At 39.6% G+C, this 57671-nt stretch carries 64 protein-coding genes and 1 tRNA gene (2 of these 65 cut by a window edge); 30 read left to right on the plus strand and 35 right to left on the minus strand.

Annotated features, from left to right (window positions below; all coding sequences use genetic code 11):
• The 4 genes from O2942_05775 to rpmE form a co-directional block, all read left to right on the plus strand.
• On the plus strand, positions 1–263 hold the 3' portion of the coding sequence (locus O2942_05775) for an ABZJ_00895 family protein (protein MDA0781756.1). It extends 202 nt beyond the left edge of the window; the window shows 263 of its 465 coding nt (coding positions 203–465); its start codon lies beyond the left edge, outside the window; the stop codon is at positions 261–263.
• Between the two features lie 124 nt (positions 264–387).
• Positions 388–2622, plus strand: a complete 2235-nt coding sequence (locus O2942_05780) for a primosomal protein N' (protein ID MDA0781757.1) — start codon at positions 388–390, stop codon at positions 2620–2622.
• 104 nt (positions 2623–2726) lie between these two features.
• On the plus strand, positions 2727–3398 hold the full coding sequence (locus O2942_05785; protein MDA0781758.1) for a hypothetical protein: 672 nt from the start codon (positions 2727–2729) through the stop codon (positions 3396–3398).
• 84 nt (positions 3399–3482) lie between these two features.
• On the plus strand, positions 3483–3767 hold the full coding sequence (gene rpmE / locus O2942_05790; protein MDA0781759.1) for a 50S ribosomal protein L31: 285 nt from the start codon (positions 3483–3485) through the stop codon (positions 3765–3767).
• A gap of 108 nt (positions 3768–3875) precedes the next feature.
• Here rpmE and O2942_05795 read toward each other — a convergent pair whose 3' ends face one another.
• Positions 3876–4325, minus strand: a complete 450-nt coding sequence (locus tag O2942_05795; protein ID MDA0781760.1) for a hypothetical protein — start codon at positions 4323–4325, stop codon at positions 3876–3878.
• Positions 4326–4597: 272 nt separating this feature from the next.
• Here O2942_05795 and murC point away from each other — a divergent pair, with 272 nt between their 5' ends.
• Entirely contained in the window at positions 4598–6061 is a 1464-nt protein-coding gene (gene murC / locus O2942_05800; protein MDA0781761.1) for a UDP-N-acetylmuramate--L-alanine ligase, read from the plus strand.
• Here murC and O2942_05805 read toward each other — a convergent pair.
• Together O2942_05805 and O2942_05810 are read right to left on the minus strand one after the other, a co-directional pair.
• A complete protein-coding gene (locus O2942_05805) occupies positions 6036–6836 on the minus strand; it encodes an undecaprenyl-diphosphate phosphatase (GenBank protein ID MDA0781762.1) in 801 nt (266 codons plus the stop codon). The genes murC and O2942_05805 overlap by 26 nt on opposite strands.
• Before the next feature lies 1 nt (position 6837).
• The gene (locus tag O2942_05810; GenBank protein MDA0781763.1) at positions 6838–7203 is read right to left on the minus strand and encodes a hypothetical protein; all 366 of its coding nucleotides are present in this window, start codon (positions 7201–7203) and stop codon (positions 6838–6840) included.
• A 194-nt stretch (positions 7204–7397) separates the two neighbouring features.
• On the opposite strand from O2942_05810, the gene phaP reads away from it, so the two are divergent.
• Positions 7398–7850, plus strand: a complete 453-nt coding sequence (phaP, locus tag O2942_05815; GenBank protein ID MDA0781764.1) for a TIGR01841 family phasin — start codon at positions 7398–7400, stop codon at positions 7848–7850.
• Positions 7851–8206: 356 nt separating this feature from the next.
• Here phaP and O2942_05820 read toward each other — a convergent pair whose 3' ends face one another.
• Positions 8207–8476: a hypothetical protein gene (locus O2942_05820; GenBank protein MDA0781765.1), complete on the minus strand. Its 270-nt coding sequence runs from the start codon at positions 8474–8476 to the stop codon at positions 8207–8209.
• A gap of 192 nt (positions 8477–8668) precedes the next feature.
• Here O2942_05820 and O2942_05825 point away from each other — a divergent pair, with 192 nt between their 5' ends.
• Complete coding sequence (locus O2942_05825) at positions 8669–10330, plus strand: thiamine pyrophosphate-binding protein (GenBank protein MDA0781766.1); 1662 nt, start codon at positions 8669–8671, stop codon at positions 10328–10330.
• Between the two features lie 45 nt (positions 10331–10375).
• Here O2942_05825 and tsf read toward each other — a convergent pair whose 3' ends face one another.
• From tsf to O2942_05850, 5 genes are all read right to left on the minus strand, one after another.
• Positions 10376–11296: a translation elongation factor Ts gene (gene tsf / locus O2942_05830; GenBank protein ID MDA0781767.1), complete on the minus strand. Its 921-nt coding sequence runs from the start codon at positions 11294–11296 to the stop codon at positions 10376–10378.
• 108 nt (positions 11297–11404) lie between these two features.
• Positions 11405–12379: a 30S ribosomal protein S2 gene (rpsB, locus tag O2942_05835; protein MDA0781768.1), complete on the minus strand. Its 975-nt coding sequence runs from the start codon at positions 12377–12379 to the stop codon at positions 11405–11407.
• Between the two features lie 141 nt (positions 12380–12520).
• On the minus strand, positions 12521–13111 hold the full coding sequence (gene msrA / locus O2942_05840; GenBank protein MDA0781769.1) for a peptide-methionine (S)-S-oxide reductase MsrA: 591 nt from the start codon (positions 13109–13111) through the stop codon (positions 12521–12523).
• Positions 13108–13503 (minus strand): peptide-methionine (R)-S-oxide reductase MsrB, encoded by a 396-nt coding sequence (msrB, locus tag O2942_05845; protein MDA0781770.1) that lies wholly within the window; start codon positions 13501–13503, stop codon positions 13108–13110. The genes msrA and msrB overlap by 4 nt, the downstream gene beginning before the upstream one ends.
• Before the next feature lie 130 nt (positions 13504–13633).
• The gene (locus O2942_05850) at positions 13634–14353 is read right to left on the minus strand and encodes a DUF1223 domain-containing protein (GenBank protein ID MDA0781771.1); all 720 of its coding nucleotides are present in this window, start codon (positions 14351–14353) and stop codon (positions 13634–13636) included.
• Between the two features lie 85 nt (positions 14354–14438).
• Between O2942_05850 and O2942_05855 the strand changes: the two genes are divergently transcribed.
• On the plus strand, positions 14439–14864 hold the full coding sequence (locus O2942_05855) for a DedA family protein (GenBank protein MDA0781772.1): 426 nt from the start codon (positions 14439–14441) through the stop codon (positions 14862–14864).
• Positions 14865–14903: 39 nt separating this feature from the next.
• Here the strand turns inward: O2942_05855 and O2942_05860 are convergent, their stop codons facing one another.
• Positions 14904–16415: a HAMP domain-containing sensor histidine kinase gene (locus O2942_05860; GenBank protein ID MDA0781773.1), complete on the minus strand. Its 1512-nt coding sequence runs from the start codon at positions 16413–16415 to the stop codon at positions 14904–14906.
• A gap of 76 nt (positions 16416–16491) precedes the next feature.
• On the opposite strand from O2942_05860, the gene O2942_05865 reads away from it, so the two are divergent.
• Positions 16492–16941 (plus strand): nucleoside deaminase, encoded by a 450-nt coding sequence (locus O2942_05865; protein MDA0781774.1) that lies wholly within the window; start codon positions 16492–16494, stop codon positions 16939–16941.
• Here the strand turns inward: O2942_05865 and O2942_05870 are convergent.
• Positions 16927–17796 (minus strand): DMT family transporter, encoded by an 870-nt coding sequence (locus tag O2942_05870; protein ID MDA0781775.1) that lies wholly within the window; start codon positions 17794–17796, stop codon positions 16927–16929. The two genes, O2942_05865 and O2942_05870, sit on opposite strands and share 15 nt — an antisense overlap.
• A gap of 88 nt (positions 17797–17884) precedes the next feature.
• Positions 17885–18223, minus strand: a complete 339-nt coding sequence (locus O2942_05875; GenBank protein ID MDA0781776.1) for a hypothetical protein — start codon at positions 18221–18223, stop codon at positions 17885–17887.
• Positions 18224–18678: 455 nt separating this feature from the next.
• Between O2942_05875 and O2942_05880 the strand changes: the two genes are divergently transcribed.
• The 3 genes from O2942_05880 (at position 18679) to O2942_05890 (ending at position 22280) form a co-directional block, all read left to right on the plus strand.
• Positions 18679–19455, plus strand: coding sequence for a TatD family hydrolase (locus tag O2942_05880; protein MDA0781777.1), 777 nt, complete (start codon positions 18679–18681; stop codon positions 19453–19455).
• Between the two features lie 111 nt (positions 19456–19566).
• The gene (locus tag O2942_05885; GenBank protein MDA0781778.1) at positions 19567–21657 is read left to right on the plus strand and encodes a sodium-translocating pyrophosphatase; all 2091 of its coding nucleotides are present in this window, start codon (positions 19567–19569) and stop codon (positions 21655–21657) included.
• Between the two features lie 11 nt (positions 21658–21668).
• On the plus strand, positions 21669–22280 hold the full coding sequence (locus tag O2942_05890; GenBank protein ID MDA0781779.1) for a peroxiredoxin-like family protein: 612 nt from the start codon (positions 21669–21671) through the stop codon (positions 22278–22280).
• Positions 22281–22287: 7 nt separating this feature from the next.
• Here the strand turns inward: O2942_05890 and O2942_05895 are convergent, their stop codons facing one another.
• From O2942_05895 to cysQ, 3 genes are all read right to left on the minus strand, one after another.
• Positions 22288–22434 carry a hypothetical protein gene (locus O2942_05895; protein MDA0781780.1) on the minus strand — a complete coding sequence of 49 codons (147 nt, stop codon included), beginning with the start codon at positions 22432–22434 and terminating at the stop codon, positions 22288–22290.
• 62 nt (positions 22435–22496) lie between these two features.
• Positions 22497–22691 (minus strand): hypothetical protein, encoded by a 195-nt coding sequence (locus tag O2942_05900; GenBank protein MDA0781781.1) that lies wholly within the window; start codon positions 22689–22691, stop codon positions 22497–22499.
• Positions 22692–22702: 11 nt separating this feature from the next.
• Positions 22703–23464: a 3'(2'),5'-bisphosphate nucleotidase CysQ gene (gene cysQ, locus O2942_05905; GenBank protein ID MDA0781782.1), complete on the minus strand. Its 762-nt coding sequence runs from the start codon at positions 23462–23464 to the stop codon at positions 22703–22705.
• A gap of 106 nt (positions 23465–23570) precedes the next feature.
• On the opposite strand from cysQ, the gene recO reads away from it, so the two are divergent.
• Both recO and parC read left to right on the plus strand, forming a co-directional pair.
• Complete coding sequence (recO, locus tag O2942_05910; GenBank protein ID MDA0781783.1) at positions 23571–24302, plus strand: DNA repair protein RecO; 732 nt, start codon at positions 23571–23573, stop codon at positions 24300–24302.
• A 708-nt stretch (positions 24303–25010) separates the two neighbouring features.
• Positions 25011–27230, plus strand: coding sequence for a DNA topoisomerase IV subunit A (gene parC / locus O2942_05915; protein ID MDA0781784.1), 2220 nt, complete (start codon positions 25011–25013; stop codon positions 27228–27230).
• A 206-nt stretch (positions 27231–27436) separates the two neighbouring features.
• Here parC and O2942_05920 read toward each other — a convergent pair whose 3' ends face one another.
• From O2942_05920 to O2942_05935, 4 genes are all read right to left on the minus strand, one after another.
• A complete protein-coding gene (locus O2942_05920) occupies positions 27437–27829 on the minus strand; it encodes a DUF1398 family protein (protein MDA0781785.1) in 393 nt (130 codons plus the stop codon).
• A gap of 14 nt (positions 27830–27843) precedes the next feature.
• Positions 27844–28476, minus strand: coding sequence for a transposase (locus tag O2942_05925; protein ID MDA0781786.1), 633 nt, complete (start codon positions 28474–28476; stop codon positions 27844–27846).
• Between the two features lie 82 nt (positions 28477–28558).
• On the minus strand, positions 28559–29800 hold the full coding sequence (locus O2942_05930; GenBank protein MDA0781787.1) for a hypothetical protein: 1242 nt from the start codon (positions 29798–29800) through the stop codon (positions 28559–28561).
• A 305-nt stretch (positions 29801–30105) separates the two neighbouring features.
• Positions 30106–30182: transfer RNA gene (locus O2942_05935), tRNA-Val, on the minus strand.
• 396 nt (positions 30183–30578) lie between these two features.
• On the opposite strand from O2942_05935, the gene O2942_05940 reads away from it, so the two are divergent.
• Positions 30579–32396 carry a tetratricopeptide repeat protein gene (locus tag O2942_05940; protein ID MDA0781788.1) on the plus strand — a complete coding sequence of 606 codons (1818 nt, stop codon included), beginning with the start codon at positions 30579–30581 and terminating at the stop codon, positions 32394–32396.
• Between the two features lie 320 nt (positions 32397–32716).
• On the opposite strand, the gene O2942_05945 is transcribed toward O2942_05940, so the two are convergent.
• Positions 32717–32917 (minus strand): hypothetical protein, encoded by a 201-nt coding sequence (locus O2942_05945; protein MDA0781789.1) that lies wholly within the window; start codon positions 32915–32917, stop codon positions 32717–32719.
• 197 nt (positions 32918–33114) lie between these two features.
• Between O2942_05945 and folP the strand changes: the two genes are divergently transcribed.
• Positions 33115–33885, plus strand: coding sequence for a dihydropteroate synthase (gene folP, locus O2942_05950; protein ID MDA0781790.1), 771 nt, complete (start codon positions 33115–33117; stop codon positions 33883–33885).
• A 23-nt stretch (positions 33886–33908) separates the two neighbouring features.
• Here the strand turns inward: folP and O2942_05955 are convergent, their stop codons facing one another.
• On the minus strand, positions 33909–35114 hold the full coding sequence (locus O2942_05955) for a sn-glycerol-1-phosphate dehydrogenase (protein ID MDA0781791.1): 1206 nt from the start codon (positions 35112–35114) through the stop codon (positions 33909–33911).
• An 86-nt stretch (positions 35115–35200) separates the two neighbouring features.
• Here O2942_05955 and O2942_05960 point away from each other — a divergent pair, with 86 nt between their 5' ends.
• Positions 35201–35779 carry a hypothetical protein gene (locus O2942_05960; protein ID MDA0781792.1) on the plus strand — a complete coding sequence of 193 codons (579 nt, stop codon included), beginning with the start codon at positions 35201–35203 and terminating at the stop codon, positions 35777–35779.
• A gap of 38 nt (positions 35780–35817) precedes the next feature.
• Positions 35818–36450, plus strand: a complete 633-nt coding sequence (locus O2942_05965) for a hypothetical protein (protein ID MDA0781793.1) — start codon at positions 35818–35820, stop codon at positions 36448–36450.
• On the opposite strand, the gene O2942_05970 is transcribed toward O2942_05965, so the two are convergent.
• The 5 genes from O2942_05970 to secA form a co-directional block, all read right to left on the minus strand.
• Complete coding sequence (locus O2942_05970; GenBank protein ID MDA0781794.1) at positions 36447–37193, minus strand: gamma-glutamyl-gamma-aminobutyrate hydrolase family protein; 747 nt, start codon at positions 37191–37193, stop codon at positions 36447–36449. The genes O2942_05965 and O2942_05970 overlap by 4 nt on opposite strands.
• Before the next feature lie 5 nt (positions 37194–37198).
• Positions 37199–37804, minus strand: a complete 606-nt coding sequence (locus tag O2942_05975) for a DUF3035 domain-containing protein (protein ID MDA0781795.1) — start codon at positions 37802–37804, stop codon at positions 37199–37201.
• Complete coding sequence (gene lspA / locus O2942_05980) at positions 37785–38291, minus strand: signal peptidase II (GenBank protein ID MDA0781796.1); 507 nt, start codon at positions 38289–38291, stop codon at positions 37785–37787. The genes O2942_05975 and lspA overlap by 20 nt, the downstream gene beginning before the upstream one ends.
• Positions 38292–38397: 106 nt before the next feature.
• A complete protein-coding gene (locus O2942_05985) occupies positions 38398–39099 on the minus strand; it encodes a PAS domain-containing protein (GenBank protein ID MDA0781797.1) in 702 nt (233 codons plus the stop codon).
• Between the two features lie 155 nt (positions 39100–39254).
• Positions 39255–41978 (minus strand): preprotein translocase subunit SecA, encoded by a 2724-nt coding sequence (gene secA, locus O2942_05990; GenBank protein MDA0781798.1) that lies wholly within the window; start codon positions 41976–41978, stop codon positions 39255–39257.
• Between the two features lie 153 nt (positions 41979–42131).
• Between secA and radC the strand changes: the two genes are divergently transcribed.
• The 6 genes from radC to O2942_06020 all read left to right on the plus strand — a co-directional run bounded on the left by radC (position 42132) and on the right by O2942_06020 (position 46812).
• On the plus strand, positions 42132–42836 hold the full coding sequence (radC, locus tag O2942_05995; protein ID MDA0781799.1) for a DNA repair protein RadC: 705 nt from the start codon (positions 42132–42134) through the stop codon (positions 42834–42836).
• 70 nt (positions 42837–42906) lie between these two features.
• Positions 42907–43269: a hypothetical protein gene (locus O2942_06000; protein ID MDA0781800.1), complete on the plus strand. Its 363-nt coding sequence runs from the start codon at positions 42907–42909 to the stop codon at positions 43267–43269.
• 291 nt (positions 43270–43560) lie between these two features.
• Complete coding sequence (locus tag O2942_06005) at positions 43561–44118, plus strand: hypothetical protein (protein MDA0781801.1); 558 nt, start codon at positions 43561–43563, stop codon at positions 44116–44118.
• Positions 44119–44215: 97 nt separating this feature from the next.
• The gene (gene fsa, locus O2942_06010) at positions 44216–44872 is read left to right on the plus strand and encodes a fructose-6-phosphate aldolase (protein ID MDA0781802.1); all 657 of its coding nucleotides are present in this window, start codon (positions 44216–44218) and stop codon (positions 44870–44872) included.
• Positions 44873–44946: 74 nt separating this feature from the next.
• Positions 44947–45849, plus strand: coding sequence for a tyrosine recombinase XerC (locus O2942_06015; GenBank protein ID MDA0781803.1), 903 nt, complete (start codon positions 44947–44949; stop codon positions 45847–45849).
• An 87-nt stretch (positions 45850–45936) separates the two neighbouring features.
• Entirely contained in the window at positions 45937–46812 is an 876-nt protein-coding gene (locus O2942_06020; GenBank protein MDA0781804.1) for a hypothetical protein, read from the plus strand.
• A 68-nt stretch (positions 46813–46880) separates the two neighbouring features.
• Here O2942_06020 and O2942_06025 read toward each other — a convergent pair whose 3' ends face one another.
• The 4 genes from O2942_06025 to O2942_06040 form a co-directional block, all read right to left on the minus strand.
• Positions 46881–47543: a hypothetical protein gene (locus O2942_06025; protein ID MDA0781805.1), complete on the minus strand. Its 663-nt coding sequence runs from the start codon at positions 47541–47543 to the stop codon at positions 46881–46883.
• A 75-nt stretch (positions 47544–47618) separates the two neighbouring features.
• Positions 47619–48542 (minus strand): thiamine-phosphate kinase, encoded by a 924-nt coding sequence (thiL, locus tag O2942_06030; GenBank protein ID MDA0781806.1) that lies wholly within the window; start codon positions 48540–48542, stop codon positions 47619–47621.
• A gap of 4 nt (positions 48543–48546) precedes the next feature.
• Entirely contained in the window at positions 48547–49008 is a 462-nt protein-coding gene (gene nusB / locus O2942_06035) for a transcription antitermination factor NusB (protein MDA0781807.1), read from the minus strand.
• Between the two features lies 1 nt (position 49009).
• The gene (locus O2942_06040) at positions 49010–49435 is read right to left on the minus strand and encodes a 6,7-dimethyl-8-ribityllumazine synthase (protein ID MDA0781808.1); all 426 of its coding nucleotides are present in this window, start codon (positions 49433–49435) and stop codon (positions 49010–49012) included.
• Positions 49436–49721: 286 nt separating this feature from the next.
• Here O2942_06040 and O2942_06045 point away from each other — a divergent pair, with 286 nt between their 5' ends.
• Positions 49722–50018: a hypothetical protein gene (locus tag O2942_06045; GenBank protein MDA0781809.1), complete on the plus strand. Its 297-nt coding sequence runs from the start codon at positions 49722–49724 to the stop codon at positions 50016–50018.
• A gap of 75 nt (positions 50019–50093) precedes the next feature.
• The gene (gene purU / locus O2942_06050) at positions 50094–50951 is read left to right on the plus strand and encodes a formyltetrahydrofolate deformylase (protein ID MDA0781810.1); all 858 of its coding nucleotides are present in this window, start codon (positions 50094–50096) and stop codon (positions 50949–50951) included.
• 232 nt (positions 50952–51183) lie between these two features.
• On the opposite strand, the gene rnhA is transcribed toward purU, so the two are convergent.
• Together rnhA and O2942_06060 are read right to left on the minus strand one after the other, a co-directional pair.
• Positions 51184–51618: a ribonuclease HI gene (gene rnhA / locus O2942_06055; GenBank protein ID MDA0781811.1), complete on the minus strand. Its 435-nt coding sequence runs from the start codon at positions 51616–51618 to the stop codon at positions 51184–51186.
• Between the two features lie 26 nt (positions 51619–51644).
• The gene (locus tag O2942_06060) at positions 51645–52604 is read right to left on the minus strand and encodes a homoserine kinase (GenBank protein ID MDA0781812.1); all 960 of its coding nucleotides are present in this window, start codon (positions 52602–52604) and stop codon (positions 51645–51647) included.
• Positions 52605–52772: 168 nt separating this feature from the next.
• Here O2942_06060 and O2942_06065 point away from each other — a divergent pair, with 168 nt between their 5' ends.
• A complete protein-coding gene (locus O2942_06065) occupies positions 52773–53699 on the plus strand; it encodes a hypothetical protein (GenBank protein ID MDA0781813.1) in 927 nt (308 codons plus the stop codon).
• 5 nt (positions 53700–53704) lie between these two features.
• On the opposite strand, the gene O2942_06070 is transcribed toward O2942_06065, so the two are convergent.
• The gene (locus O2942_06070; GenBank protein ID MDA0781814.1) at positions 53705–55000 is read right to left on the minus strand and encodes an ATP-binding protein; all 1296 of its coding nucleotides are present in this window, start codon (positions 54998–55000) and stop codon (positions 53705–53707) included.
• A 44-nt stretch (positions 55001–55044) separates the two neighbouring features.
• The gene (locus O2942_06075; protein ID MDA0781815.1) at positions 55045–55716 is read right to left on the minus strand and encodes a response regulator transcription factor; all 672 of its coding nucleotides are present in this window, start codon (positions 55714–55716) and stop codon (positions 55045–55047) included.
• Between the two features lie 132 nt (positions 55717–55848).
• Between O2942_06075 and O2942_06080 the strand changes: the two genes are divergently transcribed.
• From O2942_06080 to O2942_06090, 3 genes are all read left to right on the plus strand, one after another.
• The gene (locus O2942_06080) at positions 55849–56721 is read left to right on the plus strand and encodes a branched-chain amino acid aminotransferase (protein MDA0781816.1); all 873 of its coding nucleotides are present in this window, start codon (positions 55849–55851) and stop codon (positions 56719–56721) included.
• A gap of 34 nt (positions 56722–56755) precedes the next feature.
• Complete coding sequence (locus O2942_06085; protein MDA0781817.1) at positions 56756–57217, plus strand: hypothetical protein; 462 nt, start codon at positions 56756–56758, stop codon at positions 57215–57217.
• Between the two features lie 78 nt (positions 57218–57295).
• The gene (locus O2942_06090; GenBank protein ID MDA0781818.1) at positions 57296–57544 is read left to right on the plus strand and encodes a hypothetical protein; all 249 of its coding nucleotides are present in this window, start codon (positions 57296–57298) and stop codon (positions 57542–57544) included.
• 103 nt (positions 57545–57647) lie between these two features.
• On the opposite strand, the gene O2942_06095 is transcribed toward O2942_06090, so the two are convergent.
• On the minus strand, positions 57648–57671 hold the 3' portion of the coding sequence (locus tag O2942_06095) for a hypothetical protein (GenBank protein MDA0781819.1). It continues 966 nt past the right edge of the window; 24 of the gene's 990 nt are visible here — the last part of the coding sequence; the start codon falls outside the window, past its right edge — the gene reads right to left on this strand; the stop codon is at positions 57648–57650.

Raw genomic sequence — 57671 nt, forward strand, 5'->3', positions numbered from 1 at the left:
ATAAAACCGAACGTAAGAAATTGGTGATAGCCAACCTGATTATCAGCACGTTGATATCACTTGTTATACTGCTTTTTATAATATTACTGAGTCCTGACGGAGAACAGCTTTGGGGCTATATATTGAAAATATTAGTTAGTATAAGCATTTTTGCATGGGTAATGATAATAAGTTTAGTAGTTTTATTTTACTATTTTTTACTGACATTCTTATATTTTATTTCAGGGAAAATATTGATGAAACAAAAAAATAAAGATAGTTAAAGTTATGCCGGATATTCTATAAATTAATATACCGTCATTCACCGACTTGACCGGTGAGTCCATAATTGCATAAAATAGATTCGCCGACTAAATCGGCGAATGACACTATTTGAAAGACAAATTTTTGACCTGTAAAGCATATAGTCACTTTAAGATACTCAATAAAAAAACAACAAACACGGAACTTATGCAAACTAATCTGGTAAAAGTACTCTTTCCCCTGTTCTTGCCCGAACCGCTTACATATAGCGTGCCTACCGATATTAATATCAAAGAAGGGGATTTTGTTCAGGCAAGTATTAGTAATAAATCCTTAATCGGGGTTGTGTGGCAAACCGATATTTCCGATTCGGGCAAATATAAAATAAAACCTATAAATAAAAAACTCAATGCCGGAGCGTTATCACCCGATTTAATGAAATTCATAGATTGGGTAGCAGACTATACCTTATCAGGAAAAGGCATGGTGCTGAAAATGGCTATGAGCAGCCCTAAAGCACTGGAAGATGAAAAGCAGATAACCGCTTATGAGATTAACAAACAGGCTTTAAGTGATATAAAAATCAGTAAACACGGAATGCGGGTAATAAGCCTTTTAAATGAGGCGGGCGTGCCTCTGACAGCAGGTGAAATTGAAGAACAGGCAACTGTCGGAAAATCAGTCATAAAAACACTTGTTGATAAAGGGGCTATGCAAATAACCCTGATAGAGCCAAAGCGGGATATTCCCCATATCTCAAAACTTGACATAAACCTTTCGGCTAGCCAGCAAATTGCCGCTGATGAGCTATGTAAAAAAGTACAGGCACAGAAATTCAGTGCAACATTGTTAGACGGCGTTACAGGCTCAGGCAAAACGGAAGTATATTTTTCAGCAATAGAGCAGGCATTGCAGATAGAAGGCTCGCAAATTTTGATAATGCTGCCTGAAATAGCACTTACAACACAGATAGTACACCGTTTTGAACAAAAATTCGGCTTTGAGCCGACTCAGTGGCATTCAGGGTTGACTCTCACACGCAAAGAAAAGAACTGGCGTGACATATCACACGGCAGGGCAAGGCTTATTATAGGCGCACGCTCGGCATTGTTCCTACCATATACGAATTTGAGGGCAATAATAGTCGATGAGGAACATGACGGCTCTTACAAGCAGGAGGAGGGAGTAATATACCACGCAAGGGATATGGCGGTTGTGCGTGCCGGTATAGAAAAATGCCCCGTAATACTGGCATCTGCCACACCTTCAATTGAAACGGTAGAAAATGTCAGGTCAGGTAAATATTCTGTTTTAAAACTTGATTCACGTTTTGGGGAAGCCGTTATGCCCGATATTAAAATAGTTGATATGCGGCAGGAAAAATTAAGGGCGGGTAAGTGGATATCATCATTTTTAAAGGAGCAGCTTGCACAGAACATAATAGCAGGCAGGCAATCACTGTTATTTTTAAACAGGAGGGGATACGCACCGCTGACTCTTTGCCGTGAATGCGGATACCGATTTAAATGCCCCGATTGCTCAAGCTGGCTGGTAGAGCATAAAAGCTTCAAAAAGCTGATGTGCCATCATTGCGGGTTCAATCGGCATATACCCGAACAATGCCCTGAGTGTCTAAAGGAAGATAAACTTGTCTCCTGTGGTCCGGGGGTGGAAAGGATAGTTGAGGAATTACAGGACTTCTTTCCGACGGCGAGGATTTGCCTTATGACGGGTGATAATATCACGAGTTCTAAGCAGGTATCCGAAGTTCTAAGGTCAATTGCCGATGGCGAGGTAGATATAATTGTAGGGACGCAGGTCATAGCTAAAGGACATCACTTCCCGAAACTTACGCATGTTGGTGTGATAGATGCCGATTTGGGGCTTGAAGGCGGAGACCTTAGAGCCTCCGAACAGACATATCAGTTATTGCAGCAGGTAGCAGGCAGGGCAGGGCGTGAAAAACAAAAAGGCACGGTCATAATGCAAAGCTATATGCCCGATAATTCGGTAATGAAGTCACTTTCCACAGGCAGCCGTGACGATTTTATAAATACCGAGATACAAAGCCGCATGAAAACGAAAATGCCCCCATATTCAAGGCTGGCTTCCATAATAATATCCGGCAAGAATGAAAGACTTACCCAAAATATTGCAAAGGCAATCGTCAAAGCCGCCCCCCTACAGGATAAAGTTAGGGTTATGGGACCTGTGCCTGCAACCATATATATGCTGCGAGGCAATTACCGTTTCCGCATTCTGGTAAAAACCATGCGTAATATTAATATCCAAAAATGGATATCCAAACTGCTATCACAAGTAAAAACCCCTGCATCTGTTACCGTTAAAGTAGACATCGACCCTTATAGTTTTATGTAGCCGGAATATCTAACACTTCCCAAATAAAACTAATAATTTAAAAAATGATTTTTTCAGTTATTATTATGTAAATGTTCAATTTAAATAATACCGACTAAATATTAATGTCTATAGAAAGTGATATAATTGACGGCAAGGTTGAAAGTGTCGTAAGGCAAATCCCCCATCTTGAGGACGGTCGTATCGGGTCGTTATTTTTGTTCGCCGTTACTTTTGAGCAGGAAGAAATAGCCACCGGACTGCTTGAGGCAAGGTCGGCGGCTATCGACCCACGTATAGTTGAAGAGATATTCAAAGCCGCCGCCGTACATAATGAAGCCGAGCTGGTCAGAAAAATAATCAAGCAGTGTGGTGATAAGCTAACAAAAACAACAATGCTGGACGCTGCCAAAATGGCTGCTGTAGAACGCAACATCAAGGTCATTAAGATTATCGCAGAAGAAGGGCATCTTGATGACTATATCAACAAAGAAGATGAGGAAAATCCGCATCTACTTAAAATAGCGGTAGATACCGGGGACTATTTTTTTATAGAAAAACTTCTCGAACTTCCTGAGATGGAAGTTGATTTCCACCACATAGCCTACGCTGAAAAACGCGGTCAGCATCGAATGTCGGAATTGCTAAAACTGTTCAGGACAAAAGAAACAAAAAAATATGATATGATGGATACGGTATATGATTACGAAAAGGATCTGGTTGCCGTAGGACCGCACATGCAGGCCGAGCTTGAAAGGCGCAAGCGGGTATTGTCGCAGTCACGTTATAGGTTATAATAACTCTTGATTATAGTAAAAAATAGTGTATAAACACACCCCTTATATGAATTGTCCATGAAAAATGGACGCTAGGAGAATAAGATGAAACAAGACATACATCCCGATTATCACGAGATAACAGTAAAAATGACTAACGGTACCACTTTCAAGACCCGTTCCACTTACGGTAAAAAAGGTGATACTTTGCAGCTTGATATTGACATAAACACTCACCCTGCATGGACGGGCGGTACGGCTGTTCTTAACAAGAAAGCAGGTCGTGTTGCCGACTTCAATAAGAAATTCGGTAATATTAGCTTCTCTACCAAGAAGCAAGCAGCGAGTGCGAATAATGCCGAAAGTGCGGAAGGCGAATCAGAAAAATAGTTCCGTAAATAATAATATTACGGCTGTCAACTTTCCGACCCACCCGAACTATAGTGCCGAGAAAAAGTTACTATAATTTCGTATATCATACTGAATCAATTTTAGTTATCAATGATTGTCGAAATATACCGGATATAACGCTGAAACGTTCACTTCACTGTTTGATATCTCGGCATCGGAACGATTGCCTTCGCAAGGACATCTATAATCATAACTTACAGCCTTATGCTTAGGGTGGTAAATTATGTTCTGAACGTTTTGATTATCATCATATAATTCTTCGGCTCCTTCAGGAACGGTATAAGAATAACTTCCTCCGCCGCCATTTTCATCAATATGATGGTAAAAATAACCGCTTTCATCTACTACTATATAGACTTGCGGCTCTTCTTTTTTTGCTATCTCCGACTCGGATACTTTGCGGTAATATCCTTTACCGTCATCGGAATAATATATTGCGTTACCGTGTCTTTCACCGGCTTTTTGCCAGTTTATAGAGTTGGCATTAAAACTAAACGTAATTAATACGGCTATCAAACCTGCTTTTAAGTATATCATATCGCTACTATTTATTGATGTTTCTCCCATATGAGCCTAAAAATGTAATAGTTTTAAACCTCATAATATCAACATTAAACCCAATTTCTTAACAAATAGTTACCTGCCTTATATATTTTTTTATTTTTATTTATATATGGAATTCTCGTAAGATGCTTTTTACGTGTTTTTAGGCTAATTAATTAGATATTTAGCTTTATTTTGCTTTTAAAAGAATTTTGAAGTTGTTATAAAGATACAGGGGAAAACTATCTCAAACAGGGAAATTTTTAATGAGACTAAGCAGCAAGACCATAAAACCATTTTTAGGAAACGGCATAATTCACTTTATCGGAGTGGGCGGAATAGGAATGAGTGGTATTTGTGAGATACTGCATAATCTCGGCTATAACGTACAGGGCTCCGATTCTGCCAATAACTCAAACGTGCAGAGATTAAAGTCCCTTGGAATAAAGGTTATAGTCGGTCAAAAAGAAGAGAATGTGGAAGATGCCGAGGTTATAGTAAAATCATCGGCGATTAAGGATACCAACCCTGAAATAATAGCCGGCAGGGAAAGACGCATACCTATTATACAGCGTGCCGAGATGCTTGCCGAGATAATGCGTTTGAAATTATCTGTGGCAGTAGCCGGAACACACGGCAAGACAACCACCACTTCAATGGTGACTTCAATGTTTGATGCCGCTAACCTTGACCCTACCGTTATTAACGGCGGTATTATAAATAGATACGGTACTAATGCACATTTAGGTGATGGCGACTGGTTGATTGCCGAGGCTGACGAATCTGACGGTACGTTCCTGAAATTACCTGCCACTGTGGGCATTATAACCAATATCGACCCTGAGCATATGGAGCATTACGGCACTTTTGATGTTTTGAAAAAGTCTTTCCGTAATTTCATTGAGAATTTACCGTTCTACGGGTTTGGTGTTTTGTGCAAGGATCACCCTGAAGTAAGTGCATTGGCAACTACGATAAAGGACAGGAAAGTAATTACATACGGAATAGAAACGCAGGCTGATGTGAGGGCTGAAAATATCCGCATTGAAAAAGGCGGCAGCACGTATGATGTAGAAATATCCGATAAGCTAAAAGGCGGTTCCAGAAAAATAAAGAACATACACCTGCCTATGCCCGGACAGCACAATGTATTGAACTCACTAGCCGCTATATCTGTAGCTGCCGAGCTTGAGTTTGATAATAAAACTATTTTGAACGGCTTTAGTAAATTTCAGGGAATCAAGAGGCGTTTTACCAAAACGGGTGAATATAACGGTATTACTATAATTGATGATTACGGTCATCACCCCAAGGAGATTGCCGTAACTTTAAAAACGGCACAGGATACGGTTAAAGATACTAAAGGCAATGTTATTGCCGTAGTACAACCACACCGCTATAGTCGTGTGAAAGACCTGTTTAGTGATTTTTGCTCATGCTTTGCATTTGCTGACGAGGTTATCGTAAGCGATATATATGAGGCAGGCGAAACCCCTATTGAGGGCATTAACCGCGATTCTCTGGTGGACGGTATCAGGAAGTCTGGGCATAAGAACGTGGTTGCGTTAGAATCAAAAGATGAATTACCCCAAATAATAAAAAGGGACGCTAAATCAGGTGATGTTGTCGTATGCCTTGGTGCGGGAAGCATAAGCCTGTGGGCGAATGAACTTCCCGGTCAGCTTAAGGAGTTAAAGCCCGAATCTAATGGTGCAGCAATATCAGCATAATGGTTCCTAGCACTATCCTGTAATAGGCAAACGGCTTGAATCCGTGATTACTTATAAAATTTATTACGGTTCTCACTACTAAAAGGGCAGCAAAGAACGCAGCAAAGAAACCTATTGCAATTATTGCCACATTATCGAACGACAATATATCACGGTTTTTATAAAGGTCATATACGGTAGCACCCAGCATCGTCGGTATGGCTAGAAAAAACGAGAATTCCGTTGCGGTCTTCCTTTCTACCTTTAAAAGCAGCGAACCCATTATAGTAGCCCCGGAGCGGGAAGTTCCGGGAATCATGGCAAGTGCTTGTGCAAATCCTATCATGATAGCTGTTTTAAACGATATTTTCTCAATGGAGTCATATTTTGGTTTCGGAGCGGTTTTTTCTATAATAAGAATAAGTATCCCACCGACAATAAGACTGATAGATACAACCGTGGGCGAGAACAGAACTTCCTTAATAAAACTATGGAACATAACCCCAAGTACCGCGGCAGGTAGAAACGCCAGAGTAATATTAAATGCGAACTTTTGAGCTTCCTTTTGTTTTGGCAGACCTATCAGCACCTCGATAAGTTTTTTCCTGTAAAGCCAGCAAACGGCAAGAATAGCCCCAAGCTGTATGACTATTTCAAAAACCTTACCTTCGGGGCCTTTGAATTTCAGGATATCAATTAACAGTATAAGGTGTCCCGTCGATGATACGGGGATAAATTCCGTTAATCCTTCAACAATACCGAGTAACAGTGCCAGTAATGCGATTTTTATATCCATATCAGCGAACGAAAATATGCACTTCGCCACTATCTACAAGTTCGCTGTCCTGAAATGTTATCCTGATTTTATCAGGTGCGATACCCGTTCTTCTTAAAATATCGACAACATCATTGCTATTTGCCACGGATTGAGCCTTGTATGCACGGTTATCCCTTGCACTATCTGTTTGCGGTACTATTGCTACTATGTCGAAAAAAACATCGGGCTTTGCGTCCAAAGCGGCATCCACAACTTTCTCAAGTGGCTTTTCATACCCCACTACCTCTTTATTAAAACGTATTATCATTGCGGCATCTTCAGCGTTAGCGACACTGCTGCAAAAAAGCAACATTATTGAAAAAAATATTGAACAGAAAGTTTTCATCTCAAACCTATTTTTATACATTATCATGCTAACATATTGCTTAAATCAAATTGACGCAACATTTTTGAGAAAATCATTAAATTTTATTAATTTAAATTAATTGTGGTGCGTTGCACAAAGGGTGTTGACATATAGTTTTAGTAGATATATTTATGATGCTAGGCACTATTAATAAAAAATTAGGAGAAATTAAAATGTCTAATAACAAAAACCCATTTGCGGATTTTCTTGCAGGATGTTCTACGTCTAACCCGTTTGCTGCGGAGTGTGACTGGGATAGCGTTGTAAATGCAGGTCGTCAAAATGCTAAAGCGTGGTCTGACGCTGCTAAAGCTGCTAGCGAAGGAATACAAGCTATTGCTCGTCGTCAAGCTGAAGTGGCTCAAAAATCAGTTGAAGAATTCTCTAAATTCTTTAAAGATGCTTCATCTACAAAAAACCCTGAAGAAGGCATTGCTAAACAAGTTGAGTTCACTAAATGCTCTCTTGAATCAGCTATTAAAAATTGTAATGAAATTTCTGAAATAGCTTCTAAATCAAACAAAGAAGCTTCTGACATAATAAGCAAAAGAATTTCAAGTGCTTTGTCTGAAGTTGCTGCGAATGCTAACAGCTCTTCTAAGAAAAAAACTTCTGCTGCGGCGTAAGTAAAGTTTTTCTGATAAAATTAAGTCCTCTTTTTAGAGGACTTTTTTTTATTTACGATAGGGGTTTGCATTTACCTACTGCGACCGCCACCTCTTGGGCTACGAGGCGTTGCATTTGTTCCATCTGAGCTAAGTGATTGCTTATCTTCATCAAATGCATTGGAGCGTCTTATTTCTATATCGCTTCTCTGTCTACCGATGCGATTTCTGAATCCTCCCTGATCAGGATTAGGTATACATCACGCAAACCTCCTACACCTTCACGTATAGGTCTGTACTCCTCAACATCGGCCTCTTCTCCGCCTCTAAAAACAGATTGTGAATTGCCGCCTGTTGTATCTAAATCATTTGATTCATCAACCAGACCAATTATCTCTAACCGCTCTGCTACGCTTCGTCCGGCCCAATCTTAGTGGTTCTAAATTAAATTCTTCAGCCCCACGATTCCTCGGCACTTGTGTTATTGCACTTGCCTCACTATCACTTGATAAGCTTGCTAGGCTGCTGTCATCACTAAAAGTATTGGTATCAAAGCTCCCTACACTTATATCATCAAAATCCAACTCAATTTCATCATTCTCTAGTCTTAGAGAATATTCTTCACCTTTATTTTTTTTATCTGACATTGCCTAACTCCGGAACTAAAATCATTAATATTTTAATATACCGCACTCGTATTTGTCAAATATGCGGTACACAACCTACATAAAACTATCTTTAGTGAACAATGCCCAACCAAATAAGTTATAAACTTTCCATTCAAACTAGGTCTTATCTGTGCTAGAATAAGTAGGTTCATAAGTAATGAGGGGGAAAGTATGTCGGTAAAAAAACAAAAACTAGGCGAGTTCTTATTTGATTACCTTTATGAGCAAGGAATAGAGAACGCTTTCGGTATTCCGGGTGATTTTGTTCTGCCTACGGTTCGTTACCTTGATAACTCCAAAATAAAATTATACACAATGACGCATGAGCCGTCCGTAGGCTTTGCTGCCGATTGCTATGCACGCTCTACAGGGTTAGGGCTTGCAATAATAACATACTGCGTGGGCGGGCTGAATATGTTGAACTCGATAGCCTGTGCCTACGCCGAAAAAAGCCCTGTTATAGTAATATCGGGAGGACCTTCCGCCAATGATAGGCAAAAAGACCCGATGATTCACCACAAGGTACGCACTTTTGATTCACAACGCCGTATCTATGAAGAGGTAACATGTGCCAATACTGTATTGCTTGATACCAAAAAAGCCGCCGAAGAGATAGTAAGGGTTGTGCAGGCAGTAAAAAAATATAGCCGTCCCGGTTATATTGAAGTACCTTTTGATGCGGTAGACACGGAGATAGAAATCCCCGATAATATTTTTCAAATTTCTGAGGCTCCACAAAGCGATAAGGATATATTAAAAGCCTGCATTGAAGAGATAACTCAAATAATAAACGCTGCCAAGCGTCCGGTTATAATTGCAGATATAGAGCTACACAGGCACAAACTTACCGACCTTGCCTCCGAGCTATCGAAAAAGCATAACATACCTATCGCCGCAACATTGATGGGAAAAAGCGTTGTACGTGAAGACAACCCCTTATATCTGGGGGTATATAGCGGAGCGTTTTCAGAAGCCCACTGTCAGGAATATATTGATAATTCGGACTGTGTGATATTGCTGGGAGCTTTTTTGTCAGATGTACTGCTTGGTTTTTCATCGCAAAAATTATCCAGACAAAAATGCATAACCCTAAATACCGAAAAAGCATATGTAGGGCTGCATACATATGAGTATTTACAATTAAAGGATATTCTAAAAGGACTTTTAAACGCAAAAATAGAACGCCGTAAGGACTTTAAGAATCCTAAACCTGTCAATAAATTCACAGGTCTTGAAAAAAACTCTTATGACGAGAAGATAGATGTTGAGTCTTTGTTTAACATTCTTTCAACTCATATTAAGAAAAATGATACGATCGTATGTGATACGGGTGATGCACTGATAGGTGCTATAGGCATTAAAACAGCCACTCGTAGCCATTTCTTTGCCGATGCCTATTACCTGTCTATGGGGTTTGCGGCTCCTGCTGCGATAGGTGCTATGGTTGCAAATCCTGCCAGTAAATGTTTTGCCATTATCGGGGACGGAGCTTTCCAGATGACGGGTATGGAACTTTCAACCACGGCTAAATATAAACTTGCTCCGGTTGTGATAGTTATAAATAATGACGGTTACGGAACGCAGCGTCATATTATAGACGGCGACTTTAACAATATAACCATGTGGAATTACACCAAAACTACCGAGCTGATAAATTACGGTAAATCGGTCAAAGTAACTACTAAAGGCGGTTTGGAAGAAGCGTTAAAAGAGGCAAGGAATTATAAAGAGCTATATTTTATCGAGGTAGTTGTACCACGTGATAATTGCAGTATCTACCTGCGTCAGATGGGAGAGGCTATAGGGAAGTTGAGAAATCCTGATAAAAGGTAGTAAAAAAAGCGAGCCACAAAGACCCGCTTTTTTATAAATTACTAACTATGCACCGGCTGCTTTAGCAACTTCGGCTGCAAAATCCTCTTCTTTTTTCTCAACGCCTTCACCAAGGGTAAGCCTTGCGTAACCGCTTATAGAAGTAGCACCGCCTATTTCTTTTTCAGCTTCTTTTAAAGCGTCTTTTACGGCAGTTTTACCGTCTATAACGAATGCCTGCTCAACCAATACAACCTCGGCATAGAATTTGCGGATACGTCCCTCTATCATTTTAGCGATAACTTCATCAGGCTTGCCTGATGCTCTTGCCTGCTCGGTAAGGATTTGACGCTCACGCTCAACCAATGATTCGTCAAGGTCAGCCACATTTAAAGCTTCAGGTTTCATAGCCGCAATATGCATAGCTACCTGACGGCAGAAATCACCGGCTTTATCGGCATCACCTTCGGTAGAGTAAGCAACGATAACGCCTACCTGACCTAAACCGTCAGCAATTTTATTATGTATGTAGCTTATAACATTATCGCCTTGTACAGTGTCGATACGACGCAGGTCGATGTTCTCACCGATGCTACCGATAAGCTCTTTTATCTCGTCTTCAATAGAGTGAGATTTGCCCGGATAAGCAGCGGCCTTTAAAGATTCTATATCTTTAACGCCTTTTTCAAGAGCGGTTTGAGCGATATCTCTTGCAGCCTTTTGGAAGGTTTCATTCTTAGCGGCAAAGTCAGTTTCAATATTAAGCTCTACTATAACACCGTTTCCATTACCTTGTGCAACAGCAACAACACCTTCTGACGCAGTACGTCCTGCTTTTTTACCTGCACTTGCTATACCTTTTTTACGCAGCCAGTCAACAGATGAATCTAAGTCACCGCCACACTCGGTTAGAGCTTTTTTACAATCCATCATGCCTGCACCTGTTTTCTCACGCAATTCTTTTACTAGAGCAGCAGTAATAGCCATTTTTTACCTCATTATTTTTTAATTTGTAATATTGTCTATATTTTCAGGAAAGCCAATTCCCTGAGCAATTTGTTTTAACAAACTAACTCAGGGAATGACAGCAATAAATTATTTATCGGAAGCTGTTTTCTTTTCAGCGGGTTTGCCATCTGCTTTTTTAGCTTTTGCAGCAGGCTTCTTTTCCTCTTTAGCATCGGCTTTTTTTGCTTCAGGTTTCTTCTCTTCCTTTGCAGCGGTAGCTTTTTCGTCTTTTTTATCGCTAGCTTTTTGAGCCGCAGGTTTCTTATTATCTTTAGCCGCTGAAACTCTTTTAGAATTGTCGTTCTTCGGCATAGGCAATATTTCCGCAGCTATATCGGCAGCAGAACCTATATCGACACCGGCACTACCCAAGCTTTCTTTTAGTCCGGCAAGTGCGGAATCGGCCACAAGTCTGCAATATAGTTTGATAGAGCGGATAGCGTCATCATTTCCCGGTATAGGGTAGTCAACACCGTCAGGACTTGCATTACTATCTACAACTGCAATAACGGGAACACCAAGCTTTTGGGCTTCTAGTAAAGCTAACGATTCTTTGTTTACGTCAATCACGAAAAGCAGGTCGGGCTTTCCGCCCATATCCATGATACCGCCAAGTGATAATCTTATTTTTTCAGCACGTCTTTGCAGGCTTAAAACTTCTTTCTTTTTAAGACCGGCTAAATTCCCTTCCAATTTTGCTTCGGTATCACGTAATGTTTTTATGGAACCTGAAACCGTTTTCCAGTTAGTAAGCATACCGCCCAACCATCTGTGGTTTACATAGTACTGACCGCAACGTTTTGCCTCTTCGGCAATTGATTCTGATGCTTGACGTTTAGTTCCTACAAAAAGAACACGTCCGTTTTTCCTTACAACTTCATGTACTTTCACTAAAGCCTGATGAAGCATAGGTGCGGTTTGTTGAAGGTCGATTATATGCGTACCGTTACGGCTTCCATATAGAAACGGAGCCATTTTAGGATTCCAACGCATTGTTCTGTGACCGTAGTGAACTCCCGCTTCCAGTAGTTCACGCATAGTAAATTTAGGTAAAGCACTCATATTTATGTCCTTTCTTAGTTGTTGCCTCCGCAGGAAAAATCCATTATCAACAAAATAACGGACACCAAAAAAATTCCCACGTGTGAATTAAAAAAATTTCAGGAAGTCTATATACAGCATAAAATCAGTATATGCAAGGGTTTATTTACCCCAAAGCTCTTCTACACGCTTGTCACGTCCGCAGCTATAGCGGTAATATTTGTAACGAACAGGGTTTTTCTTATAATAATTCTGATGATATTCTTCTGCCGGATAGAACTCGGAAGCTTCGGTTATCTTTGTAACTATTTTAGAGGGCAGGACACCCGAATCATCTATTTGCTTTCTTGTTTCTTCGGCAATTTGTTTTTGCTCTTCATTATGGTAAAAAACTTCAGAGCGGTATTGAGGCCCTATATCGCAGAACTGTCCTCTGGCATTTAGCGGGTCTATACTTCTCCAGAACTTATCCATTATTCGGCGGTAAGTTATTATATTTGCATCAAATACTATCTGCACAGCCTCAACATGCCCCGTAGCTCCTGATGAAACCTGCTCATATGTGGGGTTAGGCTCGCTACCTCCGGTATATCCGGAAGTTACCGATATAATCCCGCCTATTTTTTCAAAATCACTTTCTATACACCAGAAGCAGCCTCCTGCTAAAGTTGCAGTTTCGTTTTTTGCGTTAGCGTTAGCCATAGTTATTACCGTTGTTATTAATATTGTTATTAAAAATTTTTTCACTTTCATTTCTCCCCCTCAGCCTCGAACGTCAATGCCAGACCGTTATTGCAATAGCGTAGCCCCGTAGGTTCGGGGCCGTCTTTAAATACATGCCCCTGATGACCGCCACATCTGGCACAGTGATATTCGGTACGCGGATATATAAGTTTAAAGTCGGTTTTTGTTTCAACATGTCCTTTGATAGGTTGGAAAAAACTAGGCCACCCCGTTCCCGATTCATATTTTGCTTCCGACCTGAACAACTCAAGACCGCAGGCGGCACATTTGAACACACCTTCACGTTTTTCATTATTTAGCGGACTTGACCCAGGAGGTTCGGTACCCTCATCACGCAATATATTATATTGTTCGGGTGTTAGCTTTTCTTTCCATTCTTTGTTGCTTAATTTTATTTTCATAATTTCTCCATGTTCTGCCGATGCTTTTTCCACTACAATAAAATTATTAACTATCAGATATACCGTACCCACAGCTACGGCAAGACTTATGATTTTTTTTACGGATAACATAATCTATCTCCTTTTTATATTAATTTGCTATAGCTAAACCTATTATTTCTTTTTGCCCTTCTTTTTGTAGTATAACAATAAAATTATCGGTATCGGGGATATCGCTTGTTACGCTGATTTTTTCACCTTCATATAACCCTATACGCTCAATATGGCGTACTATATTGGCGTTGGTTAGTAATTCTCCCGAATTTTCTCCTCTTGTTACTTTAGTTGTATTTTCAAAATCATATCCGATTACCACTATATCTGCTTTTTGTTCCGGCTGCGATACATGCGGCAATACATTTACTTCCAGTTTATCTCCCGTTATCTTTGCGGACATATATACATCTTGGGTTGAAGATAAGGCTTTTTTTATAAGTGAGTCAACTTTACTATAACTTGAGCCTATAACCTCATATTTACCGTCAATCACCGCTTGCGGCGTATATACCCTTCTTTTTTGCATGGCGTAGGCGTACCCTCGTTGTCTTTTAGTTATCAAATCGCTAGAAAACGGATCTTTCCAGCCTATATAGTTCCAGTAATCGACATGCATTGAAAGCGGTATAACGTTAGGGTTATTTTCTTTCAAATATTTCAGAACCTCGTCGGCAGGCGGACATGACGAACAGCCCTGCGATGTAAAAAACTCTACTATAACAGGTCTTGGTGCAAGTTTATCGTCGGCAGCAAAGACACTTTGTCCGTAAAACAGAATTGTTATAAATGATAATGATTTTGCTAATATACCCATATTAATAATATTTTTTTGTTTTGTTATAATATTATTCGTTATGATAGTTGTTTTAGTTACATTAATATAAAATCAGGAGATAAAAATAGATTTTTTACTGTTATTCATTACAGGCTTACTTGCGGCAACTATACTGCCCGTCCAGTCTGAAATAGTCCTGTCGGCTTTAATATATTCACAAAAGCACAGCGTTGTTTTGCTGGTAATCGTTGCGACTATCGGTAATGTACTGGGTTCGCTTATAAACTACTATATCGGCAAGTATGTTATGCATTTTAAGGATAGGAAGTGGTTTCCCGCAGATAATAAAATGATAAACAGGGCTAACGGTTTTTACCAAAAATACGGTGTATGGTCGCTGCTGCTTGCATGGACACCGTTTTTAGGCGATCCACTGACTATCGTAGCCGGAATCTTCAGGACGAATATCTATTTATTCCTGACATTGGTAACTATAGGTAAGGCAGGCAGATATATAGTTTTGGCAATGGCTTTGGAAAAAGCTTTTTAAGAGTCGATTTTCTAATAATCGATACTAAAACCACCGGCATTAAAAATTCAGGTTTGCCTCTTCTGCGTTTTCTACCTTTATCATGGGGAATAAAAGCTCAACCGTCGTACCCAGACCGACCTCACTTTTTATATCGAACGTGCCGCCCATAAGCTCGGTAAGCTTTTTCGTAAGGGGCAGACCAAGCCCCGTTCCTTCATATCTGCGGCTGATAGAGCTGTCTATCTGTCCGAAAGGAGCCATTGCTTTAGAGATATCCTTTGCAGCTATGCCGATACCGGTATCCACTACATTAATTATCACATTACCGTTCATGGCATCTTCGATTAGTGTTAGTGTTACTTTGCCGTCTTCAGGCGTAAATTTAACGGCATTTGAAAGCAGGTTAAGTATTACCTGCTTCATACGTTTAGGGTCGGCAGAAAGCACCACGTGGTTAGCAGGGAGATTCTCCACAAGATGTACGTGAGCCTCTTTTGCCCTTGGTTCGATAAGCCTTAGACAGCTATGTGCTATTTTACTGAGGTCTACATCTACCTTTTCAACATCAAGCTTTCTGGCATCTGCCTTGGAGTAATCCAAGATATCGTTTATCAGGCTTAGAAGATGCACGCCCGATGAATTGATATCGGTTATATATTCTTTATATTGCGGGTGTCCTACCGGTCCCATTACTTCGTCCCTTATTATCTCGGAAAAGCCGATAATTGCATTGAGCGGCGTTCTAAGCTCGTGGCTGACATTGGCAAGGAACATTGATTTTTGTTGGTTTTGGGCTTCCGCTGCCGTTTTCGCTCTTTCCAGTCTAAGCTTTTCGTCATGCTGTTTGTTTATCAGTTTTTCCGTCTTACGGGAAGTAAGGAAAAGTGCCAGATATAAAAGTATGAAAGTGATTATAATTGAGAACGATACAACCATATGGAACAGCGATAGTTTTTCATATGATTTTGTAACATCATCATATATTTCCACTATGAATTTCAGTTCTTTTTCATCTTTTACGGCTTTTGTCTCTCCGCCATCTTTATATGTGTTGGTACAGTTAGCCGTACTGAACGTTGAAACCGTCCTTACATAGCTCCCGCCTACATCTTGCTGATTATCCTGATACATACCTAAAGAAGTTAGCAGCACCCCCTTAGTTTGACCGGGTGTTACGCTGTGCAGTATATCAGGCTCCTCATCGCTTAAAAACACTACCTCGGCATCATGTGTAGTAAAGAACATCTCTTTATTTTCGGTATATATACTTATTTTCTCAGCGGCGTTCATCGACAACGATTCTTTTGCATTGGTTAGAAAGTATTTCTTAAAATACTTGTCGTCCTGCCAATCATTAACGGGTTTTGAATCTAATGCTTTGAGTATGGGATAATATTTACAGATTATATTTTCAGATAATTTTTCTATCAGATTGGTATTGCCTTCAACGATAGGGGTCTTTATTACCGAATTTGCTGCAAACGAGCGAAAATACATCCCGGCAAAAAATGCAGCGACAACTACCAGAATAAAGCTTAAAAAAGCAATGACGTTGAAATATCTTAACATTTACATAATATTTAAATATAACCTAATGATACACTAATGCTCAAAGAATAACAATCAATATATTAATGGTTGAAAAATGCAAGCAACTTACATGCAAAAAGCGATTAAAATTGCGAAAAAATCTTATCATGAAGATGAAGTACCGGTGGGTGCGTTGATAATTGACTGTAATACAGGTGAAATAATATCTGCATCAGGCAATTTGATGAAAAAGAACAATGACCCGACATTACATGCGGAAATGAACGTAATAAAGGAAGCCTGCAAAAAAAAGGGTACAAACCGCCTGACCGATTGTGACATGTACGTTACCTTGGAACCATGCCCTATGTGTGCTCAGGCTATAAGTTTTGCAAGAATAAAACGGTTATATTTCGGGGCGTATGACACAAAGGGCGGTGGTGTGGAGCATGGGGCAAGGATATTTGAAGCGACCTCGTGTTTTCACAAACCGGAGATTTACGGCGGCATAAATGAACTCGAATGCGGGCAGTTACTAAAGGATTTCTTTCTAGGGAAGAGGTAATTTAAGCGATTTTTTCTTTAATTTATGTTCCCTCCATGTAACATAAGAGCTGCTTATTATAATCAGGATAACTCCAAACCACCCTGATATGCTTAGCACCTCGCCGAACATAAAATATGCTATAAGGCAGGTAAATATAAGCTTTGAAAACTCAAAAGGCTGCAATACGGAAATAGGGCTTTTGTTATATGCTTTGATAAGACACCACTGCCAGACGAGAGTGTTGACTGCGAGCAATATAACAAGCGGTATATCGCTAATTGCAGGTATTTGCAGGTAAATCAATGCCGCAGGTATAGAAAAAATAGTCATTACTAGTGACATATAAAAAATTATGACCATGGGTGATATTGAGTCGGATAATTTTTTTATAACAATATTTGCAACAGCCCATAATATAACGGTTGCAAAAACCCAGCTATATGGTGCAAGGTCAACGATGCTCCTCCAAGGCTGTAATATTATAAGCACTCCCACAAAGCCGATAACCAAAGCTAATGTACGTCGATAGCTTATAGCCTCCTTTAGGAAAATAACTGCCGCAACTGTGGTAAATAAAGGCGTAGAAAAGCTAAAAGCCATTGCTGAGGGCAGGCTGACTTTTGATATAGCTACGAACCAGCATGTAGATGCCGTCTGGCTTATAAATCCACGTGTCCATAATATTTTTGAGAAACGCAGTCTTTTAATCTCTTTAAAATGGTAGAATAAAACGGGGATACAAATAATAAGTTCTACCGCGTTACGCAAAAACACCACCATGGCAGGATTTAAGGTAGAAGACATATGCTTACCCATAGCACTAAGGCATGCGAATAAAAAGCAGGAGGCTATAAAGTACAGTATGGCAGGCATGCTCTGAAGAGTAATAAGTTGTAAAACATGCCGACCTTAGTATATTTTACCATATGTTACAAATCAATATGCGTAGGGGTAATTCATATTATCTGAAAATTTGCGGTTGCTTTTGGCTTTCTTCACGCTCTTTTAACAATCTGTCGGCATATTTTGTACCGCCTTTTCCTTCGGCAACCATTTTTCTGCTTTCTTTAATATAATCGGCAAGGAATCTATTCAGTACGGTATCCTGATTTTGTTCGGTATTTTCCTTTTGTTTTTTCTCGGCAATTTCAAGAACACTATCCACTGCTTTTCCGGTAAGTAGCGGAACATATTTTTCTACGGCTGAAACGCCCTCTTTTTGAAGTAGCGGGAATACTTTATCATATGGGGATTTTTTTTTGTTTCCTGATTTAGAACGAGTTTGATATTCGGACTTCATTTTATTTTCCGTTTTTTACCTAAAAAATTTAATATAATTATTTATTCCTTAGGAAAATAAAAGTCAATAACGGTTAATATGTTAACAAAGGGTTATCAACAGCATTTTTGCATAGATAGCTTTGTTAAAGTTTTGTTAAGAAAAATTTTTTATATGAAACATTATATTAATATAAGCATGTTAATGTAAGAATATGGAGGGAAGATAGGAGCTATTATTAATTTCTTTATCAAAATATGTTTCTCAAACAATCTGCTAAAGCAAGATAATCTTGCACCGATAATGATGAAAGAAATGAACCTCGGCTTATAAAAATAGCAACAAATCCAACCTTGAAAGAGTAATCCGGATCGCAATCTTTTCCCACAACGCTTAATTACGATCCGGATTTGCTTTCACTATAATTTTAAAACAAAATATTTGCTAAAAAGAAAAAAATCCAATATTGGTAAGGCATGTTAGTAGATTCGCATTGCCATCTTAATTTTCCTGATTTTGAGAATAAAATAGCCGATGTTGTTCGGCGTGCGTCCGATATGGATGTTAAATATATGCAGACCATCTGTACCAGACTCGGCGAGTTCCCGCAAATATTAGATATAGCAAATGACTATGATAATATATGGTGTTCGGTAGGTGTTCACCCCAACAATGTGGCGGAAGAAGAATTAACTAATGCCGAAGAGCTAATAAAGTTAGCACGGGATAATAAGGTTATAGGCATAGGTGAAACCGGTCTTGATTATTATTACGAGCATTCACCACGTGAAAAACAGCAGAAAAGTTTTAAAGAACATCTGAAAGCATCGGCAGAAACAGGGCTGCCTGTGATAGTGCATACACGTGACGCTGATGATGACACGCTTAGAATTATGCAAGAGCAATATGCCGTCAAACCGTTTACGGGGCTGATACATTGTTTTAGCACAGGTTCAAAGCTGGCATACGGAGCTATTGAACTTGGTATGTATATCTCAATATCGGGTATAGTTACTTTTAAAAAAGCCACTGCACTACAGGAAATCGTAAAAGAACTTCCTCTTGAAAAAATGCTGGTAGAAACCGATGCACCCTACCTTGCACCCACACCTCACAGGGGGAAGACCAACGAACCGGGATTTACCCGTCATACTGCTAGATTCATAGCGGATTTAAAGGGCGTAACATATGAGGAGGTTGCAAAAACAACTACGGCTAATTTCTTTGAACTATTCTCTAAAGCTAAACCTTAAAACTCGTATAATGCCGTTTTACCTGCAAAATGCTGTTGCATATTCCGGTATATTCTGACATCTTGGGTAAATTCAACCTTTGGGTTAATTGCGAGGAGGATTTTTAAAGCCATGAATGATTTAGATACGATACTGGCGTTAGTAATCGGTTGCGGTTCTTTGGCTCTGTTATACGGCATATACATGGCTACGCGTATAATATCGGCTCCATGCGGAACCGATAAGATGAAAAAGATAGCTGCGGCTATACAAGAAGGTGCGGCGGCTTATCTTAACAGGCAATATAGTGCAATTGCTCTGGTCGGCGGTATTATAACCGTCTTATTATTCCTGTCACTCGGCTATTATGTTGCGTTCGGTTTTATTATAGGTGCGGTTCTATCGGGCGTAGCCGGATATATCGGAATGAACATCTCGGTACGTGCTAATGTAAGGACTGCGGAAGCCTGTAGGAAGGGGCTAAAAGAAGGGCTGGAAATAGCTTTTAAATCAGGTTCGGTTACAGGTCTGCTTGTTGTGGGTCTCGGTTTATTCGGTGTAACCGGTTATTACATGTATTTGAAGAACTCATCAATTCCTGCCAGAGAAATTATAGAAGCTTTGGTGGCACTTAGTTTCGGAGCGTCGTTAATATCTATATTTGCCCGTTTGGGCGGCGGTATATTTACCAAAGGTGCTGATGTGGGTGCCGACCTTGTAGGCAAGCTTGAGGCAGGCATACCGGAGGACGATCCGAGGAATCCGGCAACCATCGCAGATAACGTAGGCGATAATGTGGGGGACTGTGCCGGTATGGCAGCCGATCTGTTTGAAACTTATGCGGTAACCATAGTGGGAACAATGTTGCTTGGTTCGATTTTCTTCGGTGGTTTTGCACGTGAATTAATGATGGTTTATCCTCTTGCTATCGGAGGCGTATGCATCGTTACTTCAATTTTGGGAATGTTCTTTGTGAGGCTTAGTAAAAACAGCACCAATGTTATGGGTGCGTTATACCGAGGTATGATAGCGACCATAGTATTGTCACTTGCCGGAATATTCCTGCTTACCAACCAGTATTTCGATGAAAAAATTACTTACGAGGTAGGTAGCATAAGTTTCAATAGCACGAACTTATTTTTCTGTGCTGCATGCGGTCTGGTTATAACCGGTCTTATAGTTTGGGTTACGGAATATTATACTTCTACCAAATACCGCCCCGTAAGGAGTATCGCCAAAGCTTCGACGACAGGTCACGGCACTAACGTAATACAGGGGTTGGCAATATCAATGGAAGCGACCGCAATCCCTATAATAATAATATGTGCCGGTATAATATTTTCATATTCGAATGCCGGTCTTTACGGCATATCTATAGCGGCAACTACTATGTTGGCAACAGCAGGGATAATAGTGGCTCTGGACGCATATGGTCCGGTTACCGACAACGCAGGAGGTATTGCCGAGATGGCTGAACTTCCCGAGAAGGTAAGGAAAACAACCGATATTCTTGATGCGGTCGGCAATACTACCAAGGCAGTTACTAAAGGCTATGCGATAGCTTCGGCGGCTCTTGCGTCGCTGGTTTTATTTGCGGCATATACGGAAGATTTGAAACATTACTTCCCCAATCTGAATGTTAAGTTTGTGCTTAGTGACCCTTATGTAGTTGTAGGACTGTTTATCGGCGGTATGCTGCCTTATCTTTTCGGAGCTATATGCATGATGGCGGTAGGTCGTGCGGCAGGTTCGGTCGTTATAGAGGTAAGGAGGCAGATAAAGACCATAAAAGGACTTATGGAAGGTAAAGCCAAGCCTGAATATGGTCGTGCGGTTGACTTGCTTACTAAAGCTGCGATAAAAGAAATGATAATACCGTCCTTATTGCCGATAGTCGCTCCTGTAGTTTTGTATTATGTAATTAATTCAATAGCCGGTCAGGAGGCGGCATTTGCGTCTTTAGGGGCTATGCTGCTCGGAATAATCGTAACGGGGATTTTCGTAGCCCTTTCAATGACGGCAGGCGGCGGTGCATGGGACAATGCGAAGAAATATATTGAGGACGGCAATCACGGCGGTAAGGGTTCTGAGGCTCATAAAGCGGCAGTAACAGGTGATACCGTAGGCGATCCTTATAAAGATACGGCAGGACCTGCGATAAACCCTATGATAAAGATAGCAAATATAGTAGCCATCTTATTACTTGCCATACTTGCAAATTAAAGGAGAAAAAAGTGAAAAAACTTTTAATTATAATTATAGCATTATTACCGCTTAATGTTTTTGCAAGTGAAGGTCTTGAAGGCAGCCTTTCGGTCGGAGAGATAGCCGCTGATTTTTCCCTACCCAATCCTGACGGAGAAAATATAAGCTTATATGAGGAACTTGCAAAAGGACCTGTGGTAGTAAGTTTTTATCGTGGCGGCTGGTGTCCGGTTTGTAATAGGCAGCTTCAGGAATTTCAGGTCAATCTTTCAAAGATAGAGGAGGCGGGTGCAAAGCTGATAGCCATATCCCCTGAAACACCGTCAAATTCGGAAAAAACGGCAGTTAAAAACCTACTGAAGTTCGAGGTGTTAAGCGATAAAGGCAATGAGCTTGCCCGTAAATACGGGATTATATGGCAAGTGCCTGAATCTGACAGGGAAGGCTTTTCCGAGTGGCTAAAAAGCACTACGGGGCAAACATTAGAAGAGTTCAACAACCATGAGGGTTATGAACTTCCCGTTCCTGCCACCTTTGTTATAGGTCGGGATAAAATTGTAAAATATGCTTTTAAGGATATTGATTACAAAAAAAGAGCCGATATTAACGAGGTCTTAGAAATCCTTGAAAACCTTAATTAGCAAAGGTCTAACGACCTCTGCCCTGATTATTTTCTCGCCTTTGAGCAATAGGGTTATTCTCTCTTTCGTCATCGCTTAATTCATTATCTGATAGCTCGGTAAGGGCGGGAACTAATTCGTTAGGATCTCTATTTGCAAGGTCTTGCCTAGCCAATCTTAGATTTTCTTGTTGTCTGATTAAATTATTTCTAATTCTATTTGCTCGTTGAAGTCGTATTATTTCATCATTAATATCATTAAAGTCATCAAAATGATCCTGCCAAGCACTAAATCGATTAGTTCTACAGCATTTAACGGCTCATTATCCTGACGATTAACGACCGGTTGACGATTTTGACGGATTCGGTTTTCTTCTCTTCTTGCTCGGGCAATTTGTTCATTAAAATGCCTTCCGACAAAGCCATGTCTCATAACCTTCTTCCTTAAGCAGATGCCACAAAGAACGGATTGGCAAAATCTTCCTTGGCATAAATAAATTCGGAGCCGTCGGTATTAAGCACCTTGCCGCCTGCTGCATTTAATACGGCGTGTCCTGCGGCTATATCCCATTCCATAGTCCTTCCGAATCTTGGATAAACATCTGCCGCCCCTTCGGCTATCAGGCAAAGTTTAACGGAGCTGGAGGCAGACACTATCTCTTTAACTTTCGGCAGTTTTTCAATATATTCATCGGTTTCCGGTGTTCTGTGCGATTTGCTTGCTACAACTACAACACCGTCTTCAGGTAGCGGACGCACCCTTATCTGGGTTGGTAGCCCGTCTTGTTCCTGTTTATAGGCATTGCCGTCTTCGGCGGTAAAATATCCTGTTTTCTTTGCCGGAACGAAAATAGCTCCCCCTTCGGGTTTATCGCCGTTGATAAGTGCTATATTGACCGTGAACTCACCTGTTTTTTTGATATAGCTTTTAGTGCCGTCCAACGGGTCTACCAGCCAGAATAAACCGCCTTTAGCAGCATTTTTATTTTCTTCTTCGGAATTTTCCTCAGAAACTATAGGTATATCGGGTGTCAGCGTGGCAAGCTCTTGTAAAATATATTTATTGGCAGCTATATCGGCTGCGGTTACGGGCGACTCGTCTTTTTTGAGCAGAACTTCTATCTTACCGTTATAATAATCCATGATTATATTTCCGGCTTTTTTTGTGATATAATAAACTTCTGATGCGTATTTTTCGTATGTCATTTTATGGCTGTAAGTATTAGATTGTAAGTTATCGTTACTAAAGTTATGTTTAAGATTTTAATATACCAATAACCGATAATTTGCAACTTGTAACTTACAAAAACCCATGCAGTGGAACGATCAGGCAATAATCCTATCAACCCGTAAATACGGCGAATCATCGGGCATATTATCCCTTATCAGCAAAGAACACGGATTGTTTAACGGATTGGTAAGGGGTGTTTCATCTAAAAAGAATTGCGGAATTTACCAAACAGGTAACTTTATTGAAGCTACATGGCGTGGCAGGCTTTCCGAGCATCTGGGCAGTTTCAGCTCGGAGTTACAAACACCCAACGCAGCCATATTGATGGACTGCCCGCTTCGTCTTGCCGCCCTTAACTGTATATGTGCAGTTTTAGAAACCAGCCTGCCCGAACGTGAGCCTGCAAAGCAGATATATTATCACTTAAAATCATTTATTGAGCATTTAAAAAATGATGCTCATTGGAAGCTATATTATATACTGCTTGAAATAGAGTTATTATCGCATTTGGGCTTCAGGCTTGACCTTTCATCATGTGCCGCAACGGGTGATACCGATAACCTTATTTACATTTCCCCTAAATCGGGACGTGCGGTATCAAAATCGGCAGGAGAGCCATATAAAAATAAACTGCTAAAGATGCCTCCGTTTTTAAAAAACGAGGGAAACCGGCAATATGACGATGAACAAATCATAAACGGACTTGAGGTTGGTGCTTATTTCCTTGAAAAATATATCTACAAGCCTCATAATAGAACGCTTCCCGTTGCTAGGCACAGGTTTGTGGAGCTTATTTTTCAAACCTTATCTTAAAAAGCTTTATTATTTTCATAATTTTTGGTACAATAACACTACAAGTGTTTAAGCTAAAATAAGTAAATGGGTAAACGAAAAATTCATATCAATACGGAATTAAATCTTTCAAATAGATTCGGAATGTTTGTTGTTGATCTAATTGTTTTTTAGTGCTTTCTTCCTTTGCCATATACCTAATTAATCTTTTTAACTTTATCCCAAATAATAAATTTTGGTACGGTTTTATAGGATTTATTTCATATTTCTTGTTTTTTCCGGTTTCTAAATATATGGGAACGCTGGGGCAGCTTCTTTTTGGTTATATTATTGTATGTAATAATGGCAAAAAATAACCTTGTTAAAATCTTTTATCAGATTATTTGAAGCGGCACTGATGTTGTTTATAGGAATAATTGTGATAATTTTAGATTATTTTTTTGATGATATGTTAATTGTCGACTATCTTAATAAAAAATTTGCATCAGGTCCTATATCAAAGACAAAAATCATCAAATCCAATAGTTGTCAAAATAAAGTTTCAAAATAGCATCTTCGCATTACTTTCCTGACAGACTTCTTTTTATTATCCGGTGCTTATTTTCTTGAAAAATACATCCACAAGCCTCATAATAGAACGCCTTCCCATTGCTAGGCACAGGTTTGTGGAGCTGTTGCGAGAGAGGAAAAAGACCATGAAACAAACACTAACACTTAACACAAAAAACCATGACCACACAAGACGAAAGTAACATAATAGACGTAGATTTTTCAGCGGCACTTGGTGAACGCTATTTAGCGTATGCTTTATCTACTATTACATCACGTTCTCTGCCTGATGTGCGTGACGGATTGAAGCCGGTTCACCGCCGTTTGCTGTTTGCTATGATGCAGTTGAAGCTTGACCCGAAGTCGGGCTTTAAAAAATGTGCGAGGGTTGTAGGTGACGTGATAGGTAAATACCACCCGCATGGTGATACTGCCGTTTATGATACTATGGTGCGTCTTGCCCAGAATTTTGCGGTGCGTTATCCGATGGTTGACGGTCAGGGCAACTTCGGTTCGATAGATGGCGATAACGCAGCAGCAATGCGTTATACCGAAGCCCGCCTTACCGATGTTGCAATAGCATTAATGCAGGATTTGAATCTTGATACGGTGGATTTCCGCCCCACATATGACGGCTCGGAAGTAGAGCCGGTTGTGATGCCTGCTGCATTTCCTAACCTGCTTGCCAATGGTTCGGAGGGTATCGCCGTAGGTATGGCAACCTCTATCCCGCCTCATAATGTGGGCGAGATATGTGATGCACTGGGCTATCTGATAAAACACCCCCATGCAGGCATTGAGAAGCTTGTAGAATTTATCCCCGGACCTGATTTCCCGACAGGGGGAACTTTAGTCGAACCGCATGAGAATATTGTCAGGGCATATGAAACCGGCAAAGGTTCATTCCGCCTTCGTGCCAAGTGGGAAAAGGAAGAGCTAAGCCACGGCATGTATCAGATAGTTATAACCGAAATTCCTTATCAGGTACAAAAATCAAAACTGATAGAAAAAATAGCCGACCTTATGAAGTTGAAGAAGTTATCACTTCTTGGTAATATCCGTGATGAATCAGCCGAGGATATACGTGTTGTTATCGACCCTAAAAGCCGTCAGGTAGCACCGGATACATTGATGGAATCATTATATAAGCTTACCGATTTAGAAGTGCGTATCAGCCTTAACATGAATGTAATAAGCAAGCATGGCTCTCCGGGTGTATTGTCGCTCAAGGAGGTGTTGCAGGCATTTCTTGAACACCGTATGGAAGTTCTTGTGCGTCGCAGCAATTATCGCTTAGGCAAAATCGACCACCGCTTGGAAGTTCTGGACGGATTACTGATAGCCTATCTGAATCTTGATGAAGTTATCCGCATTATACGTGAAGAAGATGACGCTAAAGCCATAATGATGAAAAAATGGGATTTGACGGAAGTTCAGGTTGAGGCGATATTGAACATGCGTTTACGTTCCTTGCGTAAATTAGAAGAAATAGAAATTAGGCGTGAGCATAAAGAGCTATCCGATGAAAAAGCGAAAATTCTGGAGTTGTTGGAAGATGAATCGCTACGCCGGAAATATATTTCCGATGAAATAAAGGAAATTAAAAACAAGTTCGGTCAGTCTACGGAACTTGGTAAAAGGCGTACTGATTTTGCCGATGCTCCTGTGGGGCAGGTAATATCTATTGAGGCATTCATTGAAAAAGAGCCGCTTACTATCCTTTGCTCGAAAAAAGGTTGGATTAAAGCGTTGAGGGGGCATGTTGAGGACGTGTCAGCCGTAAAATATAAAGAAGGTGATTCACATCAATTTGTGCTTAAAGGCTACACTACGGACAAGCTGGTAATATTCTCATCTGACGGCAAGTTCTTTACAATAGGCTGCAATAACCTTTCAGGAGGCAAGACGTTCGGTGAGCCGCTAAACCTTATGGTGGATATGGAGCAGGACGAAAAAGCCCTGAATATGTTCATATATAAGCCGGAAAAAAAATATCTGCTGGCATCTGATAAGGGCAAAGGCTTCATAGTAAAATCAGAGGACTTGATAGCCCAGACAAAGAACGGAAAACAGATACTTAATCTGTCCGATGACTCACATGCCCTTATCTGCACACCTGCCGAGGGTGACCATGTAGTTACCATAGGTAAGAACCGTAAAATGCTAATCTTCCCGTTAGCTGATTTGCCTGAAATGAAAAAAGGGCAGGGGGTTGCATTGCAAAAATATAAGCTTGGCGGATTATCCGATGCTAAGGTGTTTAAATTAGAGGAAGGTCTAACATGGAGCCTAGGCAACCGCACCCGTACCGAAGAAAATCTTATACAATGGATAAATAAGCGTGCATCCGCCGGTCGCCTACCGCCTGTAGGCTTCCCTAGGACTAATAAGTTTAGTTAGTCAATCCGTATTGTAATTAGAAAGTGTACCAAAAAAACATTCTTTCGAATCAAGTGTTAAATCATAACCGGCAAAACTGCAACTTACACCTCCGCACAACAAGTTGCCGATTTTGGCAGCAACCAAGCAGGCGTGAGCGTGAAAATCTATCAGCTTTCTAGCGTGGTTGGCAGAGGCTATGCGGGAACAGCTAGTGTTTGATTGGTCTAAGCAGCTTTTGGGAACAGCTCGATATGTTGGTTTCCATCACGACCGAAATAGACGGCTTTGCCCCCTGATATAAAAACCTCATAATGGGTGCAACCGGCTTCCATGATGCGACGCAAGAAAGTTTGATATTTAATTTTGCCTTGCTGAATATCCGTAATGGTTTGTTTTACTGCAACGGCGTCAAGCTGTTCGGGAATATCAACTGAATTAAAGTTTAATTCTCCGGTATGAGTTTCGCCTCGCTTTCCGAAGCTGAATTTCTTTTTGCCGACAAGGTCGGCAATATAGCGTTCAACACCTGCTTCGGCAAGTTTCATCACCACTTCCGGAAAGGTGATTTGTTCGGCAAGAGATTGTGAGGTACATTCTTTGATTGCGTCGGTTTTCATAGTTTCGCCTTATTTTACATTATCCGGGACAGCCCCAAATATTTATATACCGTCTGTATTTGCTTATATTCTTCTGCCCCACAACTGTCGTCAACGAGGCGGTTTTTCTTCAAAGGGCAGTAATATATTTTACCCATTTCTTCGATTTTTAGCATCAGATATTTTGTCGCATACCAGCTGTCCATCATAACCTTTGAGAACGACATTTCCTTCCGATATACAATGTTATTCAGCATGTCGTTGACGTGACCTAGCTTGCTTTTTCCGTCAATATCAGGATCAAATATCCGATAATCAATTGCCCAAAATTGCTCTGTTTCCGGGTTTACGTAAACGCATGTGACAACGCCAACACCCTTGATAATACCATGCGAATTGCCACTATATTGACGACGAACACCCTCAATCGAATGTGAAAAGTTCTTATCAACGATTGTGTCGTCGAACAAAATATACCCCCTTTTGCTTTCAATTACGGAGCCTTTAACGTGCTCCCAGAGCAACTTAGGAGTCAGCTTGTCTGACTTCAAATAACGATTAATCTGATCGTGACTCAAAGAAGCAGCGTGATCCGCAAAGTTGGTTAATGTATAGTTCTTCTGACTAACCAATAAATATTGGCAATAATCTAAACGAGTGACCCGCATCTGGCATACCTTGCTTTGTGAAAATGTGAATATAGCAGAGTTTAGCCGGAGGAGGGAGAAAATGCATAAGTCCTAAGAAAAATTAATATGGTGACCTTCCGCCCAATGAAAGACCGTCTTTACTTCTTTGAGAATTTAATAGCTGCTGCCAGCGACCTTCTGAACCACAAACTATCGGCACTTTTTCTTTCGGATCTAGAACTTTTGCTAGTTGTTCATTAATTTGAGATTGCTCAATTTCATTAGAACCGGTTCTGAATCCAAATACCATACCAGAAGTGTGCATTAGGTTCTCATTATATAGCTCACTACTAGATGGAAGTATGGATTCAGCGTTGTGACCTGACAAATTCATAATTGTTCCTTTGGGTTCTTTTGTTATATGGTCTTCTGATATTATATCTTTTAACAAAGATCCGATAGCTCCTTCTTTTACTATTTTTTTTTCAAGTAAAATGTCATCTATATCTGGAGTGGTTCTATAATCGCTTTTTGCCATTTTAAGTCTTCTTGCTGCCATTTCAAGAGCCATGTCGGTTCTGTCATTTATTGCGGCTGCACCAGCTGAGAATACTTCGTTAAACTCGTCAGTGGCATCTTGATTCGGTGATATTATGTCTTGTTCAAACTCTATAGGTCTAATTGGAGTTGAGGGCATTATTCCTTCTATATTAGGTGGGTAGGTTCCTTTATATACCTCATCTTGTATAGATCCTCTTTCAATCCAGTCATCTGCATCGGCGTATGTTTGATCATACATTTCTTTAACAAATCTATAAGTATCTATTGTGTTACTTGTTTCCGCTTCTTCACTGTATCTTTTATGATCTCCGTTGATATCTAGTGTTCTTCTGTCAAAATAATACCCCTCAATAAATGTCTTTTGGTGATCCAGTGATATAATTGGTTTTTCACGAATTAATGAAAGTTCGCTTATAAAGTCGTTTATTCTATCTGCATTGTTTTCTAATTTGTTGTTAGCAATATCAATTATTCCAAGGTGCTGCTCATGTAGCGGCATAGCTATATCCATACCTGATATTGTAATGTCCTTATAAAAATCTAGAGGTTGATTTGTATGTATATAGTGTTTTTCTAGACCACCTTCTTTTGCTCTTGCTGCTGCATTAATTTGTGTTGTTCTAACATAATTTGGTGTTTTTTGTCCGCCTAAATAATCGTTTTGACGAACATCAATAGAATGAGACGTTGTGATAGGGCCATAGCTTATAGATTGGGTGTCTGTTTTTGGCCTCTTAGTATCATTGCCATAAGTATTTCTTGCTGGTCTTTTTCTATGAAAGTTGTTGTTATCTTTGCTCATATCTGGTTTTGTTATTGTTGTTTACATACAACCAATTGTAGCAGATATGTGTCCACGAGTACAGTTTTGATGTTGTGTTTGTGTGATATAGAATTAATCAACGGTTCTGACACATCTGTTAAATGAGTTTTTAAATACTTATAATTATGTACCTATTTACACTACTTGGAAGGTTCAAAATGCGTAAGTCCTAATTATAATTAAAAAGATCAATAACATTCGAAAACGCATCAAAATGCGGCACCAGTGCGGCACCAGGGAAAAATATACAAGTTTATTGAATCAGCTAACCTATTGATTTATAATGGTGGGCGGTAGAAGACTCGAACTTCCGACCTCCACGATGTCAACGTGGCGCTCTAACCAACTGAGCTAACCGCCCTTAGGGGAAATTTAGAGTGGTGAAAATACGCATCTGCGATATAAATGTAAAGCGTTTTACGATAATTTTTGTGATGCATAAAGATATGCCCCGCAATCCCGTGGGATACGATTTAGCTGAAATGCTTTACAAATACGGACAATCATTACATAAACTATGCACAAAATAGTGCCGAATTACAAAGATTTCATATTCTCTCGTTGCCTTGACAGAGTGGAGGTCGGAGATTCGAGTTCTCTAATTTCGCCTTTATCCATTGAATGCGGCGATATATTTATCAGCTTCTTTCGGCTAAAAAAACAAATTGTAATATAGAATTTGTTTCAGTATCTTTTTAATATAAACATAATGTTGAAAATTAATTCTTCTTAACAAAAATTTAAGTATAAAAATACCATGCCTTTATCACGCCGGCAAAAAAGAGCCCAAGCTGCAAAGCTTAAAAAACCATCAAAAGGCGAGGTATCGCAAGAGCAGATACAGTACGTTCTTGCAAACGCCATGCAGAGCCACCGTCAGGGACATCTGGATAAGGCATTGGAACTATATAAGAAGATAGCTAAATTCTCTCCCGGTGATGCGGAGATAAAACATCTGGTAGGAGTTATCTATTATCAGCAAGGCGACTATGAAAAATCAAAGGCTGCAATTAAACAGGCTCTCACGATAAATCCCGACAATCCTGCCTTTTATAACAATCTTGGCAATTGTCTTGTGGCACTGCAAGAATATAAGGACGCTATATATTGTTATGAGGAGGCGATATCTTTAAAAGAAGGTAATTACCCTGAGGCTATAAATAATATCGGTGCTACATTACATGAGGTAGGAGAGTGGGAAAAGGAAATCGAATATTATAAACAAGGTCTGAAATTCAATCCCGATAACTATACCCTAATGAATGAGCTGGTAAAAACCATGCGTGACGCATGCTATTGGGACGGGCTGGAAGAATATACAAAGCTGCTCGTTGAAGATGCAAAACATGCGATAGCTAACGGACGGAAATCACCTATAACACCATATCACAGCCTTACTTTAGATATACCGCCTTCATTGAAAAAAGAAATAGCACAGAACTATGCCGCAATACGTTACGGAAATATTCCGCAAAAATTCAAGCATGACAGGAAGCCTAACTCCCCTATACGCATCGGTTATTTAAGTGCCGATTACCGTGACCACCCTACAGCTCATCTTATCAGCAACCTTTTTAAATTGCATAACAGGGATAAATTTGAAGTATATGCCTATTCATACGGCAAGAACGACAAAAGCATTTTTCGCAAGAACATAGAAAAAAGTGCGGATAAATTTATCGACTTGATGGGGCAAAATCCCGAGGATATCGCAAAACGGATATATAAGGATAAAATAGATATACTGGTTGACGTTATGGGATATATACAAAATTCCATGCCGGTTATTGCTGCCATGCGTCCGGCTCCTGTGCAGATAAGTTTCCTTGCATATCCGGGTACTATGGGAGCAGCGTTTATTGATTATCTGGTAACAGACGCTACGGCAGTGCCAAAAAAAGACGAGAAAAACTATACGGAAAAACTTATCAAAATGCCGAATAGCTATTTCGTCACGGACGGCACACAGACGATATCCGAGCCACCTACCCGTAAGGAATGCGGATTGCCTGAAGATAAATTCGTGTTTTGCAGCTTTAATAAAAGCATGAAAATAGACCCTACAACATTTGCCGTCTGGATGGATATTTTAACTGAGGTGAATAACAGTGTACTTTGGCTGTATAGCGATAATGAATTTGCAAAAAGTAATATTATAAAAGAGGCAGAAAAACGTGAAATCGTCAAAGACCGGATAATATTTGCTAATCGTGCTTCAAAGGAAGAGCATCTGGCACGCCATGCCTGTGCCGACCTTTTCCTTGACTGTTTTACTGTAAACGCACATACAACCGCTATTGATGCACTATACGCAGGTTTGCCTGTTATTACCAGAATTGGAAATGACATGATGTCCCGTGCCTCTGCCAGTATTTTAAATGCGTGCGGATTGCCTGAGCTTATTACAAAAACAGATTTAGAATATAAAAACACGGCTTTGATATATGCTAACGATGCAAGCTTATTGGCTTCCTTAAAGCAAAAATTGTCAGATAACATAAGCACAAGTGCGTTATTTGATAATGAAAAATATGTCAGCGATTTTGAAGAAAGGTTGCTGGAAGTGGTGTATTAATTTTCATTTATCGGGTTTTAATTGTAATAAAATGCTATAAGCTGTTGAACACGAAACCCAAAAAAATGCTATTGATGCTAAAATTAGCTCTAATTTCATAGTAACAAATACCCCTAAGGTTTGAGCTTGAGCTGTATAAACAACTATATTAAATATTTTAACAGATGATACCATACCGGCACTTGATGTACATAATGTTATGCAGTCGGGAAGATTCGGCTTGTGTGTTTTATAGTATAAGTATAATGCAAAATATATTATACAAATTATCGCAGAAACACCAATTACGTACTCAAGGTATTGTTGTTGTGTCATGTTAACTAAGAATTTTTATTATGCTCTTGTATATTTTGTAACTCACTACTTTTTGCTACTAAGAAACCAAGACAGCCACCTATAACTACAGCTATTAATCCCGGCACTATAATGTTACCCAAGGCAGCACCACCAAGAGATGCTCCGAATAACATATTAGGATTGCTTTGTTGCGTTTCTAACTTTTTTAACTTTTTTTTAGACATAACTAATTATTAAATTTGTATAAATTACAAATGAAAAAACATTAACAAATTAATAATATTTAATTCAATTATAACATACACATACGATATATTCAACTTAAAGGCAAATTAAAATATCCATTTACAACAAATAGGGTTATTTATAAAAAATCTGATAATACAAACTTGAATTAATTCAAATTAATAAATACTAAAAAATGATAAAAAACACAAAAATAGTCGGCATATTAAATATCACGCCCGATTCGTTTTCTGACGGCAATAAATATAACGATGTAGAAGCTATTTTAAGCTACGCTGAAAAGTTAATAAAAGACGGGGCTGATGTTATTGACATAGGTGCGGAATCCACTCGTCCGGGGGCTACAAAACTATCGGCTGAACAAGAATGGCAAAGACTATCCTCTGTATTGAAAAAAATCATTGATACATGCAATAAAAACCATGTTGAAACTAGCATCGATACATACCATCTTGAAACTGCGAAAAAGGCAATCGAAATGGGTATTGACTATATAAACGATGTAAGCGGTTTTAAAAACCCGCAAATGATAGAGGTTGCAAAGAATAGTTCCGTTAAGATAATAGTCATGCATAGCCTTACGGTGCCTGCCGATAAAACCGTCAATATTGATGAGGGGGTTGATGCGGTATCGGAGGTATTGAATTGGGGTAATGAACAAATCAAAAACCTTGTTGACAACAATATTGACCGTTCAAGGATAATTTTTGACCCCGGTATAGGCTTTAACAAAACCGCTTCACAGTCTAAAGAGTTAATTCAAAGAGTTGAAGAATTAAGGTCTTTGCGTGTTCCTATATATATCGGACATTCGAGAAAATCCTTTCTAGGTGATTTCGATGACAAGGATAAAGCTACAATAGAAATATCAAAACAACTAATTGCCAAAGATATTGATTATATCAGGGTACATGATGTATCGGGACACGGCAAAACCGAGTTGTAATTTGCCCTTCGGAAAGAATCTCATTACAAATCCAAGAATGTAAAACGGTTGCGTGAATATTTAGCATAAGATACGGCTTTTTTAAACTTATCCTCTTTCCAGCCTATATCATGGCAGGCAACTGGTGCGGAAGCATTTTTAAGTGTTTTATATATCGGGTCGTATCCTATAAATATTTCGGATATTCTTCCGCAAACTTCTTCCCATTTTGTTGCTATATAATTATTTATCTTATCCTGCTTTTCAGAAGGAAATAATTTTTCCCTATATTCAGTCAAACATTGCTCGGATATTTCCTTGCCGAAAAAATCAGTAATTGCTTTTTCATCATAGTTTTGAGAAAAAATAGGAATGCTTTGCAGCTTTTCCTCTATTATTCTTGACATGGCAAGCGTTGTTACTGCTATTTGCTCGCCGTGAAAGCTATGGGGAAGCACGTTATATGCCATCTCCATAGTATGGGCTATCATATGCTCGCCCTGACTGGCAGGATAACTGCCGCCACACATATACATGCCGAACCCCGATAGAACCAGCGTCTGCGCCAGTAGTTCGATAATTTCTTTGTTTCCCTTTAATAGTTCACCGCTATTTTCAAATAAGTCTTTTTCAAAGGGGCGTAGCATTTCAAAAGGTGATGTGTTATATTCTGTATTTAATAACAAATGCGACAAAAGCCAATCTGCCTGAGCGGTAGGGCGGCAAACACTATCACCTAAGCCGCTTAATATCAGGCGTTTTGGGGCGGCTGCCAATATGTCGATATCAAGGAATATGGCTTCAGGCAGATGTGCCTTTAAGGTTTTTTTATGACCGTTTACCGATATAGAAGCGTTTGCCGAACTATAGCCGTTCATAGAAGGAGCAGTACCGAAAACCATATAAGGCTTTTTCTCGCAAAAGCTCGCATATTTACAAATATCGTTAATAGTTCCCGAACCAACCGCTATTACCGCATCATATTCTTTAATCGCCGCCCGAACTTTTTCAACCGACCTGTCATCGGCAATAGAAGGCTTCAGCACTATTGAAGCTGTTTTATACCCTGACAGGGATTTTACAACTTTCTCTCCAAGTACCTTGTAGGTGTTGTCATCACTGACTACAACAAAGCTTTTACCCGAAGAGCGTCCCGTTACTATATCGGCAATATTATCCTGTAGCCCGCATGCTATTTCTACATGTGCGGGCAGGGTTTTAAAATATTTGTTCAAGATTTGATTTATCATTTTATCAAAACAATATAAATTAAGAGAACTATATAACTTTCAATAAATATGTATAATATAATTAAACTATGTAAAGGTACTTATATATGCTTTTTCTACGTAATGTTATAGTTTTATACATAATTTCCGCCACATTTGCCGTTGCGGACGAGTTCGGCTGTAAGGTTGACTATACTAAATTAGAATCTTTTATAGATGGCAGTTCGCCCGATACAAAGGTTATATTGCCTCCGAAATTATATAAACCCAAAATGACTGACGGTAAGGCTAAAGCCGGATATGTAGAACACCAAGTTCGGTTAAAAGACGGCGTAATTGTTAAATTAGAACGTGGCGGGTGTAAAATTCACGGATACCGGATTGGGTTTGAAAATATACAAAATCTATTGCAGGAAGGCGATATAAACAAGATTATGGAAAAAGTAAATGCCGTATTTGACTCGGTACCTTTTAAGGACGAGCAGGTAATGGAAAATAACCGGAAGTTTATCGGTAACTATGTTGAAAATAGAACTACCGGACAATTTTATGAGTTTGATAAAGAAAGGGGCTATATAATTACCTCTCCCAATATAGAAAAAAAATGCCCTGATTACGGTAAGTCGCAATGCGGTGTTGTTTTAGGAATCGACGTATTTGAATTCTTTAACCGACACATGCCTTAATATTTTAGCTAGCAATAATCTTAATTATAAAAAAATATATGAAAAAAATAATAACCTTTTTTGCAGTTCTTCTTATAAATACTGCCGCAGCGAATGCCACCGATTCGATTGTAGTTAAAAATTGTAATTACGATTATAACGAGCCTGATTTTAAGAAATTTGATTCTGTTTTAGATGATAATGCATCGGGTGTGAAAGTTGTAAAAGAAGAGAAAATATCGCACGATAAGGAATATCCGTTCAAAGATGTCTCGCTTGACCATGTTATTCTGTTAGATGACGGCACAACTGTTGCACACCGCATATTGTGTTATGACGACCTGATATCAAGCTTTATTTCCTTTTTCGATATGCCGAACTATAGAACGGATACGGATATTAAAGATATAATAAAACGTATTGATGAAATAGTGGCAAATACTCCGATAAAAAGCAATAGCAGCTTTAAAGAGGCGTGGGGGGAAATAAGAAAATATGCAATCAAGGACGCAATCACACAAAATGCTAAGTTCTACCGTATGAATGAAGAAACGGGGGAATATGAGCAGTTGCCCAAAGAATGTAGGTTCCTAAATGAAAATAACCCTATATGCCCGAAAGCGGAAGATATGTCGGGTTACTTACAGATAACCGAAGATTTCTTTAACCTGCATATAAAAATTAAGGATTAATTTGCCGCAAATTTGCAAAGATTATCAGCCTTCTCAGACGATGCCTTTACAAGGGCTTTAAATAATTTGAAGCTTGGATTTTCTTCTTCGGTGAAAAATTCGGGGTGCCACTGCACGCCTAGAGCAAAGCGTTTGCTAGGAATTTCAATGCCCTCGATTATACCGTCTTGGGAAATACAATTAACTATTACCGCATTGCTTGTTTCAACAATAGCTTCCCTATGAGCCGTGTTCACATCAATACGGGAATGCCCTGTGATTTTTTCAAGTAATGTGCCTGCTTTTATATCGACATAATGGGCTACTTCCTCGGCAGGTTTTTCGTTTAAATGGTCTATATCGGTATTATAATATTCCTGTAGGTTCTCGGTCATCTTGCACCCCGTTAAGCCACCCATAAGCTGCATACCGGCACATATGCCGAGTATCGGCATATCCCTTTCAAGTGCCGACTTTATAAGGGCAAGGTCAAACTCAAGACGTGGGGAGGGTTCATATGGCGACTTACCGTCATCTGAAATATACCATTCTTTAGGGGATTCAAAAAAACCACCGGGTATAACCAGACCGTCAACTTTATCCAGATAGTCATTTATCCTATCAGGTGCATAAGGTATGCCGAACGGCAAGCCTCCTGCTTTTTCTACTACATTGAAATAATGATCACGTAACGCATGATGCGGTCTTTTTGAGAAAGTCCCCTCTTTTTGCCAGTCAAGCGTTATGCCTATTGATGGACGCATGATTTTTATAGACCTAGAATCCTGTTTAGAATACCTTGCTCTCCTTTTTTGGACTCAACTGTAGGAGTCTCATCTCCTGTTAATTTTTCGCCTATTTTTTTTGTTTCAACTATTCTGTTCTTTTCAGATTTTGCATCTACTACAGGTTCAGTGTTTTTTTCCTTATCACTTGAGAAAGAAGGTATCTTGCTAAGTATTTTTTGCTCAAGGAAGCTTTTTTCCTCCTCTTTTTTCGCAGCCTCAATAAACTCCTTGTGTAACAGGGATTTTATTTCAGGGTTAGCTACGTTTGAGTTAAATAAGCTGCCAAAAGCCTGCTCACCTGCCGTCTGTTTCTCGCTCTTTATTTTTAGGTCGGCAGAAGCATTTTCAAAAAATACCGTTCTTGCATCTTCAGCTTTTGATTTAATAACTTCCTTGTATGTGCCTTCAGGAATAGGAGGTCGAATAGAAAATTCAGGCGGAACGCTTAAAGGCGGATTTGATACCACCCTAAACTCATTAGGAGCGGAACGCCTCATGCCTAATGTATCACGGACACTTCCGCTGCAAGAAGTTATAAATGATAATGATGTTATAAGGATAAAACCTTTAGCTAGTGTTTTTTTCATTTTTTTGTTCCTCTTTCTTATGCTCGTCCCTGTTTACAAAACTGTCAACAAGCAAAATCGCAACGCCTATAAAAATAGTGCTGTCTGCTATGTTAAATGCCGGCCAATGATAATTACCTATATATACATCTATAAAATCGCGTACCGCACCATATTTTACTCGGTCGTATATATTACCAACTGCTCCTCCAATTATCAAGCCTAAAGCACAAATCATATACATTTTTGTTACTTTATACAGCCAGACGCATAATCCTATAGTAATAGATAGGGCTACAATTGATAAAATCAATTTGCCGTTATCAAGATTATTGAACATGCCGAAGCTTACACCGTAGTTGTGCACCCTAACCAGATCAAAGAAGGGTAATACACGGATTGTGCCTGTAGGTGAGGAGTCTATGAGGTTGAATATATAGTATTTACTCCATAAATCCGCTGCCAAAGATACAAAGGCTATTGCAAGTCCTATGCAAAGTGATCTCATTTATAGTATCCTCCTTTAGTAAAGGATAATATAGTCATTTGTTATATAATGTAAATATGTTAGATAGGAACTGTATCTATTTAATAGATTTATTGGTCATCAACTATTATTTTTTATCAGTGAAATTCCGTATGGCTTTAAAATTTACAAGATCAATATTATGAAGATGTTCTGTCCCTCCCAAGTTGACAAGAGCAGACCTTAAGTTCAATATCAGGTCGTTCGCACTTTCGGTAGCTTCCTTTATCTTTTCTAGCATTCTTGCCACTTCCTGATCGGCGGAAATACCTTTTGCGGCTAATTTCTTAGATGTGGAGGAAGCGTCATACATAGCACGACCTATAGTATCATTGAATCCTTGTAAGGCATTTTTTATACCCTCATTTTTCTTTTCAAGCTTCATGGCGTATTCGGTGATTTTCGTTTGAGCGACTTTTATTTCTGTAATATCACACTGGACACCGACATAATATTGCTTTGTATCCTCAGGCAGACTAACAGGTGAAACTGTAAGGCGGTTCCAGAATTTTTCACCGTTTTTTTTGTAGTTTAAAAATTCAATAGTGCAATGTTGGCGTAGATTGATTGCATTACGTATCTTTGCCACTTCGTTTTTATCTGTCTCGTTTCCTTGTAAGAAGCGACAGTTTTTTCCCAAAATCTCATCTTTGCCGTATCCGGTCATGCGTTCAAAGCCGCCGTTAACATATACTAAAGGCTGGTCAGGCGAGCTTACATCCGACAAAGTAATACCCTCAACCGTAGAAGAAATGGCTCTGTCCATTATTTCAGATACTTCTAATGCCATAAAAACCCTTGTTAATAAAGAATAACGGCAATATCACCTTAATTGGTCGTTATAATTTTTTGCAAACCTGAACTTGTTTCAGGTTTTCTTATAAATAATAATATATCAATATTACATTTTATATATTAACAATTTATTAACGAAGGATGAATTACTTAAATCTGACCGTGGCACTGCTTGTATTTTTTACCTGAACCGCACGGGCATGGCTCGTTCCTGCCTACTCTTCCCCAGCTTTCAGGGTCTGCGGGGTCTCTTTCTTCAGGACTCACCCTTGTTACGGCGGTTGCAAGCACTGCGACAGGAGCATCACGTTGCAAGGCAGGGTCAACACGGCTTTCTTTCATCTTTTGAGTGCTTTTCGGTCTTTGTGAAATAACCTGTCTGTCACGCTGTTCCTCACTCAACTCAATATGGGCAAGGCGTATGGTTACAACCTCATTAAGCCTTTGCAACATTGCCTCAAACATCTTGAATGCTTCACGCTTATACTCGTTGAGGGGATCTTTTTGACCGTATGCCCTAAGCCCTATACCCTGTTTTAGATGGTCAAGACCTAATAAATGCTCTTTCCATAACTGGTCAAGTGTAATAAGTAATATGCGTTTTTCTATCATACGCATGATAGGAGGGGTATATAGCTTTTCCTTACCCTCGAATAACATATCAACTTGAGCGTCGAGCTTTTCCAGTATCTCTTTATCGGCAACACCTTCCTCTTTAGCCCATGCGGTAACATCGGCATGGATACCGTAAAGACGGAATATCTCCTTTTCCATTGCCTCTGTATCCCACTGGTCGGGATATGATTTAGCCGGAATGAATGTATTTACTATATTTTCAGTCACTTCATCACGCATATCCTTTACGTCCTGCGACACATCTTCGGTAGTCATAAGCTCAAGACGCTGCTCATAGATAACCTTACGCTGGTCATTCATAACATCATCGAATTTTAACAGGCTTTTTCTTATCTCGTAGTTGTGAGCCTCTACCTTTTGCTGTGCTTTTTCTATCGAACGGCTTATCATAGGGTGGGCAATAGCCTCCCCGTCCTTTAGTCCGAAAGTCTTTAAAAGACCCTGTATTTTTTCAGAACCGAAAATCCTCATCAGGTCATCTTCTAAAGATAAATAGAACTTTGACATGCCGGGGTCACCCTGACGACCCGAACGACCACGTAGCTGATTATCTATCCTGCGGCTTTCATGCCTTTCTGTTCCAAGTACGAAAAGACCTCCGGCTTCAATCACCTTTTGTTTTTCATTTTTTATCTGTTCTTTTATGCGTATCTCTATAGCTTTGCGGTCGGCATTGCTACCTGATTTTGTTATTTCTTCTTCCACCATCATATCAAAATTTCCGCCAAGCATGATGTCGGTTCCGCGACCTGCCATATTGGTAGCAATGGTCACAGCACCAATCCTGCCTGCCTGAGCGATTATATATGCCTCTTTTGCGTGTTGTTTGGCGTTCAGTACGTTATGTGGTATCTTCTTTTTCTTTAAAAATGACGCCACCAACTCGGATTGCTCGATACTTATCGTACCAACCAGAACAGGCTGATTACTTTTGTGGCACTCTTCTATTTTATCGGCAATTGCTTCGTATTTTTCTAATGCCGTACTGTAAATATCGTCATTATCATCAATACGTGCAACTTTTAAGTTTGGCGGTACAGCAACCACTTCAAGCTTATAAATATCGGCAAACTCATTTGCCTCCGTCATTGCAGTACCCGTCATACCTGCAAGCTTGTTATACAGCCTGAAATAGTTCTGGAAAGTAACCGACGCAAGTGTCTGGTTTTCATTTTGTACAGGCACGTTCTCCTTTGCCTCTAATGCCTGATGCATACCGTCTGAAAAACGGCGACCTTCCATCATACGCCCTGTAAATTCGTCAATAATTATTACTTTGCCGTCTTTTACTATATAATCGGTATCTTTAGCGAATAACGTATGGGCTCGTAAAGCCTGATTAATATGGTGTACCAAAGATATAGAAGTCAGGTCATATAAATTACCGTCTTTGTCCAGCAAGCCTTCGTTTTTCAATATCTGCTCAATCTTTTCCGTACCGTCTTCGGTAAGTGTTACCGAGCGAGCCTTCTCGTCCTTCTCGTAGTCTTTTTCATCAAGAAGCGGGATAAGTTTATCTACCTTATGGTATAGCTCCGAGTTATCTTCGGTAGGGCCTGAAATGATAAGAGGAGTTCTTGCTTCGTCAATTAAGATAGAGTCAACTTCGTCAACGATTGCGTAATTAAAGCCACGCTGCACCATCTCTTCTTTTGAGAATTTCATGTTATCACGCAAATAGTCAAAGCCGAACTCATTGTTCGTTCCATAAGTGATATCCGCACCATAGGCAGCCTGACGTTCTTCATCGTCCAGAGAGTTTATAACGCAAGATACGCTCATTCCTAAAAATCCGTATATCTGCCCCATCCATTTAGAGTCACGCTGTGCAAGATAGTCATTTACGGTCACCACATGTACGCCTTTTCCTTCCAAAGCGTTCAGATAAACAGGCAGAGTTGCCGATAAAGTTTTACCTTCACCGGTCTTCATCTCCGCAATCATACCCCTATGTAATATTATACCGCCTAATAGCTGAACGTCAAAATGACGCATACCCATAACACGCCAGCTAACCTCACGCACTACGGCAAATGCCTCCGGCAATATATCGTCAATGCTTGCACCGTCTTTTAAACGCTGTTTGAATTCATCGGTTTTGTTCTTTAATTGATTATCAGATAAGGACTTTATACCTTCTTCCAAAGAGTTTATCTGATTGACGATAGCCTGCATTGACTTTAAAATACGGTCGTTTGCCGTACCGAACATCTTTTTCGCCAGAGAGTTAAACTTCATCTTTATCGTCCTTTACAAAACTTTTTCCATTTAAAGAACATATATAATCATTAAGCGGTGTAATGTAAAGGGGTGGCAAGTCAGTAAATATGTTTAACCTAAACTAGGGTTTTACCGTAGACAATAACTTGTACTATTATATAATAACTTCCCATGACCCAAGCCGTAAAAGAAAATCCAAAAACAAAACCTCACTATGCAGGACACAGACAACGCCTTAAAGAAAGGTTTTTATCCTCCGGAAAAGGCGTGTTGCCTGATTATGAAATATTGGAAATGCTTTTATTCGCATCTCACCCAAGAGGTGATGTAAAACCCCTTGCCAAAGAGCTTATCTCGGCATTTGGCAGTCTGGCGAAGGTATTAAATGCGTCCGAGCCTGAACTTGCAACGATAAAAGGCGTTAACATATCCGCAATAGCCCATATCAGGGTGGTACAGGAAGCTGCCGAACGCCTTTTAAAAGAAGATATTGATGACAGACCTATCTTACAAAGCTGGAAGGCTTTGCTTGATTATTGCAGGGCAAGCATGGGGCATTTGAAGTCGGAGCAATTCCGTATCCTGTTCCTTAATAAAAGAAATATCCTTATATCGGACGAGTTACAGGAAACCGGCACTGTTGACCAGACTCCCGTATATCCTCGTGAAATAGTAAAAAGGGCATTACATCTGGAAGCTTCCGCCATAATCCTAGTACATAATCATCCATCAGGTGACGTTAAGCCGTCACCGGCTGATATTAACCTGACAAAACAGATAATAAAAGCCCTCGATACGGTTAATATAATAGTCCATGACCATTTGATAGTTTCGTCCAAGAACCACTATTCCTTCAAAACCAACCGGCTTATCTAGGAAAAACTTGCATTTACCTCCTGCACTTTTATGGTATTGTTATAGTTATTATAAAAATAAGGGAATTAAAATGAAAAGTATCATAACACTTTTTATCATAATGATATTTTCCTCTGTTGCGGTAAATGCTCAGGAAATAACTACGGCAAATATCGAGCAGGAAAATTTATTAGTATTAAAATCCGTTCAGGGTGGTCAGGCAAAAGAAGCCTGTAGCAAAAAACATTCCGTAGGGGATTCTAATACTATTTTAAGGGCGGTTCAAAAATGTATCACAGACGGAATACAGGTAGTGGATAAAGAGCAAACCAACCTTAATGTAAGTCAGTTCTGCAACTTAAAACCCAATCAGATAAAATACGGATTTACTTCCGACAATAAGTGCAAAAGAAAGTTTGTAGACGTGATAGCCGATAATTGGATATTATTTTAATTAAATAATAAAGTCAAAACCAACGAAATATTGAATTTGTAGACGATATTCAGGTAAAAAAATTAATTTTCTTCGGATTTGAAAAATATTTGTAATAATCTCACACTATACTTGTCATATCTTCACTTTTAGAAGCTATGTCTTTTGAATGTGTTATCCCCAGCCTTGGTACGGATCATGTAAGATTAATTTTATATGAAAACCGTGCCAAGGTTTTTTTAATGTGGAAATGCACAAAAGGCTACTATAATATACGGTCTATACTAATAAAAAATATGGAGTAATTTGACAATGTCCGATTTAAACAGATTAGGTGGTGAAAATAAATCTAAAGAGTCGTTATCTTCTGACAGGGAAGATAAAAACAAAGAAACCGCTTCAGGTTTACGTGAGCTTTCAGCAGCCGAAAAAGAATTGATAGCCAACCTAAGAGCCGCCCCTCCGGGGAAACAGGGCATGGAAGTTATAGCTAATTTTGTTGCCGGAGATATCAAAATGGACGGCAAAAGACTTTCCGAAGCGTTAGCAGGTTCTTCACTGGTTGCCGACTTTAACGACCCAAGAGAGCTTGAGCCTTCTGCCCTTCAGCAAAAAATAACCCGAAAAGCCGATGAGCTAAAACAGGAAAATAAAATATCCGAAACAGATGTGGGAACTGTAAAGCAAAAATCCGAGTCCCTTAAAAAGCCCGAGGTAGCCGAAGCTGTAAAAGAATTTGCCGAACGCTCAAAAGAATCTTCTAAAGAAAACACCCCTGCGAAAGCTCCGGGGTCGTTCACAAGTTCTTTCTTAAAAGAAGAGGAAGAAGCCGAAGCCGATATCCGTCAGGACAAAGGAATAGGCAGATAGTCTAATCTAAATATATTTCATCACATTTTTTCGTGGATTGGTTTTTTATTTGTGGTATAAAACTTTACAAATTAAAACCCAAAAAGCGGAAGATGTGATGAAATTTTTTGTAGATACTGCAGATATAAACGAAATAAAAGAACTTGCCCAAACAGGGCTAATCGACGGGGTTACAACAAACCCTTCCCTTATAATGAAATCCGGCAGAGATTTCATAGAAACCATCAAAGAAATATGCTCAATAGTTGAAGGTGATGTAAGTGCCGAGGTGATAGCTACCGAATATGACGGCATGATGAAAGAAGCCGACAAGCTTAAGGAAATAGCATCAAACGTCGTGATAAAACTTCCCCTTACATGGGACGGACTAAGGGCTTGTAAGAGCCTTACCGATGACGGCGTAAAAGTTAACGTTACATTATGCTTTTCGGCAAATCAGGCAATACTTGCCGCAAAAGCAGGTGCTACATATGTGTCACCGTTTGTCGGAAGGCTTGACGATATCGGGCAGGACGGTCTTGATTTGATATCCGATATCTGTCGCATATACGCAAATTATCCGGACTTTGAAACCGAAGTTCTTGTCGCATCTATCAGACATCCTATCCATTTGCTTGAAAGTGCGAAAATGGGAGCACATGTGGCAACGCTACCTGCGAAAGTCATAAAACAACTATTTAACCACCCGCTTACCGATAAAGGTCTGGAAACGTTCCTTGCCGACTGGGAAAAAACAAAACAGACTATTGTTTAAGTCGGCGTTAAGTGCTAGTGATAGTGTTTAATCGGTATTAGTTATAACCGATATTAAAACACCGACACAGGCAGATGCAGACATTACAGGACGTAGTAAAACAGTGGTATTCATATCTGAAAAATGAACGGCAATACTCCGCTCATACCTTAAGGGCTTACCAGAGCGACCTTATTTCTTTTTTCGACTTTCAAAACCACCACCGAGGGGAAGCGGTTACTTTATCTGTTCTTGAAAAATTAGAAGTAAGGGATTTCAGGGCGTGGCTTGCACACAGGCAGCGTTCCGCTATGAGCAATAAAGCTACGGCAAGGGCTGTTTCAACCATACGCAGCTTCTATAAATATATCGAAAAGCAGGAGATAATCAAAAACCATGCCGTGTTCAGTGTAAGTTCTCCCAAAGTAACAAAATCCGTGCCAAGGGCATTAAGTTCGACAGATGCAGTAGATGCCGGTAGTGCAATAGGTCAGTTATCCGATGAAGACTGGGTGTCAAAAAGGGATATGGCACTACTTACACTTATATACGGTTGCGGTTTGAGAATAAGCGAGGCACTCAGCCTTACTATTACCGACCTGCCTATAGGTGAATCACTAAAAATTACAGGTAAAGGTAACAAAGAAAGGGAAGTTCCCGTCCTGCCTATAGTCAGGGACAGAATAAACGAATATGTAGACGCATGCCCTTTTAACATGAATGAGAGTATTTTTATAGGTGTCAGAGGAGGTAGTCTAACTCCCGAAGTATTCCGCAGACAGCTTAAAAACCTAAGATGTATGCTGGGGCTTCCCGATTCTGCTACACCGCACGCCTTCCGCCACAGTTTTGCAACCCACCTGCTGGAAAAAGGCGTAGGTTTAAGGGAAATTCAGGAATTACTGGGTCATTCAAGCCTTGCGTCAACTCAGATATATACCAAGGTTGACACCAAAAATCTTTTAGAAGCTTTTGAAAAAGCACACCCCAAAGGGTGATGGACAGTTATAAAGATTTTAATAAATTGACTTTCCGTTAATCTATACTTACAAAAAAGACCGTCTGCAATAAAATGGGATTAGATTATGCTTGGAAAATTATTCGGTCAAAAGACAAATCGGGAAGATAAGGAATACAGCCAAAAAGAAACACAGGACTTGTCAAAAAAATTCATAAAAAATTATGTTGCAAGTTCAGGCAGTAACAGCGAAACGGTAAATAATGTTATCCGTCCGCTATACAAAGAAATCAGTCAGGATACGCAAATACAAAAATACAAGAGCGTAATTGAAGATATCAAGTCAGGACAATATAATAAAGAAAGCCTGCAAATATTTGCCGGTATGCTGTTCAAGGAGCTTCATAAAGAGAAAAAGGACGGTGTATATGAGGATATGGCAAAAAATCTGGCGGCAGATGTAGTTTTAGAAGAAGATACAAAAAGAAGTAATACAAGATTAAAAACAAAAGCCGGAAAATTGTTAGATGCATACCGCACTTCCGCACAACAGGTAAGGCAAATAAGGCAAGATGCCGAATTTGCCAAAGCTATACAAGAAGGTCTTAGGCTTGATGAGGATACGGAAAAAGCAGTAAAATTATCAAGGAAAAGTACAAACAGGTCGGACACCGACGAAGAAGAAAAGCGTGAGGAAGGGGAGTATATGCGGCAGAGTGATGATAGTTTTTATAATATCGATGCTGATATTCAGCCCAATATACCCTATTCAGGTTCAAGCTCCGAACATACCGATAGAGAATTGGCAATGAAGCTGCAACAAGAAGAAGATAATAAAGCAACAGCAACTATTTCCGCAAAGCCTAAGCGTATCAAATTTCAAGAGCGTGTTCCTAAAAAAAATGATATCAGCCCTGATGAAATATTACGCCGAAGACAACAAAGAAGCGAACAAAGTCAGGATATGTTAAATACCATAGGCGGATATATGCCGTTACTGTAATTTGTAATAGTCGTAACTTGATGTGACAGATTGCTCTGCTTATATATTTTTTACCTAAGTTAACGTGTTTATCTCGCCCGTGGGGTTTGATACTCCGGCAAACTTTCCGGTGTTACTTTTCGTTTCTTGTGGGCAGGGAGTTCTTTTAATTCTGATGCGGCAAGTTTATTCTCCGGCAAAGATTCACGCTTTCTTACTTCATGGAGGTTTTTAAGACCGGCTTCATAACTTTCAAGTGCGTCAACAAGAGGATATAAGAGCATTATCTGTTCTTCCCGAATTGAAAAATTAGGAGTTATTCCTTGCGGCTCTCTGCTATCTTTTTTAGGTACTTCCGAAGCTTGTGGAGGTATCAGGCTATCAAGAGTTTTTTTAGTTACAGGTAATATTTGATTATTTACGAATGGTTCGTTGTTTCTTATATCAACCGATATATTATCTGCTTTATCACTTTTGGTAGGTATGCCGATATATTGATATACCGTATATCTTTGCGTATCAGCCTGATAAGACAGATTGCCGGCTTCTATATTTAGATAGTCGGAAACACTTACGGCATATTCTTCAGCTTTTTTCCGGAAATATTTATTTTGTAAAATAGTTTCAAGTAAGTCATTGTTTTCTTCTTCAACACTACTATGCATTTTGGGAAGTAAGTCGGATACGTTTTTAGCGTTTTTAGCGGTTTTTATTAATTCTAATGTTGTAAAATTCGGTTTTTTAGATAGCATATCTCACCATGTTTCTATGATTTCAAAATTGCAAGCGTGCAACACTTGTTAAAATAATGCTAATTTTTTAGTATATCAAGAAAAATGATTATACCCTTCTTTTGTCGGCTTGATGGGTCTTGAATTACTATCAAGGAACAATACGTCTTTGTTTTTGGTGATGTCGCCTATGTAAAAACAGCCCTTCGGTGCTTTTACCTCAGACGGGATAGTAAATATAAGCTCATAATCATCACCGCCGGTTATAAGTTTTTCGATGTTCACACCGCTTTTTACCGCATCTTCCGATAAAGGTATATTGTCCGTATTAATTACCGCACCCACTCCAGATGTGCCGCATATATGCTTTAAGTCCGCAACAAGACCGTCAGATATATCGGTGCATGATGACGCAATATCCAAAAGTTTAATGCCGAGTTTTATCTTCGGCTCAGGCATTAGATATCTATTTTGTAAATACGATGATTTAATATCAAGTTTTTTTGAAAGTATCTGTAAGCCTAAATAACTATCGCCGATAGTTCCGCTTACATATATTTTATCCCCCTGCCTTGCCCCTGATTTTTTCAATGCCTTTCCATTCGGTACTTCTCCGATAGCCGTCAGGCTAAATGACATCTTGCCGTCATGGGCTACCGTATCACCTCCGATTATGTATCCGCCGAATTTTTCCGTGGCAGACCTCAAACCTTCCGCAAAACCTGCTATCCACTGCTCATCGGTGCTTTTGGGTAATATCATGGCGATTAAATAAGCCTTAGGCGTTGCCCCCATAGCCGCAAGGTCGGAAACGTTAATGGCTACAAGTTTATGTGCTATCTGTTCAGGCGTTTCATTGCCGAAAAAATGTGTACCCTCCGTAATGGCGTCTTTAGTAAGTATAAGCTCTTTGCCGATAGTCGGGGTATAAATTGCAGCATCGTCTTTTAATCCCAAGGCCCCCTTATAACCTTGTGCAAGCGGTGTGAAATATTTCTGAATTATACCGAATTCATCCATATATTTAAGACCTTACCTCATGCCCTATCTTATCCAGAATACCGTTTACGAAACCAACTTCTTTCTCGTCAAAAAATGAACGGGTTATACCCACATACTCGTTAATTATTATCTTAAGGTGGGTACCACCGTGGTTCATCATCTCAAAAACCGCAGTACGTAATATGCTCAGCATAACCGGTCCAAGCCTTTCTATCTTCCAGCCGTCACCCAGTTTTGATACTATCGATTTGTCAAGTATGGTTTTGTTCTCACAAACTCCTTGTATAAGCTCGTTCAAAAATTCCTGATCAAGATTTTTATTCTTCCCTTCAGTTTCGTAGTAAAACTCAATAATATCTATCATTAACTCACCGGGGGTCTTGCTTTTGTCGCTTAACTCATTAATTTCAGAGGAATATAATGCTTTAACAGCCGCAAGGCGTGTGTTAGTACGTTTTCCGCCTGATTGTGCTTTGTCCTTCATCTTATACGCCCATATTTTCTTTTAGTTTTAGCATAGCAATTGCGGCATTGGCAGCTTTACCGCCAACATTCTTCTGCTCCTTGTCGGCACGTACGTTTGCCTGTTGACGGTTTTCTGCCGTTATAACACCGTAACCTATCGCAACATTGTGTTTTATAGCCAAATCGTTCAAACCCCTTGCACTTTCATTACACACGTAGTCATAATGAGTCGTTTCACCCCGTATAACGCAACCAAGTGCAATATACGCATCATATTTTTCCGCTGCTATCGCCATAGATATGGCAGCAGGTAGCTCAAATACACCAGGTACATTAATAACCTCAAACTCAAGACCGGCTTCCATAACCGTATCTATAGCCGCTTTGGTCATATTATCGGCTATTTCTTCGTAGAATCTTGCCTGTACAATAAGGATTTTCTTCATATTTTTAAATTAATTAAGGTTGTGTAGTGTTAATACTACATGGGCGGCTTTTCTTCAAGCAGGAATTATTATTCTGCAATATTAGCACCCAAACAGCGGATTTTTCTTTAGATGTTTTTTAAAACTAAAAAATTCACTGAATAAGTATAAATAAAAAATGAAAAATTAAATAAAAACAATACGTTGATCGGCTAAGGTGTTTGTCATATTTGTAATAAAAACTCAACATTTGATTGTTATAATCAATAAATAGAGTAAGTTTATTATTATATACGGGAGGGGTATAATGATAAGTCGATTTAGACTTATGCTTTGTTTTTTCATTATAGTATTTTTCCATTGTAAAACGGTTTATGCCGATGAGTTCAAACAGTTAACTGTTAAAGAAATCGGTGATAGCGTCCTTTTTGATTGTAACAAAAACGATAGCTGCGGTATAAATGAAGATAATACTATAAGCAACCTTCAAAAGGCATGCACTCAAAAAAACAAAATGCTACAAGAAAACACTGATGACAACATCAAAAAATGTACCGGAAAAGCATATAAAGGAATGAAAGAGCTTTATAGTTATTATTACTGATAACTTGTTATTTCAAACTTGAACTTAAGTAATTTATAATTATGCTGTCGTTGTTTTGTATAAAAAGGACGAATAATGCATAGTAAAAATTTCACTTTGGGTATTTCGTGTAATGATACTATGGGAATAGTTGCCGCTGTTTCCGGGTTCTTAGCCGATAATAAATGTTTTATAATCGAGTCTGCCCAGATGGGTGATGCCTCAACCGGTAAATTTTTCCTTAGGGTGGTCTTCGATACTAAAAACGGTGTAGGCACTAAAACTCTTTTCTCGGAGAAATTCAAACCTGTGGCCGATAAGTTCAACATGGACTGGAACTTGCATGATAATGCCGAAAAGCAAAGGCTGCTTATCCTTGTTTCAAAGCAGGGACATTGTTTGAACGATCTGTTACACAGATATGCAAGCGGCTCTTTGCACGTTGAAATAGCCGGTGTTATATCAAACCACAATGATATGGAAAAAATGGTTAGAAACTATGACGTGCCGTTTTACCATATGCCGGTTTCAAATGATAACCGTGAAACTCAGGAGCGTCAGATACTTGAATTCATCGAAAATGAAGAAGTCGACCTTACCGTACTGGCTCGCTATATGCAGATACTTTCCCCGAATATTGTAAAACATATTGAGGGTAGGGCAATAAACATACATCATTCATTCCTGCCGGGATTCAAAGGTGCAAAGCCGTATCATCAGGCATATGACAGGGGAGTTAAGATAATAGGTGCAACTGCACATTATGTTTCAAACGAACTGGACGAAGGGCCTATAATCGAACAGGAAGTTACCCGTGTCAACCATTCCGACACTCCCGACCGGCTACTTGCCATAGGGCGTGATATTGAAAGCATAGTGCTTTCCCGTGCAGTGAAATACCATGTCGAACACAGGGTTATACCCAACGGCAATAAGACGGTGGTGTTTAATTAAGACATCTTTAGCAGTATTCATTATAGACGTATTTTGTCATCAGCCGAACTTGCTTGTATAGTATTTCCAAAATTTGTTGATAGTTGTCATCCCCGCCTCCGTGCGGGGATCTTCTGTCAGTTAAAACAGATCCCCCTATAATTTGCTTCGCAAATTCGGGGGATGACATTATCATTAAAAATTAGAAACACTATAGTTCGGGCATAGAAAACACGTGAGAAGCAAAAGCTAATCACTTATATTTTTCAGTACCCTTCACAGCCAGCATATCGGCTCGTTCATTGCCGTCATGTCCTGCATGACCTTTTACCCAGTGCCATTTAACGTCATGTTTGGCTATCATCTTATCAAGCTCTTGCCATAAATCGTCATTTTTCACGGGTTTTTTAGCGGCGGTTTTCCAGCCGTTTTTTTTCCAGTTATGAATCCATTTGGTAATACCGTCTTTAACATAAGTGCTATCGGTATAAAGGTCTATTTCGCTTTTTGTTTTTATCGCCTCTAGGGCTTTTATAGCGGCGGTTAATTCCATACGGTTATTGGTGGTTTCTTTTTCTCCGCCGAAAATTTCTTTTTCATGTTTTCCGTAGGTAAGCAACGCCCCCCAGCCTCCGGGACCGGGATTGCCCGAACATGCACCGTCCGTATATATCGTTATTTTTTTCACTATTTTACCATTTTGCCGTTTATCAATTACAAGCCGTATTCGCTATGCGACTTTATGCCGTTATGGAACCTTAATTTCTGTAAATATTCCATAGGGTCTTTCGGTTTTACCAAAGCACCCTCTACCGGGTTGAACCAATCATAAAGCCTTGTCAGCAAAAACCTTAAAGCTGCCCCACCTGCCAATATGGGCAATGCGTTTAATTCTTCTTCAGAGATTTTCCTTACTCCGTTATATGAATTAAGAAATTTTTTTGCCTTTGTTATGTTGAATTCATTGTTATTTTCAAAGCACCATGCGTTAAGACATATCGCAAGGTCATACATAAGATAATCATTACAGGCAAAATAATAATCGATGATACCTACTAATTTTCCGTCCTGAAAAAAAACATTATCGGGGAACAGGTCGGCATGTACCACGCCCGAATAAAGCGACTTCGGCCAGTTAACCGTATATTTACCCAGTTCATCTTCTATTTCCGCCCTTAATCCTTTTCGCAGAGAATCTACATTATCCTTAACGGAATTAAACAGGCTTCCCCATGCGTTCAGGGAGAAATTATTTTTAAGTTCCATATCAAAATCGCTTGCGGCAATATGCATTTTCGCCAAATTAGCTCCAAGCTCACAAAGATGCTCGTTCCTGATATTTTTAGTATTTTTACCTTTGAGGAAGCTTACTATAGCACACGATCTGTCATTTACTTTTGACAAATTAGTGCCGTTTTTATTTTTTATAGGTATCGGACATGGAACACCCTTCTTTGACAAATGCTCCATAAGATTAAGATAAAAAGGCAGATCTTCGGTCTTTACCCTTTTTTCATAAATAGTCAGTACATATTTAGACTTATCCGTTGTCAGGAAATAATTGGAATTTTCTATCCCCTGCTCAATAGCCTGCAAATTCACGGCTTTTCCGATATCATAATCTGCAATGAGTTCATCAAGCTGTTCGTCAGAAACTATAGTATAGACTGCCATTTATTCCTTACAAAAATTTAACCGATAAAGATTTTCTTTCTAAAGTAAGGTTATAAATTGTGCAAGTTTAAAATACCTTTGCACACCTCTTAACGAATTAACTATTTGATGGAATTGAAAATAATATAATGTTATTAATTTACAATAATAACGGTGACGGGGTAAGAAATGGCATTTGCGAAGATGGTATTACAAGCGGCTCAAAAAAGCAGTAAAACTTTTTCCTCTCAAGTTTCGGCTATTACGAAGAACCGTACTATTACTAGCGATGATAAAAATGCGGAAGGCTGGACACAAACAATAGGTATGCGCCCCGGTCAGCAGGATTTCGGTCTATACGAACAATGGGATACCGCCGGTTTATATAGCCTTGACCATACGGGTTCATTGAACAAAGCTTTTACAAAAGGTCATCAGGCAATTCAGGGATTTTTCAGGTCGGGGACGGTTGCCGCCGGCATGTTAAGGACGGAAAAGGAAACATCTTTATTTAGCTGCGGTGATTGTTCGGTTGCGTTATTCTTCCCGCAAAGCCCGAACAGTGACGGCTCTCCGATTTTAATACCGCCCGCACGTTCGGAAGATGTGGTTATCGGCAAAGACGGTTCAAGGCTAAAAGTAGGCGGGCATGTTGCTATAGAGAACGAGGAAAATTTTCCGACAGTAAAACCGACACCGATAATAAAAACCCTCTCCAATGACCAATTAAAGGAATATTCAAAGGAACATGGTGCTGCCATGATTATTGCAGCCTCGGACGGAGCAAGGGGATATTATGAAGATGATGTGGACTTTGAGGAGTTATACCGTCTGATGCAGGACAAGGATGCAAAAGATCCTGTAAAACACTCAAGACAACAGCTTTTAAGACAGGCAGAAAAAGCTTTTAAAAATGATAAGATACCGACTGATAACCAGACTATGTTCTTTGACTACCTGCCCGATGCCGACAAGGTAACTTTCCTTTTATTATGTGACGGTCACGGTCAGGAGGGCGACAAAGTGGCAAGGACGGTAGCAAAGCAGGCAAGCAGTATAATCGAATCATCAATAAAGGTTCTGTATAGAGCTGACGGCAAGGAAAACTCTCGCTAAATTTACTATAACGGCAGTTTTATTACAACCCTCAGCCCTCCCATAGGGCTTTCATCGAGTGATATATTACCGCTATACCCTACCACAATATCTTTTGCGATAGCCAGACCAAGACCGGTAGAACCGCTTTCTAAATGCCTTGACTTATCAAGTCTGTAAAAAGGCTTAAAGGCAAGTTCCCGTTTATCCGCAGGGATTCCCGAACCATTATCGTCAACCATGATAATTATGTTTTTTTCAGAAGTACCGACACTGATTTCCACCTGATTCCCATAACGTAATGCGTTATCAAGAATATTGGTAATAACACGTCTGAAGGCGTTTGAATTTATGTGCATTACCGCACCCGCCTTCACTTTTAGTTCTATATTTTTATGATGCTTCCTATATCCGGATACTATACTTCGAAGCAGGTCGGAAATATTTACTGAAGAATCGATTACCCTTTCTTTTCCTTTAGCAAAGTCCAGATATCCCTGTATCATCTTTTCCATTTCGGTGATGTCTTCTTCGAGTTCTTGTATTTCTTTTGACCGGCCCATCATAGCAAGCTGTAACTTGATACGGGTTAGAGGCGTTCTGAGGTCGTGTGATACCCCTGCCAGCATTTCGGTTCTTTGTTCTATATGCCTTCGGATACGGTCACGCATCTCAATAAAGGCGTGTGCCACCTGCCTGACCTCGGTTGCACCCGTAGGTTTGAACGTTCCGCAATCCTGCCCTTTACCGAACTTGTCTGCGGCATTTGCAACCTCACTTATTGAGCGTACCTGATTCCGCATAAACAGTATCGATATCACTACGAATATTATTGCCGTTCCCGTCATCCACATAACAAATATGTATGTAGTAGGGTTTGCTACCCTTTTTTTAGAAATACCTACTTTCAAAACACCCTTATCAAGCTGGATATCAATACCGATATTCAAGCGTTCATCAAGGTGGTACATCACAAATTTATTATTTATGCGGCTTGTTAATACCGATGTAAAATTGCCGAATGTTTCGCTTATATCTATTTTGGATTTATCAATTTTTTGATTTTCGTAGAAATTAAGGTCAAGATACATATTTTCACCGGCAGTCTTTAGCACCTTATCCTTGTGTACGGCATCATCATTTATTGTTTTTACGATAAATGCTATATCCCCTGCCAGTGCGGTCGCCATATGTTTACTTACGCCGCTCCAGTGCCTTTCATAGAATATATAGACGGCTACAAGCTGCACGATAATATTGGGCAGCAATATTATCAGCAAAAAACGTCCGAACAGTGAGTGTGGCAAAAATTTCTTTATCATGGGCTTATCATAACTGCTTCAATTATAAAGGGCAAGGGAGCCTGTTAATCACTATATAAGATGTATCCCTTTCCCCTCTCCGTCTTTAGGTATCTTGGTTTTTTCGGGTCATTCTCTATTTTGTTCCTAAGCCTCGTCATCTGAACATCTACAGAGCGTTCATTGATACCGCCACATAATTTTGCCAGCTCTTCTCTGGTCACTGCCTTGCCTTTATTGCCGGCAAGGACTTTTAACAGCTTTGCTTCATTTGAAGTTACCGCAATATCACCGTCGGTATCCCAAAGTCTGCTGTTATTCGCATCAAACCGTATATTGCCAAATGCCAGTACGGAATCCGCATTCTTTTTTGTGCGTTGCAATATGCTTTGTACCCTGAGCATTAACTCCCTTGGGTCAAAAGGTTTTGCAAGATAGTCGTCCGCCCCCGATTCCAGCCCCGATATCCTGTCCTCAACCTCCCCCATTGCGGTAAGCATCAAGACAGGTACATCGCTTTTTCCACGCAGTTTGGCTGTAAACTCCACCCCTGTTTCATTCGGCATCATCACATCTACAATGATAAGATCGAAAATGAACTCATTAAGTTTTTCCCACGCATCTTTAGCATCGGGAGAAAGTGAAACGAAAAAACCTTTTTCTTTTAAGAACCTTCCCAAAAGATTTCTTATCCTGTCATCATCATCAACTACCAGAATGTGTGTAATATTTTGCATGAAAAGAATTATATATACTTACATACATTTTATAAAGACATACTTGTACTTATGCTCGCACTAACCACTTGCACTTTTCATCAATTACGGTATAAAATCCGCATGATAACAAAAAATGAAGTGAATAAAGATATGTCTGGACTCCCGTTTGATGACCGTGACGGTTATATATGGTTTAATGGTGAAATTATACAATGGCGTGACGCTAAGATACATGTCTTAAGTCATGGTTTACACTATGCCAGCAGCGTCTTTGAAGGAGAGCGTGCTTATAACGGAAAGATATTCAAGCTTACCGAGCATAGTGAACGTTTGAAAAAATCTGCTGAAATACTAGGCTTTGAAATTCCCTATAGCGTTGAACAGATAGACCGGTTCACTATGGACATATTGGAAAAACAAGGCATCAAAGACGGTTATATCCGCCCTGTGGCATGGCTTGGCAGCGAATATATGAAAATATACAGACAAGGTAACGTGCCTAATCTTGCTATTGCCGCATGGGAATGGCCTGCATATTTCCCTGAAGAATTATATAAAACAGGTATCAGCCTTTGTTGGTCGAGCTGGAAACGCCCTGCACCCGATACCGCACCTACTTCTGCGAAGGCGGCAGGCTTGTATATGATATGCACCATGTCTAAACGTCAGGCGGAAGAAGGCGGCTACCATGATGCGATGATGCTTGATTACCGCGGATATATTGCCGAGGCTACGGGTGCTAATTTCTTTATGGTATTAAACGGCGAGCTACATACACCGATAGCCGATTGCTTCCTTGACGGTATAACAAGACGCACAATAATCAGCCTTGCCAAAGAACTGGGCATAACTGTTGTTGAACGCCGCATCAAGCCTGTTGATTTACATGATGCAACCGAGGCTTTCCTGACCGGAACTGCCGCCGAACTAACTCCTGTAGGCTCAATAGGTGAATACAAATTCACTCCGGGAGAAGTTACTGAAAAACTAAAGAACGCTTATCATAATCTTGTAAGGTCGTAAATACTGGAAAGAACTTTACTAAAAATTTACTTACATGAACCAAGAAAACCTTATTAATGAAATAATTACAGCATTTTCAGGGGTGGTATTGGGAAAAGGTATAGGTTTGTGGGAAGCACAGGCTATTGACGACTATGAAACCGAAGAGGTTCGTCAAGAAAAACGAAAGAATGATGAAAAAATGGATTGGTCAAGGTTACTAGGATACTCTGAGCTTCAAAGATGTCATAGCAGCTTATCGTTCTTTGATGCCGACGGTATGAAGTTTCATTTACCTGTGTTTATGATAGGAAGTATCAAAAAAGAAGTTGATGATCCGATATTCCATCTTACTAGCTTAGATGAATATTCACAATCTAGATTTACCACTTTAAATCTGGAACAGAGAAAAGCCGTTGTCTCTTACTTAAACTGGTGTTTAAAAAATGATGATTATCAGTATGATCATCCACCTATTGAAAGAGCAATAAATGAATACTGGAAAAAAAGAATCTAAAGTGATAGTTAAACATTAAACTTTTCTCCGTCCGGAAGCTGCAAAACTCAAAGTTTCATTGAACAAAATCTTGATGCTATGAAAAAGCTAAAGGCTGAAGACATCGACGATGCTGAAGTTCAACCCTCCTCATTAATATTAAAGTTGGCGAGAAGTTTTTCCACCAACCTTAAAAAAGTTTTAGATGGTTGGCAAGATAACGTTGAGTTAAATGAAATCTTTTACCGCATCGCAGGAGAAACGAAATTGACAAAACACAAACAGATCAACGTGAATCGGATAGCAGGTATTTCAGAGATTTGGTCAGTGATTCATACAAAAAGCTAAATAGTCTAGGACATTTTGATATTCCACAAGATGGAATAGAAAGAAAGGCTTTTCTTCAAGCTGTTGAACTAAGTATGCAAAACCGTACTAATGAACGTTAAAATCAGTTATAACCATTATGCGAATT

Source organism: Pseudomonadota bacterium (genome assembly GCA_027620075.1).
Lineage (GTDB): Bacteria > Pseudomonadota > Alphaproteobacteria > Rickettsiales > UBA6187 > 1-14-0-20-39-49.

Bases quoted from the DNA above. Each gene is read 5' to 3' on its own strand.
- secA (MDA0781798.1), bottom strand. From the start codon at position 41,978: ATGAAGTTTAACTCTCTGGCGAAAAAGATGTTCGGTACGGCAAACGAC.
- O2942_06000 (MDA0781800.1), top strand. From the start codon at position 42,907: ATGAAAAGTATCATAACACTTTTTATCATAATGATATTTTCCTCTGTT.
- O2942_05795 (MDA0781760.1), bottom strand. From the start codon at position 4,325: ATGATATACTTAAAAGCAGGTTTGATAGCCGTATTAATTACGTTTAGT.
- msrB (MDA0781770.1), bottom strand. From the start codon at position 13,503: ATGAAAATAAAATTAAGCAACAAAGAATGGAAAGAAAAGCTAACACCC.
- O2942_05925 (MDA0781786.1), bottom strand. From the start codon at position 28,476: ATGCGGGTCACTCGTTTAGATTATTGCCAATATTTATTGGTTAGTCAG.
- O2942_05965 (MDA0781793.1), top strand. From the start codon at position 35,818: ATGAAAAAAATAATAACCTTTTTTGCAGTTCTTCTTATAAATACTGCC.
- lspA (MDA0781796.1), bottom strand. From the start codon at position 38,291: ATGAGATCACTTTGCATAGGACTTGCAATAGCCTTTGTATCTTTGGCA.
- radC (MDA0781799.1), top strand. From the start codon at position 42,132: ATGACCCAAGCCGTAAAAGAAAATCCAAAAACAAAACCTCACTATGCA.
- cysQ (MDA0781782.1), bottom strand. From the start codon at position 23,464: ATGACATACGAAAAATACGCATCAGAAGTTTATTATATCACAAAAAAA.
- O2942_06020 (MDA0781804.1), top strand. From the start codon at position 45,937: ATGCTTGGAAAATTATTCGGTCAAAAGACAAATCGGGAAGATAAGGAA.
- O2942_05920 (MDA0781785.1), bottom strand. From the start codon at position 27,829: ATGAAAACCGACGCAATCAAAGAATGTACCTCACAATCTCTTGCCGAA.
- O2942_05850 (MDA0781771.1), bottom strand. From the start codon at position 14,353: ATGGGTATATTAGCAAAATCATTATCATTTATAACAATTCTGTTTTAC.
- O2942_05930 (MDA0781787.1), bottom strand. From the start codon at position 29,800: ATGAGCAAAGATAACAACAACTTTCATAGAAAAAGACCAGCAAGAAAT.
- O2942_05945 (MDA0781789.1), bottom strand. From the start codon at position 32,917: ATGTCTAAAAAAAAGTTAAAAAAGTTAGAAACGCAACAAAGCAATCCT.
- rpmE (MDA0781759.1), top strand. From the start codon at position 3,483: ATGAAACAAGACATACATCCCGATTATCACGAGATAACAGTAAAAATG.
- O2942_06065 (MDA0781813.1), top strand. From the start codon at position 52,773: ATGGCATTTGCGAAGATGGTATTACAAGCGGCTCAAAAAAGCAGTAAA.
- O2942_05805 (MDA0781762.1), bottom strand. From the start codon at position 6,836: ATGGATATAAAAATCGCATTACTGGCACTGTTACTCGGTATTGTTGAA.
- O2942_05885 (MDA0781778.1), top strand. From the start codon at position 19,567: ATGAATGATTTAGATACGATACTGGCGTTAGTAATCGGTTGCGGTTCT.
- murC (MDA0781761.1), top strand. From the start codon at position 4,598: ATGAGACTAAGCAGCAAGACCATAAAACCATTTTTAGGAAACGGCATA.
- O2942_06060 (MDA0781812.1), bottom strand. From the start codon at position 52,604: ATGGCAGTCTATACTATAGTTTCTGACGAACAGCTTGATGAACTCATT.
- O2942_06045 (MDA0781809.1), top strand. From the start codon at position 49,722: ATGATAAGTCGATTTAGACTTATGCTTTGTTTTTTCATTATAGTATTT.
- phaP (MDA0781764.1), top strand. From the start codon at position 7,398: ATGTCTAATAACAAAAACCCATTTGCGGATTTTCTTGCAGGATGTTCT.
- O2942_05785 (MDA0781758.1), top strand. From the start codon at position 2,727: ATGTCTATAGAAAGTGATATAATTGACGGCAAGGTTGAAAGTGTCGTA.
- O2942_05875 (MDA0781776.1), bottom strand. From the start codon at position 18,223: ATGAAGTCCGAATATCAAACTCGTTCTAAATCAGGAAACAAAAAAAAA.
- O2942_06005 (MDA0781801.1), top strand. From the start codon at position 43,561: ATGTCCGATTTAAACAGATTAGGTGGTGAAAATAAATCTAAAGAGTCG.
- O2942_05975 (MDA0781795.1), bottom strand. From the start codon at position 37,804: ATGAAAAAAACACTAGCTAAAGGTTTTATCCTTATAACATCATTATCA.
- O2942_06015 (MDA0781803.1), top strand. From the start codon at position 44,947: ATGCAGACATTACAGGACGTAGTAAAACAGTGGTATTCATATCTGAAA.
- O2942_05870 (MDA0781775.1), bottom strand. From the start codon at position 17,796: ATGCCTGCCATACTGTACTTTATAGCCTCCTGCTTTTTATTCGCATGC.
- O2942_05865 (MDA0781774.1), top strand. From the start codon at position 16,492: ATGCAAGCAACTTACATGCAAAAAGCGATTAAAATTGCGAAAAAATCT.
- O2942_06090 (MDA0781818.1), top strand. From the start codon at position 57,296: ATGAAAAAGCTAAAGGCTGAAGACATCGACGATGCTGAAGTTCAACCC.
- nusB (MDA0781807.1), bottom strand. From the start codon at position 49,008: ATGAAGGACAAAGCACAATCAGGCGGAAAACGTACTAACACACGCCTT.
- O2942_05900 (MDA0781781.1), bottom strand. From the start codon at position 22,691: ATGAGACATGGCTTTGTCGGAAGGCATTTTAATGAACAAATTGCCCGA.
- O2942_05860 (MDA0781773.1), bottom strand. From the start codon at position 16,415: ATGTTAAGATATTTCAACGTCATTGCTTTTTTAAGCTTTATTCTGGTA.
- O2942_05960 (MDA0781792.1), top strand. From the start codon at position 35,201: ATGCTTTTTCTACGTAATGTTATAGTTTTATACATAATTTCCGCCACA.
- thiL (MDA0781806.1), bottom strand. From the start codon at position 48,542: ATGGATGAATTCGGTATAATTCAGAAATATTTCACACCGCTTGCACAA.
- O2942_05825 (MDA0781766.1), top strand. From the start codon at position 8,669: ATGTCGGTAAAAAAACAAAAACTAGGCGAGTTCTTATTTGATTACCTT.
- folP (MDA0781790.1), top strand. From the start codon at position 33,115: ATGATAAAAAACACAAAAATAGTCGGCATATTAAATATCACGCCCGAT.
- parC (MDA0781784.1), top strand. From the start codon at position 25,011: ATGACCACACAAGACGAAAGTAACATAATAGACGTAGATTTTTCAGCG.
- O2942_06070 (MDA0781814.1), bottom strand. From the start codon at position 55,000: ATGATAAAGAAATTTTTGCCACACTCACTGTTCGGACGTTTTTTGCTG.
- O2942_05810 (MDA0781763.1), bottom strand. From the start codon at position 7,203: ATGAAAACTTTCTGTTCAATATTTTTTTCAATAATGTTGCTTTTTTGC.
- msrA (MDA0781769.1), bottom strand. From the start codon at position 13,111: ATGAAAGTGAAAAAATTTTTAATAACAATATTAATAACAACGGTAATA.
- O2942_06075 (MDA0781815.1), bottom strand. From the start codon at position 55,716: ATGCAAAATATTACACACATTCTGGTAGTTGATGATGATGACAGGATA.
- O2942_05940 (MDA0781788.1), top strand. From the start codon at position 30,579: ATGCCTTTATCACGCCGGCAAAAAAGAGCCCAAGCTGCAAAGCTTAAA.
- O2942_05820 (MDA0781765.1), bottom strand. From the start codon at position 8,476: ATGTCAGATAAAAAAAATAAAGGTGAAGAATATTCTCTAAGACTAGAG.
- O2942_05880 (MDA0781777.1), top strand. From the start codon at position 18,679: ATGTTAGTAGATTCGCATTGCCATCTTAATTTTCCTGATTTTGAGAAT.
- recO (MDA0781783.1), top strand. From the start codon at position 23,571: ATGCAGTGGAACGATCAGGCAATAATCCTATCAACCCGTAAATACGGC.
- O2942_06080 (MDA0781816.1), top strand. From the start codon at position 55,849: ATGTCTGGACTCCCGTTTGATGACCGTGACGGTTATATATGGTTTAAT.
- O2942_05955 (MDA0781791.1), bottom strand. From the start codon at position 35,114: ATGATAAATCAAATCTTGAACAAATATTTTAAAACCCTGCCCGCACAT.
- fsa (MDA0781802.1), top strand. From the start codon at position 44,216: ATGAAATTTTTTGTAGATACTGCAGATATAAACGAAATAAAAGAACTT.
- tsf (MDA0781767.1), bottom strand. From the start codon at position 11,296: ATGGCTATTACTGCTGCTCTAGTAAAAGAATTGCGTGAGAAAACAGGT.
- purU (MDA0781810.1), top strand. From the start codon at position 50,094: ATGCATAGTAAAAATTTCACTTTGGGTATTTCGTGTAATGATACTATG.
- O2942_05970 (MDA0781794.1), bottom strand. From the start codon at position 37,193: ATGCGTCCATCAATAGGCATAACGCTTGACTGGCAAAAAGAGGGGACT.
- rpsB (MDA0781768.1), bottom strand. From the start codon at position 12,379: ATGAGTGCTTTACCTAAATTTACTATGCGTGAACTACTGGAAGCGGGA.
- O2942_06040 (MDA0781808.1), bottom strand. From the start codon at position 49,435: ATGAAGAAAATCCTTATTGTACAGGCAAGATTCTACGAAGAAATAGCC.
- O2942_06025 (MDA0781805.1), bottom strand. From the start codon at position 47,543: ATGCTATCTAAAAAACCGAATTTTACAACATTAGAATTAATAAAAACC.
- O2942_06085 (MDA0781817.1), top strand. From the start codon at position 56,756: ATGAACCAAGAAAACCTTATTAATGAAATAATTACAGCATTTTCAGGG.
- O2942_05985 (MDA0781797.1), bottom strand. From the start codon at position 39,099: ATGGCATTAGAAGTATCTGAAATAATGGACAGAGCCATTTCTTCTACG.